Below are 57,671 nucleotides of genomic sequence, written 5' to 3' on the forward strand. Positions count from 1 at the left end.
CGCTACGGCGATGTTCGCCGCAACACGCTGGGTCTCACAGTCGTGCTGGCCGATGAAGCCGGAACGGTGCTGGACCTGTCATCGGCCCTGCGCAAGAACAATACCGGTATCGATTGGAAACAGGNTTTCATTGGTACGTCTGGTGCATTCGGGATCGTCACTGAATGCGTGCTCAATCTTGAGCCCGCGCCTCGACAGACGGCCACTGCACTGCTCGTTCCCGCCTCTCCGGATCAGGTTCCGGACCTTCTGGTGGCCATGGAAGATGCGCTCGGCAGCTATCTCTCGGCCTTCGAGGGCATGTCTGGCAATGCGGTGCGTGCGGCATTGGATCATGTTCCGTCGCTGCGCAATCCGTTCCAGAATGGTGCCGTGCCGGANTTTGTCATTCTAGTGGAAATCTCTCGCTCCAGCGCTTCACGCGAAGGTGAACAGCCGCTGGATGCTGTGTTGGAAGAGGTTTTGGGCGCGATATGGGAGCGGGATGATGCGCCGCTGGCAGATGCATTCGTCGGCCCGCCGCACGAAATATGGGCGCTTCGTCATGCGCTGTCGGAAGGCGTAAAGCACATGGGACGCCTGATTGCTTTCGATCTGTCCTTCCGGCGCGGTGATATCATGCGGTTTCTGGAAAGAATGAAGCTGGAAATGCCCCAAGCCTTTCCGGATATAACCATCTGCGATTTCGGACATATCGGTGATGGCGGCGTACACTTTAATCTCGTAGTCGCTAAAGATGATGTGAGAATGACCGATCCACACTTCGAACACGCGCTGCGTGAGTGGGTCTTTACGGTGGCCGTGGAGGATTTTGGCGGAAGCTTCAGCGCCGAACACGCCCTTGGCCGCAAGAACCAGGACTTTTACGACAAATATACGCCGCAAGAGATTCGCCGTCTGGCGGCGGGCCTTAAGGCGATGACATCGCCCGCACAGCTTGGAACGGTAGATTTCTAACCGCGCGATGATACCGGAATTTTTCAAATAAGGAACGAGCATGATGACGAAGATTGTCGATGTAAAGCAGGAAACGACGAAAATTCTCGATAAGCTTGGCGTGGCACGTAGCGCCTGGAACGATGGTGACATGGCATCTTTCAGCCCTGTTAGCGGTGAAGAAATTGCCTGGCTGAAGACTGTATCAGTTGGCGATGTCGCTGCCATGGTTGAGAAAGCTGATGCGGCGTTCAAGACATGGCGTCTTGTGCCCGCGCCAAAGCGCGGTGAACTGGTGCGTCTGCTGGGCGAAGAGCTGCGCGCGGCCAAGGATGACCTTGGCCGTCTCGTGTCCATCGAAGCGGGCAAGATCACCTCCGAAGGTCTAGGCGAAGTGCAGGAAATGATCGACATCTGCGATTTCGCGGTCGGTCTCTCCCGCCAGCTTTACGGCCTCACGATTGCTACTGAACGTCCCGGCCACCGCATGATGGAAACCTGGCATCCCCTTGGTGTCGTTGGCGTTATCTCCGCCTTTAACTTCCCCGTTGCCGTATGGGCATGGAATGCTGCACTGGCCATTGTCTGCGGCAACTCGGTTGTCTGGAAGCCATCGGAAAAGACTCCGCTGACGGCGCTTGCCGTTCAGGGTATTTTCGAACGCGCTATTGCCCGCTTTGGTGACGCCCCGGAGGGTTTGAGCCAGGTCATCATCGGTGATCGCACCGTTGGCGAAGCCCTTGTCGATCACCGCAAGGTCCCACTCGTTTCGGCAACCGGCTCAACCCGCATGGGTCGTGATGTCGGCCCGCGCCTTGCCAAGCGTTTTGCCCGCGCCATTCTGGAACTGGGCGGCAACAATGCCGGTATCGTCTGCCCCTCTGCCGATCTCGACATGGCGCTGCGCGCTATCGCTTTCGGTGCAATGGGCACGGCCGGACAGCGCTGCACGACGCTGCGCCGTCTGTTCGTGCATGACAGCATTTACGACCAGCTCGTTCCACGCCTGAAGAAGGCCTATGCCTCTGTTTCTATCGGCAACCCCTTGGAAACGTCCGCACTCGTCGGTCCACTGGTCGACAAGGCGGCATTCGATGGCATGCAGAAGGCATTGGAAGAAGCAAAGGCCCATGGTGGTGTTGTTGCCGGTGGCGAGCGCGTGGCTGATGCCGGCAAGGACACAGCTTATTATGTGAAGCCAGCCCTGGTTGAAATGCCGAAGCATGCTGGGCCGGTTCTGGAAGAAACCTTTGCGCCGATACTATACGTCATGAGATACAGCGATTTCGATCAGGCTGTCAGTGATCATAACTCGGTTGTGGCCGGACTTTCATCTTCCATTTTCACCCGTGATCTTCAGGAGGCTGAGCGTTTTCTATCTGTTGATGGTTCAGATTGCGGCATCGCCAATGTCAATATCGGCACATCGGGTGCGGAAATCGGCGGCGCTTTCGGTGGTGAAAAGGAAACGGGCGGCGGTCGCGAGTCAGGTTCGGACGCATGGAAGGCCTATATGCGTCGGGCCACCAACACCGTGAACTACTCCAAGGCACTGCCGTTGGCGCAGGGCGTAACATTCGATATCGAGTAAATCTCAAGGACACGCAGATGAAACCAGACGATGTGGGCTTTCGGCCCGCTTCCCGTATAGCCTCTGTCGGCGTGTCCAAAACCCTTCAAATCGATGTGCGGGCCGCTGTGATGCAAGGATGGCGACGGCGTGCAGATCACTCGTTTAATGGCTGCTTCTGATACACTCCAAGTCTTTACCGACGGCTCCTTCGATGTGAAATCAGGATCCGGCAGGTGGGCATTCATCGTTCTGGAAGATGATCGTTTGGTTCATAGTGCCTGTGGCAACGGTATGGGTCATTCCAATAACACGTTCGAAATTATTGCGGTTTTAGAGGCCTTGCGCTGGTTAGAAGGCTTTGCCGAAAAGCGCGTTACAACACTTTGGACCGACTCATGGCACGTTGTAGAAGGCGCCAGCCATTGGCGCAATATCTGGCGGAACAACGGTTGGAGGCGGATCAATCCGAACATACGAGCTCGGCCCCGCAAGATACCCGACACCGTATTATGGCAGGAGATGGACGGCTTCCTTAACCGCAATCCCAACGTGATTGTGAAGTGGTGCAAGGGACATTCCGGCATTGCAGGAAACGAGCATGCCGACGCGCTGGCCAGGAGCAGATAAGGTTATAGCTCGACAGGAACAACTTCCTTTGCAGACCGGCAGTTTTATGAATAATGGCTTGACGCAGTAGTACCCTTGAAGTGCGCGGAGATAGCGCCAGACTTCAAACAAGCTTTGACGACAGAAAAGGGGAACAGATGAACACTGTTCGGGCAAATCTCGAAATTACTCGTGCCAAAAGTGGGGCTCAGGCTGCTGCCGAGGAGTATTTTACTGGCAAAGTCGAAATCTCGGGCCGTTATCAAGCCGACGCGCCTGCTCGTATTGGTGGAGCGACAGTGTCTTTCCTGGCGGGCGCACGTACCGCCTGGCATACGCATCCTCTCGGACAAACCCTGTTCATCGTGACGGGAACAGGCTGGGTGCAGAAGCAAGACGAAGCGGTGCAGCAGGTCGGTCCGGGAGACGTTGTCTGGATTCCCCCGAATATACGGCACTGGCACGGAGCCTCGAAGGGCGAGCCAATGGTGCATTTTGCCGTGGCTGAAGCCCTCAACGGAAGTTCGGTCACCTGGCTTGAAAAGGTTTCTGACGAGGAATACGACAAGGGCTCAGAGATATGAAATGGGCTGTGGTGTTATGCGAGAGGCCACCGCTTCGTCGGCACGCACCAAGGTCTCATGGGAATCGCTGAGCAGCGACCTATCGAAAGAGGTTGGCTAAATGCTACGGCTGTTATCACAGAACAAAGTCATTACGGATATTGCGCGCCGGCTGCAGCGACGTAAATCGAGTAGAGTGATTTCGTTGCCGTAATGAACAGCCTGTTCTTGCGCGGGCCACCGAAAGTCAGGTTTGCCACGGTTTGCGGGATTTTAATCTTGCCCAGCAGCGTGCCATCCGGTGAAAAGCAGTGTACGCCGTCTCCGGCGCTGGTCCAGAGATTGCCCGCGACATCCAGACGGAAGCCATCCGGCAGGCCATTGTCCAGCGCGCAGAATTCCTTCCCGCCGGTCAGACGCTTGTCATCGATCACATCAAAAACGCGGATGTGGCGTGGACGAGCGATGTCGTGGCTGGAAGAGGAGTCGGCGACGTAAAGCTTGGTCTCATCAGGAGAGAAGGCAAGCCCGTTGGGCTGTCCGAAGTCATCCACCATGATCTCGATTTCACCTGTCGATGGATCGAGCCGGTAGACATTGCGGGTTTGCTGCTCAGGCTCGGATTTGTACCCTTCGTAATCGGAGAGAATGCCATAGGTGGGATCGGTAAACCAGACACTGCCATCGGAACGGACGATGACATCGTTTGGAGAGTTCAGCCGTCTGCCACGATAGCTATCCGCCAGTATGGTGATTGAGCCATCCACCTCCGTGCGCGTCACGCGCCGTGTGCCGTGTTCGCAGGAAACCAGCCTGCCCTGCCGGTCACGTGTGTGGCCATTGGCGAAATTGGATGGTTGGCGAAACACGGAAACGCCGCCTTCTGGCACCCAGCGCATGATTCGCTGGTTGGGAATATCGCTCCACAACAGGCAATTGAGATCCGAGAACCAGACCGGGCCTTCGGCCCAGCGGCAGCCGGAATAAAGCTCTTCCAGCTCGGCATTGCCGACAATCAACTGGCGAAAACGTTCGTCGCGAATTTCATAGAGGGAAGACGTGTCTGTCGGCATGGGCTCGATCCGAAAATTGGGGTTCGCGTTCAGCGCAGCTTTTTGGGGCCGCTTGCAAGAAGAATGACGGAGATGATGATGAGGCCGGTGAGGATTAGGCGGATGCCTGCGCCGAAGCCGTAGGTATTGAGCATGGACACGACGAGGAACATGAACAGCGACGCGNCCCAGATGCCCGGCACATTGGAATCGCCACCCGCAACCGCCGTGCCGCCGATGACCACGACGGCAATCGACATCAGCAAATATTCGGCGCCCATGTTGAGAGCCGCACCGCCGGAGAAGCTGGCCAGCAGATAACCGGCAATGGCGGCCAGCACTGCACAAAGGACATAGGTTATGAACCGTGTACCATCGACCGGTATGCCGGTCATTCTAGCCGCAAATGTGCTTTGGCCGATGGCGGATATCCAGCGTCCGTAGAAGCTGCGGTCGAGGAGCACCCACGCGATGGCCGATAGCAGCAGGGCAACGAGCGCGACGTTGGGAATGCCGAAGGTGCTGGAGATGGCGAAATCGGCCAGCATCTGCGGCGGCTTGATGCGCAGGCCGCGATTGGTCCAGATGGCCGTGGATTGCACGATGAAGCTCATCGACAAGGTAGCGATGATGGGTGGAATGCGCAGAAGCTTGATCAGCGCGTAGTTGCCGATGCCCACCGCGACACCGATGCCGATGGCAACCAGCAGACCCGGCAGGATGAGATGATCGGAAACATCCATGAATTTCAGCGCAACGGTGCCTGACAGAGTCATGGTCGCCGGTACGCAGAGGTCGATATTGCCTGGTCCAAGCGTAATCACAAACATCTGGCCGATGCCGACGATGACCGAGAAGGCCGCAAATGTCAGCGCCGCGTGCGACAGGCCGAAGGAGCTGGCACCGCCGGTAAAGAGAACCGTGATGATCCACACCGCGATGGTGGCGGCAAAAGACCAGATCCACGGCTTCTTCGAAAATCTCTGCAAGGCACTCATTGGTTTTTCTCCCGCTTTTCGAGGCGGTTCAGGAGCAGGCGAAGGCCGAGCACGACGATAAGAATGGCGCCCTGTGCACCGATCTGCCAATCCGGCGAAATGCGCATGAAGGACAGGAACGAACCAGCCAGCGTCAGTGTCAAAGCACCGATGACGGCACCAATAGGCGAGACACGACCTCCAACGAATTCGCCACCGCCAAGAATGACCCCGGCAATCGACAGCAGCGTGTATCGCAGCGCGATATTGGCATCAGCAGAGGTGGTGAGGCCGACAAGCGCTATGCCTGCGAGAACGGCGAACAAACCGGCAAGGGCAAAAGTCGCGGCGCGGATGCCGATAACGGACCAGCCGGAGCGTTCGACGGACCGGAAGTTGCCACCGACGCCGCGCATCAGCACGCCGAATGATGAGCGCATAACGATGTAATGGGCGATAGCCGCGATCACGACGCTGGCAACGATGGCCATGGGGATGAAAGGCGGCTTCGCCGTCATGATCGTGCGAATCCACACAGGTGCTTGACCGCCGGGGGATGGCAGCAACAGAACGGCCAGCCCGCCCCAGACGAAGCTCATGCCCAGGGTAACGACGATGGAGGGAAGCGCGCGGATGTGGATGATCGCGCCCATTGCGGCGTAAACCGCAATCGCGGCTGCGAAAATGAGGATGCCGACCAGCGGCGAACTTTGCAAGAATGTTGCCGTCACGCAGGCGCAGAAACTGACGAAGGTTCCCATGGACAAATCGAGGTCGTTGACCGACATGATCAGCATTTGAGCGATCGTGGCGAGTGCGATGGGAACGGCCAGATTGAACAGCAGGTTGAGGCCCGTATAGCTCATGGTGCGGGGCTGCATGTAGAACACAGCAACCAGCAGCACGGCGAGAGAGGCTGCCGGAATGATGAGGCGCAAGGCGTTGGCGGAAAGCTTCATGCGTGTGCGTCTCCGGAAAAAGATGCAGCAAGCACTGCCTGTTCGTTGATCTGATCGCCTGTCAGTTCGGCCTGGATGATGCCATCGCGAAACACGTAAACGCGGTCACAAAGGCGGATTTCGTCCATTTCGGTCGAGTACCAGATGAAGGTCCGGCCACTGGCCGCTTCGGTTCGCAATATTTCATAGACTTCCTGCTTGGTGCCGATATCGACGCCGCGCATAGGGTCGTCCATCAGAACCGTCTTGGCGGTTGTGGCCAGCGCTCTGGCAAACAGGACCTTCTGCTGGTTGCCGCCTGACAGCGAAAGGATTTTGTTGTCGACATCCGGCGTGCGGATTTCGATGCGCTTCTTCCAGCTTGCGCCGAGTTCGTTTTCCCTGTCGCGATTGACGAGGCCCGCCGGTGAGAAATCCCGCAGCGATGCTATGCTGAGGTTCTTCAGAATGCTCCACAAGGGGAATGTGCCATTGAGACTTCTGTCACCCGCAACGAAGGCGATATCCTGATGCCGCGCGGGAAACCAGCTGCTGTTGCGCGAAAGATAAAGGTCGAGCAATGCTTCCGTCTGGCCATGACCGCCGAGACCGGCAAGCCCGATGATCTCGCCGCGATAGGCTTCGAAGGGTAATCCCCGTCCTTTTCTTGGCGGCATGGACAAGACGGTGGGACCAGCCCTGCGTTCCAATGAACGCTTGCCACCCTGTTCCTTCACGACACTGCCCATAGCTTCAACGAGCGTTTTGTTGGTGAACGCACTAGCAGCACGATCGGCAACTACTTTTCCATCCTTCATCACGACAACGCGGGTGGCGGTGGACAGGATTTCACCGAGAATATGGGATATCAGCAGCACCGCACCGCCATTGCGCACAAAGCGGCGCACGTAATCCATCAGCTGTTCAGCAAGGCCCGCATCGAGCGAGGATGTCGGCTCATCGAGAATCACGAGTTTCGGTTGTTCGTTTACGCCAGCAAAGTTGATGGCAATTTCCACCATCTGCCGTTCGGCGATGGACAGTTCCGAAATCGTCAGATCACAATCGATGCCATGGCCGGGGAATATATCGTCTAGTTTGGTACTGATCATATCAAGCGCGCGGCAGCGCCAGTTGCTGCCCTTCATATCCGGATGCATGACGCGGACGTTTTCGTTAATGGTCAGGTTCGGACAGAGCGACAGCTCTTGAAATACGCAACGCACGCCGCTGGCACGTGCTGCGGCAATGCCATAGGTGCTGGGTTTACCGCCATAGGACACGGAACCCTCATGCGGCGTCAGGCCACCGTTGATAACGTTGACGATGGTGGATTTCCCCGCACCATTGTGGCCAACGAGGCCAAGGCATTCACCAGAGTGGATAACGAGGTCGGTGCCATCCAGCGCCTTCACGGCACCGAACACCACTTTCACGCCACGCGCCGCGACGACTTCCTGTCTCGATACGATTTGATTCATGAGCAGTTACGCCAGTTTTTTGCGGCCGGAGCCACAGCTTCGCATCCATCGCAGTGCCGGTGAACGGCACTGCGATGTCTTGGGAGTGATTAACCCGGCGCTTACTTGGCGGCGGAGATGACCTTCTGTGCGTCTTCCAGGCTGTATTCGACGTTGGCGACGCCACCCTTCTGGGTACCCTTGAGGNTTTCCTCGAGATTGGCCTGATCGATGCGAAGGAACGGGACGGTCAGGTCCTTCTTCACATCCTTGCCGTCTAGAATCTGCTGTGCGACCCAGAAGGCGAGCGTGGAGACGCCGGGTGCGATGGAAACCGACATGGTTTCATAACCGCTGGCATCCTTCTGCTGCTTCCACCACTGCAACTCGTCTTCACGGTTGCCCATGACGATGGTTGGTGTCGGACGCTTTGCGGCGGCAAAAGCCTGTGCCGCACCGTAGCCGTCACCACCCTGCGTGACCACGGCGGCCACTTCCGGAAGGCTCGGCAGAATGCCCGCGACAGCGCGCTGTGCCACATCCTGCGCCCAATCGCCATTCACCGAACCGACAATCTTGAACTGGGTGTTCTTGGCAACGCCGGCTGCAATGCCTGCGTGGATTTCGTCATCCACGGAAACGCCAGCCAGACCACGAATCTCCAGGAGATTGCCACCCTTTGGCATCCTCTTCGCGAGGTAGTCGATCTGGCTTTCGCCCATGGCTTTGAAGTCCACGGCGATGCGCCATGCACAGGGTTCGGTAACAGTGCCGTCGAAAGATACGACGGTAATGCCCGCGTCACACGCTTCCTTGATCGCGCCGTTCAGCGCGGTTGGCGATGCGGCATTGATGACGATGGCATCATAACCTTGTAGAATGAGGTTCTGGATCTGGGCAGCTTGTTCAGTTGCCTGATTTTCTGCTGTGGTAAACGGGTCNGCAGCGGCAACGGTGCCAGCCTTGACCGCGTCCTTGGTGATCTTGTCCCAGCTGGTCAGCATGGCTTGGCGCCATGAATTACCTGCATAATTGTTTGAAAGCGCGATTTTCTTGCCGGATGTATCGGCGTGTGCAGTCATAGGCAACGTCGCACATGCGACAGCAACCGATGCCAGAAGCATCTTCCTGATAGCCATTGATTTTTCCTCCCTAGTGGCCCACCCGTTTCCGGGTAAAGGAACCTTTGCCGCGTCTCCTCGACGTTCAGCTCAGTTTCCCGTTGCACTGAGGCTCCTTTCCCCAGTACTAAACAAGCATGAACGGGAAAGTCTTTGCTGTATAGGCTGTTCCGAGCAATCTGCTTGCGGGTTCCCGCAGAATTTGTGCNGGTTTCCGCAGGACGCAAGCGCTGCTACAGCGCAAGATATGCGCACTGAAGTCTCTTGAGAGATTCAGACCCTATCGCAGACGCTTGGGAGGGCGTCCGCTCATGCTCGACACGCCAAGATCATCGCTGTTTCACCACTATATGGGCATTTCGAGACTGCTGGCCGGGCAGCTTGAATTCAATTCGATCATTCAGGCCGTGGCCACCGAAATCACCCAGATCATTCCGCATGACCATCTGGATGTTTGCATCAAGCTCATCGATGGCAAATATCATATCGCCTATGAAAGCGGCATGGACAGCGCCTGGAGCCAGCAGCCACCCGCGCTTTTGACAGGAAGCCCCATTCGCTCGCTTCTGGCAGGGGAAGTCGATTTCCTGCTGAGCGGCGATGCCTGCTGTGATCCGCGGTTCCATTTCGAGGGTTCGTTCTCCAGCCCGATCATCGAACTCGGTCTTCACAGCCGCCTGCATGTTCCCATGAAGGTCCATGGCGATATAATCGGTGCGCTCAGTTGCTCGTCGCTGGAGGCGGATGCCTATACGATGGAAGATGTGGCCAATGCCCGTGCGGTGGCCGATCTGCTGGCGCCCTATTTCTTCGCCATTCGCGCCGCTGATCAAGCGAAACAATCCGCCATCGTGGAAGCGGAAGCCCATGCCCGCGAAGAAGGGCTGCGGCTGGGTGCGTTGAAACTGACGCAGGCGCTGGAAGCCGAACGTCAGCGCATCGGCATGGATCTGCACGACCAGACGCTGGCCGATCTAACGCGGCTGGCGCGCCGTATGGAGCGAATGACGCACATCCCCGATCTCTCCGGTGAAATGCTGGAGCCGCTGGTGCGCAGTCTCCAGCACTCCATGCAAGACCTGCGGCAGATCATCGAAGAAGCCAAGCCATCCATTCTCCAGCTTTTCGGTGTCGTTCAGGCCATTGNAAACGATCTTGACCGTTCGGTGAGGGATAGTGGTTTGGACATAGGTTGGAGCGTCATCGATGAGACCGAAGGGCGGGTGGAAGCGCTGGAACAGACCGTGGCAACGTCGGTGTTTCGCATCGTGCAAGAAGCCGTCAACAACGCCATCCGTCATGGGCAGCCGCAAAGTATCACAGTGCATATCCGTCATGTCGATGGTCATCTGCGCATAGTGGTCAGCGATGATGGCAGCGGGTTTGGCAAGCAGGCATCCATACACGGCCATGGAATTGGTAATATGAAGACCCGCGCTCGACTGATTTCCGCTCGCTTCGAGATGGGACATAACCGTATGGGTCCGGGAACATTCGTTAGCATCACCTTGCCCGACAGCGCACATATTTTCGAGGAGATGTGAGATGGAAGTTCTGATCGTAGAGGACGACGTTCTTCACCGCTCCTATCTGAATGAAGCCGTGCGTGCAGCACTTCCGGAATGCAATCACGTCATCGAGGCCGAAAACGGCAAGATCGGTGAAAAGCTGGCCCGCGAAAACCGCTCCGCGCACATTGTCATGGATTTGCAGATGGGCGAGCGCAATGGCATCGAGGCCGCCCGGACGATCTGGAAAGAGCGGCCGGATACCCGTATTCTCTTCTGGTCCAACTATTCGGACGAGGCCTATGTGCGGGGTGTTTCCCGGATCGTGCCGGAAGGTGCGGCTTATGGCTATGTTCTCAAATCCGCATCCGATGATCGTCTGCGTCTTGCGCTCCGCAGCATCTTCATCGAGGCGCAATGCGTCATCGACCGTGAAGTGCGCGGCTTGCAGGNAAAAAGCCTTGGCCGCGTCAGAGGTTTCAGCGACTCCGAATATGAAATCCTCATCGACGTCGCGCTTGGCCTGACCGACAAGACGATCGCCCGACGCCGCAACCTGTCGCTGCGAAGTGTCCAGAACAGGCTCCAGAGTCTCTATGAAAAGCTGCATGTCTACCAGACTTCAGGCGAAGACGAGCCGGATGGGCGATATAACCTTCGGACACGCGCTGTGACTGTCGCGTTTTTGAGAAAGCTGCTGAATTACAGCGCGCTGGAACGTGCAGAGCAGGAACTTGCCCAATGGACAGCCGAGCGGTGATGGCAAGGCGTTTTCAGTGCAAGACAACCTGATGGTCTACACCAACCGGATGATGGACAGGGCAGGTGAGTGACAGCCCGATGGTTTTCCGGTGACTTCAGTGGTTAAGTCGTGACATTGGTTTGCCTGCGTTTCACGGGATATGAATTGGGGGCGGAGGGATGTTCAAGAAATGCCGTCGCGGTCGAACATGCCGATTTCAATGGGGGAACCCGATTCTTTAGCTGCAACGACCGAACCCAGCCCTGATTCTNAAAAATAGACAAATTCAAATTTTGATGGGCGGTCTCCAGAGTTTGGCGGAGATAAAGCGTCACGCGTTCCCGTGTGGCATGACGAGTGCGAGATTGGGTTCCCCGACAGGCAACACAGCAATCGGTTTTGAAATGAGCGTACCTCGGGCAAGTGTATGGGTCTCTCTTTTTTGAGGGAAGGCATTATCAACTCACAAGCGACGGTGCAATTGCGTCACCATCGACCATAATACTATGGCGTTCAATATTGACTTATATCAAATACAGTTGTGCGAATTTGTAAAATATCCAATTTATATTATATACTTTAGTTGTGTTTTTAGGCCTGCGTCGCAATTTTGCGACNAAATTCAAATACAGTTTTATTTAATACTAAGATATTTAACTTTAGCGAGCCACCCTGAAAATCTTCAGGCTGCATAATGCGCCGAGAAACAGGAGTGGTATACTGTGCGCGTTCGATCAATTCAGCTAAAAATTGTCCTGCTCGCGGGCGTCTGTGTCGTTGCGGCAAGCAGCGCACTGGTGGGGTATAGCATTATATCCGCCGCAAATAGCAAGGCGTTCGTCGGTGAGAACCTTGATACATTGACGGAAGACAGCACCAAGAACCATCTGAAGACACTTGCACTTGCTCAGGCAGCCTTGATTAAGTCGACGCTTGACCAGGCTTTTGGTTCGGCACGCAACATGGCCCGGATGTTCGAAGTCTCGGCGATGAATGACAAGATGGCCTCAACTTCTGTTGGCGAGCGCCGCACGGAATTCAACGACATTCTCCTCAACGTCCTGAAAGATAATCCAGGGTTCAACGGCACCTACAGCGCCTGGGAGCCCGATGCCCTCGACGGGCAGGACCAACTCTTTCGCGACAAACAGAATGTCGGTTCGGATGCGACCGGTCGTTTCCTGCCCTACTGGACACGGAGCGCCGATGGAAAACTGGCTGTCCAACCCCTTGTCGAATATGACAGTGCAGAGTTGCACCCGAACGGTGTGATGAAGGGCGGATGGTATCTCGGCCCGAAGAGCGGCGCCGGGGAGAGCATCCTCGACCCATTGCCTTATGTCGTTCAAGGCAAGGACGTTTACCTGGCCACCATGTCGGTACCCATCACCATCGGCGGTAAATTCGCTGGTGTTGCCGGGGCCGATTTCGATCTCACCTTTGTCCAGAAGCTTGCGCAGGACGTGAAGGCATCGATCTATGATGGCAAGGCAACGGTCGCCATCGTCAGCTACAAGGGTCTTGTCGTCGCATCCAGTGATCATCCTGATGCCATCGGCAGTCCGTTCGGCCAGACCAGCGCTGCGGCCACATTACAACTTCCCTCGATTCAAGCCGGCCTTGATACCGTCGAGGGAAACTCGGAGACGTTTACGGCTCTTTCGCCGATCGTTATCGGTCGGACGAATACGCCATGGTCGGTCATCATCACAGTGCCGAAATCGGTGGCAATGGCGGAGGCGACGGCCCTCACATCATCGCTGGCAGACCGTAACAACGCTGACACTCTGTTCCAGATTATCGTCGGCATCATCATTGCAGCCAGCGGCATCACGGCGATGTGGTTCGTTGCGCGCAGCATTGCATCTCCCATCAAGCAAATGACGGCCGCAATGGGTCGGCTGGCACAGAGCGACGTCTCCATAGAAGTCCCCAGTCTCGACCGCGTTGACGAAATCGGAGCAATGGCAGCCGCGGTCTCTGTATTCCGTGAAAACGCGATACAGAAAACGGCGATGGAAGAAGAGGCCCAAGCCAATCGTTCCATGAGCGAACGGGATCGCTTGGAGCGGGAAGCGGAAAAGGCGCGCGAGGCGGCGGAATCCCAGTTTGTCGTCGATTCCTTGGCAACCGGACTGCAGCGGCTGGCTGACGGCGACGTCGCCTATCGGATCGTGACGCCCTTCGCGGCACATCTGGATACGTTGCGTCTCGACTTCAACAACTCGCTGACCAAACTGCATGAGGCGCTCCAGGCTGTCATGGAGAATGCCCGCGGCATCGATGGTGGTGCCAATGAAATTCGATCGGCTGCCGATGACCTGGCAAAGCGGACCGAGCAACAGGCGGCCTCCGTTGAAGAAACAGCGGCTGCCCTGGAACAGATCACGACGACGATGCGTGACTCCACAAAGAGGGCGGAAGAGGCAGGTGTTCTTGTCTCACGCACCAGAATTGGTGCGGAAAAGGCTGGCGAAGTGGTGCGCAGCGCTGTGCATGCCATGCATCAGATCGAAAAATCCTCCGGCGAGATCAGCAATATCATCGGTGTAATCGACGAAATCGCCTTTCAGACTAATTTGCTCGCGCTGAATGCCGGCGTGGAAGCTGCTCGTGCAGGCGATGCCGGCAAGGGCTTTGCGGTCGTCGCCCAGGAGGTGCGTGAACTCGCGCAGCGTTCGGCCAACGCTGCCAAGGAAATCAAAGCGCTCATCATCACATCCGGAGAGCAGGTCCGCACGGGTGTTGCCCTTGTCGGCGAAACGGGGAAGTCTCTGGAAGTTATGGTCGGTGAGGTTCAGCAGATCAACAGCCACGTCACTGCCATTGTGGAATCGGCACGCGAGCAGTCGGTCGGCATTCAGGAGATCAACACCGCCGTCAACACCATTGACCAAGGCACGCAGCAGAACGCGGCCATGGTCGAGGAATCCACAGCCGCCAGCCATACCCTTGCCGGCGAAGCAGATGCCCTGAACAGGCTGATCGCACAGTTCAATCTTGGCGGTCAGACAGCAAATCATCAACCAGTGCGGCTAGCGTCGAACAACCCACGCTTGGTCGCATCACCCGCNAAAGCGCTGGGACGCAAGATTGCCAGTGCGTTCGGCACGTCTTCTGAACAATCCTGGAAGGAATTCTGAGCCACTGCCGCCGGACCTTCGTCGGCACGGCGGTATTCGCCTCTATCAGACGGCGGNCCCGCTTTTCAAGAATGCGTGGCCGCCGTATGCAACATGAAACGGCTGTTCTTACCCCAAGGTGAAGGAGATGCTGAAACGTATAGGCAAGATTCAGTTGCGAGCCGGAATGTTTATCGAGGCGGTGGAGGGCTCTTGGCTCGACAGGTCGTTTGCCAGCTGTCGCTACATGTCACGAAACAGTGTCGATAATCCAGATGAAACTCTTAAACGTAGATCACTGTCTCGCAATATGGCCGACGAGGCGGAAAGGGCTGGCGACTGCCGCACCTGCTGCATCAAACACGAATGCCCCGACATTGGTCCCGCTGTTACGCATCCGGGCATCCGCCTTGGTGATATCGCCGGCGAACTGGGCAAGTGAGGCAAAACGGTCATGGCCTAGTCCATCCGACGATTTCAGCGCGGAGATGTCGATAACCCGGACATTCTCGGACTTCGCAGTCTTCTGGATAAAAGGGTCGTTGATGTCGAGTAGTCCAATGCGAGGTCGCTCGCCGCCCACAAAACTTGAAACGCTCAAAGCGCGATCGGTGCCTGACACCAGAACAGTGATCGGAATTGGTAAACGGCCGATATCGCGAAGTTGAGATTGAAAGACATCAACATCAATATCGGCAGCAGCAAGAACAATCTGCAGCTTGGACAGAACATCGTCGTGGCCCTGAAGCTTGAGTTGTCTGGCCACTTCCATGGCAAGAAAACCGCCCATGCTGTGGGCGAAGACGATGACGCGTTTGACCTTGGGCGTCTTGGAAAGCGTCGTTAGAAGACTGTCGAGCTGGGTCCGCGAATACAGAACGGCATCCTTATCGGCCACGTACCCGGTCACACTGGCGGCAGATGGCCAGGNAAACATGACAGGGGCAGCGATCTGGCCAGCGTCCGCTGCCATCTGCGCAGTGCGAAACAGCGCCTCCTGGTAGGAGTAGTTGTAACCGTGGACGAACACGGCCGCAGTCCCATCAAAATTGGCTGAACCGGTAACTTTGGAAACGAGATCGCCATCGCTCAAAGTCTCGCGTTTCGTCACAATGAACTGGCGAGACGGATCTGGCTTGCTTGATGGATATTGGATGGTAGCCCCATCTCTGTTTCGCGGAATAGAAAATGTGAACCGGTCGTAGCTTGTGGTCGCAGCCCTTCCGTTTCCGAAAGAAGCATCTTTCGTTTGCCGGTCACGGTTCGTGACGGCAACGACGCTGACTTCCTTCGCTCGGTCGCTCTTTAATGCAACCGGTTGCAATACCGCCGCTGTGGGACGTGAGGCGCAGCCCGACAAGGCGACCGAAACGACAATCCCTGCGAAAATGGCAGGCGCGCCGCTACGGCATCGTGACGAAAAGAGAAACATGAAGGCCGTGCCTTTTACCGAGGGTGGGAAGAGGGCATTCACTTGCCCTCCATCTTTCAAACTGTTGCTGGTTCCTGCGATACTTCCCTATCTTCAGCGGGTATCCTGAACCACGCCACGTAAAGAGCGGGTAGGAACAGAAGGGTCAGAACCGTTCCAACGACGATGCCACCCATCATGGCATAGGCCATGGGTCCCCAAAAGATTTCACGCGAGATCGGTATGAGGGCGAGGGTTGCTGCAGCAGCTGTCAGCATGATCGGTCTCATACGGTGTTCCGTCGCATCGATAACAGCCCTCCACGGCGGGACCCCTTCCTCACGCAGATGCTCTATCTGGACGACCAAAATCACCGAGTTTCTGATAAGAATACCGATCAGAGCAAGAATACCGAGAATAGCCACAAAGCCCATCGGAGCATTGCTCAGAACCAGAGCGGCAACGACGCCAATCAGTGCAAGCGGAGCGACTGCGAAAACCAGGAACAGCCTACTGAAGTTCTGAAGCTGGAACATCAGGATAGTCGCCATCGCAAACAGCATAAATGGTCCAACCGCAACGATAGGTCCCTGCGAGTCCGCGCTTGATTCAACCGACCCGCCGATTTCTACCTTGTAGCCGGCTGGAAGCGCGGCCGCAAATTTCTCTACGGCCGGTTTCAACTGCTCGACAACAGTTGCAGGTTGAGTAGAGCCGATGACGGCCGCCTTTAAGGTAATGGTTGGAATGCGGTCGCGGCGCGCAATCATCGGCTGCTCAAGTTCGTAACGGAACTTGGCGACGGCCGACAGCGGCACCGACTTCCCGTTTGACCCCGAAAGCTGCAGGTTCTTGAGCGTTTCAATCGATCCACGCTCCACATCCTCGGCACGGCCAATCACATCTATGAGATAGATGTCGTCCCGGATCTGAGTGGTCGATGTTCCCTCGACGACATCGTTTAGTACTGTGGCGATATCCTGAGAGGAAACCCCCAGTTGCCGGGCCTTGTCCTGCAGGACATCGACTTTGACCACTCTTGCAGGCTCGTTCCAGTCATAGGTCATATTCGAAAGTAGAGGATTGGCATTGACGATTGCGCCAAACTGATGGGCCAGATCGCGGACTTTTTGGATATCGGGTCCACTGAGACGATACTGGACGGGCTTGCCGACCGGAGGACCTATATCAAGAAACTTCACGAAGGCGTCCGTGCCAGCGAATGTCTTTGTCAGGTAAGCCTGAAGATCAGCCTTTAGGCGATCTCGCGCTTCCAGATCTTTCGCGACGATGACGACCTGACCAAACCATGCAGACGGGCTCTGAACATCATAGGAAAGAATAAAGCGCGGGGCTCCCTCTCCGACATAGGTCGACCAGTGATCTATATCTGCATTACCGGCCAGCTTTTCCTTTTCGAACTGCGCAATCTGCCTGTCGGTTTCAGCGATGGTGCTGTTTTGAGGCAAGCTCCAGTCGATGATCAATTCGACGCGGTCCGATGTCGGGAAAAATTGTTGTTGCACCAAACCCATACCGCCGAGCGACAATGCGAAAACAACAATGGTCGAGATGATTGTCACCCACCGCCACCGCATCGCCAGAAGAAGCAACCAGGCAAAGGCCCGGGCCACAGGACCCTTCTGTTCATGATGCGATTTCATCGTTTTCGGCAGAATGACCACGCCCAGCAACGGCGTGAACACGACAGCGACGACCCATGACACCACGAGCGACACGGCAATGACAACGAAGAGTGTGAAGGTGAACTCGCCAGCCGCGCTGCTGTTGAGGCCGATCGGAATAAAACCGGCAACCGTGACAAGCGTCCCCGTCAGCATCGGAAAGGCCGTCGAGGTATAGACGTATGTGGCAGCCTTGCGCAGATCGTCGCCGACCTCCAATCTCGACACCATCATTTCGACCGCAATCATTGCATCGTCCACGAGAAGGCCGAGGGCAATGATGAGGGCACCAAGTGAAATTCGCTGCAGCGATATGCCAGTGTATTCCATGAAGACGAAGGTGATGGCAAGAACGAGCGGAATTGAGATCGCAACGACCAGACCGGCGCGAACGCCCAAGCTGATAAAACTGATCGCAAGAACGATGACGATGGCTTCAAAGAGAGCTGTCGTGAAGCCGGAAACGGCCTCATCGACCACCGCGGGCTGGTCCGAAACGCGCTCGACCGTCACGCCAATTGGAAGGTCGGCGACCACACGCTTCATTTCAGCGTCGAGCTCCTCACCGAAATGCAACAGGTTGGATCCTGCAGTCATGCCGATCGCAAGGCCGATCGCAGGTTTTCCCTTGAAACGGAACAGCGCAGACGGCGGATCGACATAGCCCCGTTTGATCGTTGCGACGTCAGTCAGCGGAAAGTAGCGATCATTGACGCGCAGATTGATCGTTTTCAGGCTCTCCTCGGATGCGAATGCACCCCCGACACGGATCGCTATCCGCTCGGGTCCGGCATCGATGAAACCCGATTGCGTCACGGCATTCTGGCTCTGAAGCGTACTGACGATGGATTGCCGATCAAGGCCAAGCGCGGCGATCTTGCGCGTTGNAAACTCGAGATAGACCGCTTCGTCCTGCGCGCCAATGACGTCAATTTTACCCGCATTTTCAACAGTCAGGAGCCGTGCACGGGCATCCTCGACCAGATCGCGTAATTGCCGTTGCGACAAGCCATCGGAGGTGAAAGCATAGATGTTGCCATACACATCACCGAATGTGTCGTTGAAGAAAGGCCCGATCACGCCACTTGGCAGGTCGCCCTTTATATCGTTGATCATGTTGCGGACCCGGACCCAGTTTCCTGCGACGTCCCTGGCCTTCGTTGTCGGCAACAGTTCCACGTAAATCGTTGTCTGCCCGGCCTTCGTTTCGCTGCGCGTATAGTCCAGCGCGTCGAGTTCCTCGAGTTTTTTCTCGATTCGATCGGTGACCTGGTTCGTGACTTCCTCTGCGGATGCTCCAGGCCACTGCGCGTTGATGATCATTGTCTTGATGGTGAAGGACGGGTCCTCTTCACGACCAAGGTTCAAATAGGAGAAAACACCCGCTATCACGAATACGATCATGAAGTACCAGACCAGAGAGCGGTGGTTGAGTGCCCAGTCAGAAAGATTGAACGATTTCACTGGGAAACCTCCTGGTCGATACGAACGGCCTGGCCGTCTTGCAGTTGGTTGACGCCGGCAACCGCGACACGGTCTCCGGGATTGACGCCTGTCGCAACAACGACAGTTCCACCCGGCACGGAAGCCTTGTCGAGCGTCACGTCACGGGATGAAACACGTCCTGCCTTGTCGTCGACGATCCAGACGGAGGTCTTCGACCCGTCGGTCTTGATGGCAGACGACGGGAGACGGATGACTGGCTGAGAATCAACGGTGGCGGTTGCTGTAATGACCGCACCGAGCCTGAGGGCCTCGGGTGGTTGGACAAGGGTCAGCTTCGTGCGTCTGGTGCGAGTGGCATCGTCTGCCTCCGGCGCAACCTCACGTATGAGACCCTGGGCATGCACCGTTGGATCCAACTGGAGGGAGACATCAAAGCTGGTGCCGGACTTGAGAAGCGCGGTCGATTCGGGAACATCGATCACGGCGTCACGTTCCTCAGGCCGCGCGACGGTCACAACGCTCTGTCCTGCCGAAACAACCTGACCAACCTCCGCAGACGTGCCGGTGATCACGCCATCGAACTCAGATAGAATTCTGGAATAACCCAATTGTTCGGAGGCCTTGTCCAGATTGGCCTGTGCCTTGTTAAGGTTGGCCTCTGCCGTCTGGCGTTCCTGTTGCGCAGTTTCGAATGTGGCTTTTGCGGCGGACTGGCGTTCGAAGAGCGTCCGCTGTCTTTGTTCGCTGGTGATCGCATTGGCAAGTTGCGCCTCGGCATTTGCGCGGTCAGACTGCGCGCTTCGTACGGCAAGCTCGAGCGCGAGTGGATCAATCGCGGCAAGAATATCGCCCCTTTTCACCACATCGCCCACCTGAACATTGCGAGCGACGATGCGTCCGAGAATGCGGAACCCAAACTGCGTTTCGAAGCGTGCCGCAACAGTGCCAGGAAGCGTCAGCGTTGCAACGGGTGCAGGCGCGACCACGACGGACAGAACGGGCCGAGGCTTTTCAACTGGCGTGTCCTCCTCTTTCTGGCAGGACACAAGCACGGTGCTGGCCAGCAGGAGCGTCAGTACGCTCTTCAAGTGTTTCATTGTGCGGCTCCTTTATATGCCACCATTTCGCCCGCGGTCAGGAACTTCGTTCCGTTTGCCACGACGATCTCGCCTTCGGACAGGCCGGAGCGAACCGAAAAATGCTCATTGACATAAGTGCCGACCTTGATTTCGCGCAAGGATATCGAGTGATCCTTCTGATCGACGACCCACACGGCGGGACGGCCAGAAATGGATGCCATGGCAGACCACGGCAACTCGATCGTGTCGACGGGCTTGTAATAAGCCGTCGCTACCACCGGGCTTCCAAGACGCACATCGGCGGTAGCATCGAGCGCCAGCTTTATCCGGATGGTTGCCGTCGTCGTATCGATCGTTGGCGAAATCTCGCGGACGGTTGCCTTTATCGGCTCTCCGCCAGACAACATCTTGACATAGATGTCGCCTTGGAGTTCTCCGCCAAGCAGCGTGGCCTCATCGGCATTGATAACAGCATCGCGCGGGCCATCATGGGCAAGTGTAAAGACGAGTTGCGCAGCTTGTGCCACCTGACCCACCTCCGCGTTACGCGCTGTGATGATGCCATCGGCATCAGCCCGAAGTTCCGTCTGGGATAATGCGTCACGGGCGCTATCGACCTGCGCCTGCGCAGACTGGACAGTGCCTTGCCCGGTGAGAAGCGTTTCCTGCGCCTGATCCAGGTCAGCTCTCGTTGTGACACCGGTCGTGAACAAACTCTGCTGACGATCATATGCCTGCTGTGCTTGGGTCTGCTGCGCCTGTGCCGATTGGAGAGTGGCCTGCGCCACCTGTAGATCGGCTTCCTGCTCTTGCGCATCGATCCGGGCCAGAGTCTGACCCGCTTTCACATGCTGGCCCACATCAGCAAGGCGTTCGATGATCTGCCCACTCACGCGGAATGATAGGTCGGATTGTATGCGGGCGTTGATTTCGCCTGTGGTCGATACCGCAGCCGCAATGGGGGTAGACCTGACTTGCACCGTTTCAACTTCTCGAGGAGCTTTCTCCTGCGCTTCTTCCTTGGGTGCACAAGCGTAAAGCCCGCTCATGAGTGATGACGCAAAGGCGTATGTCACTAACCGATTCATGTCTTGCCCCTTGAACTTATATAAAACGGTGATAAATTTGACTTACCTGAAAGTCAATGAAATTCTTTAGATTGCGTGTCGGTGGACGAGCGAATAAGGGTCACAAATGGCAAGACTTACGAGAGCAGAACAAAAAGCACTTCGACCTACCCAGATATTAGAGGCAGCGTTTGAGGAATTTGTTCTACACGGCTTCACCGCAGCGCGCGTTGAAGACATCGCAGATCGTGTTGGAGTGACAAAGGGCACGGTCTATGTCTATTTTTCGACCAAGGAAGAACTGTTCGCTGCGATGATTCAGCACGCAGCCTCGCCGCTGGAGCGTTTTCTGAAAGAATGCAAGAATATTCAGGGAAACTGCGTCGAGCGGCTCCGATCGTTGATACTTCTCGCATATAATGAGATGTCCGGTGACAAGCGGTTACGCGAGCTTTTGCGCTTTGTGGTATCAGAGGGAACACGATTTCCGGATGTGGTTGATAAGCACTATAGCGATTTTATCGAACCTCTCATCATCCATACGCAAGACATCCTTGATGAAGGCATCAAGGCCGGAGAGTTTGCAACGGGACCTAGAGCCAGCGCCCGGGTGATTATCGGCCCTATAGTGGCGATGATCGTTGNAATGATCATACATGGCGATCGTCGGGATCTAAATGTCGACACCTATGTCGCTGCACATGTCGATCTCGTTATCTCATCNTTGGTCGGACGTGGCTGAATGAAAGTCAACGGCGCTCTGACATTCAGAAATGACCGTACATGCAGTGAGGCAGGAGCGCCCTGAGCCACGTCGCAGCGTCCAATCAGATTGGACAAATCATCACTGTTATCGACGAGATTGCATTCCACAACCTTCTTGCCCTTATGCTGGTGTCGAAGCCACGCGTGCCCGTGAAGCGGGTGAGGCACATTTATTAGTTTTAAATGGACATTGTGTGCCGCCCAATAGGAATGCAGGCCCGACCGGCGTTGCTAAGACGGATCGACATTCAGGATTCGTACATAACGTAATCGATGATTCATAGGCGACTATGTTTTGGCGTGAGGTCTGAGAGGTGCTCGGTTTGTCTTAACAGTTTCGGGCTTTTTGCTCAGTGGATTTCCGCCTCGATTATGTTGCCACCATCATCGGTGCCAGCGCGTTGAAGCTGGCCTTATCCGGCGTCTGTCGGTCGAGGGATGAATGCGGGCGTTGGGTATTGTGGAAAGCGGGTAAGCCATCCCACGTAGCGCAGCGTTGAAAGATCGGTCATTTTCGGCATGAATCATGCGGAGAATACTATGAGTGACAATGTGAATTATGGTCGTAGCTTTGATGTTTTAACAGCGGCACCCGTACGGACGGTATCGGATGAGCGCTTACGTTTGAGCAGAATTCAAACATTGCGCTGCAAGCGCGTCATGTTCGCTTTGCCACAGTGGATACTGAGGAGCACCGCTCATTGCTGCCGAACCAGGATCGATTCAATCCAAGAGCGCTTGGGTCAGCGGGTGGGTGGGATCGGCGAGCCCATCAATGACGTTAAAATGGTGCCGATCCGGCTCTATCACCACTTCAGTTTCCGCTCCGAGCCCGATCCAGATATTGGCCAGAAGCGCGTTTTGCCGCAGGAATTCGGAGGTTTCCCGCTCCCCTGCCCAGCAAACAAGGCGTGTGTTGGCCAAAGGTTCGAGAAGCGCAGGGCTCTCGCTGGCAGCCTCTGCCGCATCGATGGCAAGCGTTTCGTTGCGCTTCGTCCGGATCATGGGTCGCAGATCATGGATACCAGAGATCGACACGGNTTTTTCAATGCGGTTAGAAATGGCAGGCGCCAAAGGGGTCGTGGCGCTGATCATCCGTGTAACCAGATGCCCGCCAGCCGAATGGCCGATAAGACGGATAGGTCCCTCAACGCGTTCGGCTGCGGCTGAAACGGCTTTGCCGATAGCGCGGGTGATCTCGGCAATCCTTGCCTGCGGCGCTAACGTATAGCTCGGCACGGCAAAAGCGTAGTTATGTCCGAGAGGACCGGCGGACAGATGAGACCAGAAACTCTTGTCAAGGTTCATCCAGAAGCCGCCATGCACGAAAACGACAAGCCCCTGCGGTTTTGCGTTGGGTAGAAACAGATCGAAGCGTTCTCGCTCGGCATCACCATAGGCAAGATCGAGATGGGCGCGGCCTGCTGCGGCCAAATGCTCACGTGCCTGCCGCGCCGGCTCGACCCACACGCCTGGCCAGTTCTCGGACTTCGGTATGTTGGCCCCGTTGTCGTAAACCCAGGTCCAGTCCTTCACTTTGTATCGCATTGCGTTGTCTGCTTCAGGTTTCAAAAATTCCGGTCTCGCTCGCCACGCGACGGTAGGCTGCACCTGCGGTAAAGCCGCCATCGATGACGAAATCCTCGCCGGTAATGAAGCTGGATGCGTCGGAGGCGAGGAAGAGCACGAGTTCGGCAATCTCTTCCGGTTTTCCGCTGCGCTTCATCGGCGTCATCTCGATCATCGGTTTCAAATGCGGGCTGCTGGCGTTGAGGCCGGTGACCACGAGGCCCGGGCAGACGGCATTGACGCGGATGTTTTTCGAAACCAGCTCCATGGCCGCACTGCGGGTCAGGCCGCGCAGGCCCCACTTGCTGGCAGTGTAAGCCGGGTCGTAATGGCCGGAAAAGCCGCTATTGGAAGAAATGTTGATGATGGAGCCGCCACCGCTTTCGGCCATGCGGTCAGTCACGGCCTGTATGCCGAGGAATGCGCCTGTCAGATTGACCTTCAGCACGCGTTCCCATGCTTCGAGACCCGTCGTCGCAACTGTCGAGCGATTGATGATCCCGGCATTGTTGACGAGAATATCGATGCGGCCTTTCCATTCGGTGGCAAGAGCAACAACGCCAGCCCAGCTTGCTGGGTCTGTCACATCAAGATGGACGAAGCGTGCTTCGAACCCGTCATCCTGCAAGGCCTGCGCCAAGGTGCGGCCTTCGTCGGCCAGAACATCGGCGATGATGACGGCAGCACCCTTGGAGGCGAACAGCCGTGCTTCTGCTTCGCCCTGTCCGCGTGCACCGCCGGTCACGATGGCTAGACGGCCTTTGAGATTGCTCATGGTTAGTCCCTCGCTGCTATGGTCGTCTGGCGCTGCTCGCCCAGACCTTCGATTCCGAGCGTCATGACCTGACCCGTCTGAAGGAAGACGGGTGTTGGCTTGATGCCCATGCCGACGCCCGGCGGAGTGCCGGTGGCGATGACATCACCCGGCATCAGCGTCATGAACTGGCTGATATAGCTGACGAGATGGGCGACACCGAAGATCATGGTGGAGGTGTTGCCGGTCTGGCGGCGCTGGCCGTCCACATCGAGCCAAAGCGACAGGTTTTGTGGATCGGCAACCTCATCACGGGTGACCAGCCATGGGCCGATGGGGCCAAACGTATCGTGGCTTTTGCCCTTGGTCCATTGCCCGCCGCGCTCCGACTGGAAGGCGCGCTCGGACACATCATTGACCACGCAATAACCGGCGACATGGGATAGCGCATCGGCTTCGCTGACATATTTGGCGCGTTTGCCGATGACCACGCCAAGCTCGACCTCCCAGTCTGTCTTGGCGGAGGTGCGGGGAATCTCGACATCGTCATTCGGGCCGACAACCGCTGTCGTTGCCTTCATGAACAGGATCGGCTCGGGTGGCGGCTCCTTGCCGGTCTCCTTGGCGTGATCGGCATAGTTCAGGCCGACGCAGATGAACTTGCCGACATTGCCGACGCAGGCACCCACGCGGTCAGCCGATACGAGCGGCAGGCTTGCGGGATCGATGCTGCGGATGCGGTTTAGAGCCTCATCGCCCAGCATTTCGCCTGCAATGTCGGAGACGATGCCGCAAAGATCGCGCAATGTGCCGTCATCAGCCAGAAGTGCTGGCTTTTCAGCGCCGAGTGCGCCTAGTCTCAACAGTTTCATTCTGCTCTCCTGAAGCCAACCAGAACGCTGTCGTCAACGTCGGGCAGGTTGACCACGATGTTGTCGGGCGTGCGCGTCGTCAGCCAGACCAGTTCCTCTGTGGTGGACATGTTGACTTCGATATGCGGCCAGTTGGGCGGCACGAAGATGAAGTCGCCTTCTTCCATGTCAAGAAACTCCTGCCAGTTCTCGCCGAAATAAATGCGGGCCTTGCCCTTCAGCACGTATCCGCCGGTCTCGGCCTCTCCGTGGTGGTGGGGAAAGGAACGATAGCCGGGATCGTTCGAGACCTTGCCGAACCAGATTTTAGTGGCAGGCGTGTGCTGTGGGCTGACGCCGGATATGCGCACGCAACCGCCGGACTGGCCGGTGCCGGTATCTTCCCGTCCCTTGCGGGTAACCACGGGCATGACTTTGCTGGTCATCGAATTCTCCTCCTCTTTGAACTTGAAATCAGTCCGGCACAACGGCAAGCGACTGGATCTCGATCTTGGCGCGATCTTCCATCAGCGCCACGACCTGCACGGCGGCCATGGGCGGAAAGTGACGACCGATGATCTCACGGTAGACGGCACCGATGTNCCGCATGCNGGATTTGTAGGCTTCGCGATCGGTGAAATACCATGTCATCTGGATGAGATGCTCAGGCTTGGCATTGGCCGCTTCCAGCACGCTGACGATGTTCAAAAGTGTCTGGCGAACCTGATCGACAAAATCGTCGGAATGGAATTGGTAATGCGCATCCCAGCCGATCTGGCCGCCGACCTGAACGATGCGGCCACGGGCGCTGATACCGTTCGAATAGCCGATGGGCTTTGCCCAACCATCGGGTTGGATGATTTCATGCATCATGTCTTGGCTCCAGATAACGTGTCAGGCCTGCGCGAATGTCGTCGGGCCAGGGATGAGATTTATGGTCGGTCAGTGAGGTCATCACGATGCGCTGGCGGACCGTCCAGATGATGTCGCCGCGCACGGTGACAATAGTTTCCAGATCGAGCGATGCGCGACCTATGGAGCGCACATGGACGGCGAAATCCAGCACATCGCCGTAGACGGCGGGTTTCTTGAATTCGAGGTTCATGGTCACGGTCGGCAAGCCCAGTTTGCGCTCGAACATGATTTCTTTCCATGTCACGTCGAAGGACGCGAACATGGCTTCGTTGACGTCGACCAGCATGGACAGATAGGCCGGATGGTAGGCGATCCCGGTCAGATCGCAATCGCCAAAACGCATCGGCTTGGAATGGGTAAAGGGCATATGTCTTCTCGCTTCTTTCTCGCTCAACCAACCATGACTTCGCCGCCGGCAACCGCAATGGCCTGCCCGGTGATGGAACCTGCCCCAGGTGAGGCAAGCCAGAGCACGGTATCGGCCACTTCCTGCGGCTGGATGAGGCGGCCTTGCGGGTTCGACTTGGTGAATTCGGCCAAAGCCTCATCACGGCTGCGGCCGGTCTTTTCTATGATGGTTTCCAGCGAGTGCTGGATGATCGGGGTGTCGGTAAAACCNGGGCAGACGGCGTTGACCGTCACACCCTTCTTGGCCAGTTCCAGCGCTAATGCCCGCGTCATGCCGATGACGCCATGCTTGGCGGCGCAGTAGGCAGAGACATAGGCGTAACCCGTCAAGCCCGCCGTGGAGGCGATGTTGATGATGCGGGCACCGGTGCCATGGCTTTTCAGATCGGCAAGCGCTGCCTGTGTTACGTTGAACACGCCGGTGAGATCGACAGAGAGCACATGGCTCCACATGTCGAGAGACGTCTTCTCGAAGGACGCACTCGGCGCTTCCCCAGCATTGTTGACCAGGATGGAAACAGGCCCGAATGTTGTGTGCGCTGTCTCCATGCCCTTGGCAATCGCGTCGGGCTGGGTGACATCGAAACCATCCAGCACCAGACTGTTACCGCCAATGGCAGCGGCCACATCCTCCAGCGGCTGACGACGACGACCGGCGAGTGTGACCTTGGCCCCGGCCTTGGCCAGCGTCATGGCAATGGCCGCGCCGATGCCGCTTCCGGCACCGGTTACCAACGCATGGTGACCTTCAAGGGTTTGCGTTACCATGACGACCTCACTTTGCCGCCGCTGCGCGGTCGAGATTGGCTTCGTATTGTGCTTTGGCAGACATGTACTGCTTTGGCCACGCCACGGATTTCAGGCCAATCTTGGCGGCTTCGTGCAGAGCCCAGGATGGATCGGCAAGATGCGGACGGGCGACCGCACACAGATCGGCACGGCCTGCGGAGATGATGGAGTTGGCGTGGTCCGCCTCCGAGATCGCGCCAACTGCAATGGTTGGAATGCCGATTTCGTTGCGGATCTTGTCCGAGAACGGCGTCTGGAACAGACGGCCATACACAGGCTTTTCTTCCTTGGAAACCTGACCCGACGAGCAGTCGATCAGATCGGCACCTGCATCCTTGAACATCTGCGCATAGATGGCCGCATCCTCGGGCGTGTTTCCGCCCTCAGCCCAATCATGGCAGGACAGGCGAACCGAGATAGGCTTGTTTTCAGGCCATGCTTCACGAACGGCGGCGAACACCTCCAGTGGATAGCGTGTCATGTTTTCGTGGCTGCCACCATATTCGTCCGTCCGCACATTCGTCAGCGGCGACAGGAAGCTGGAAAGCAGATAGCCGTGGGCGCAGTGCAGTTCCAGCCAATCGGCACCGGTTTCAGCCGCGCGCTTTGTGGCAGCTACGAAGTCGGCCTTGACGCGATCCATGTCGGCCCGGTTCATCGCCTTGGGAACGACGCTCTGTTTCAGATAAGGAAGCGGTGAGGCCGAGAACAAGGGCCATGCCCCTTCCTCAAGCGGCTGGTCGATGCCGTCCCAGGCACGTTTTGTCGCACCTTTTCGTCCGGCATGGCCGATCTGGATGCCGACCTTGGCGTTACTGTTGGCATGGGCGAAGTCCACGAACCGCTTCCAGCCCGCAATCTGCTTGTCGTTCCATAGCCCTAGGCAACCCGGTGTGATACGGGCATCGGGTGATACGCAGGTCATCTCGGCGAAAATCAAGCCAGCCCCACCCATGGCGCGCGCGCCCAGATGCACCATGTGGAAATCATCCAGCACACCATCGGTCGCGGAATACATCGCCATGGGCGACACGACGATGCGGTTGGCAAGCGTGGTGCCGCGCAGCGTATAGGGCGTGAACATCGGCGGCAGGCAGCGCTCTTTCTCCTTGACCTCAAGGCCGGATAGCTGGGCAAACCAGTGTTCGTAACCTTCCAGCCAATCCTTGTCGCGCAGCCGCAGATTTTCGTGGCTGATACGCTGCGAGCGGGTCAGCATTGAATACATGAACTGTTCAGGCGGCAGTGTATCGGCATAACGCTGGCCCACCACTTCGAACCACTCCATGGCATTGCGTGCCGCATTCTGGATGCGGGCCACATCGACGCGGCGAATATCCTCATAGACTTTAAGAACATCTGAAATGCTGTCCTTGCCGTGACCAGCCTTGTTGAACTGGTTGGCCAGCTCGATGGCATCATCGATGGCAAGCTTGGTGCCGGAGCCGATGGCGAAATGGGCTGTGTGAGCCGCATCGCCCATCAGCACGACATGGGAATTGCCGTTGAAATGGCTCCACTTGCCGCAGATCAACCGGGTGAAGTTCAGCCAAGCGCTGCCACGCATGTGGCGCGCATTGGTCATCAGTTCCGAACCATCAAGCGTTTCGGCAAACAGGTCCTGGCAGAAATCGATGGATTGCTGCTGATCCATCTCACCCAGGCCATGCGCCTGATAAGCCTCTTCCGTCGTCTCGATGATGAAGGTCGAGGTGTTCTCGTCGAACTTGTAGATATGCGCCTGAAACCAGCCGTGGTCGGTCTTGCGGAAATCGAAGGTGAAGGCATCGAACAGTTTGTTGGTACCGAGCCAGATGTAACGGTTCGGCCGTACCGCCATATCGGGTTCAAAAATCTCTGCATATTTGTTGCGGATTTTAGAGTTCAGTCCGTCCGACACGATCAGAAGATCAGCATCCGGGTATTCCAGATCGCTTTCCACCTCGGTCTCGAACGTCAGTTCGACGCCCAGCGCTTCGCAGCGCGCCTGCAATATATTCAGCAGCTTCTTGCGGCCGATGCCAACAAAGCCGTGGCCTGTCGTGCGCTGACGCGTTCCTTTGAAAAGGACCTCGATATCATCCCAATGGTTGAACGCCTGCTGGATCTCGTCAGCGCTTTCCTTATCCCAAACCTGCATGGAGGCCATGGTCTGGTCGGAAAACACGACGCCCCAACCAAAGGTGTCATAGGGACGATTACGCTCGACCACGGTGACTTGATGCTCGGGATGTAGCTTCTTCATCAACAGGGCGAAGTACAGTCCTGCGGGACCTCCACCAACACAAACGATACGCATGTGACCCTCCACGGTTTTCGACTAATGCGTCGAGGTAGATGATTTATTTGAAGGTTAAAGTATTTGCGTGAGCGAATTTGTCAACCAATAAAACGTCCCCACCCAATTTGTGTGAGTCGACGCACGGGAATGTCTTAGAACCTGGTCCCTTCGATCAATTGACAGCAATCAGGGCGCGTTCCTACAAACGAGCCGGCGCAACTTTGAGCGTCTACGCGGTTTAATTTTCTTGAAAGGAGATTGATGATCGTTGGATCATACGCGGCATCTTGTGGCGTCTAGAAGATTCGTGATGGAGGGACGTGACTGGACACTAAGGCTCGCGCAGCACGCTTCAAGCGCATGATGGAGATATAGGAATGATTGACAGTCCACCGCTCGCGTTCAACAACATAGTGCCAACACCGGAAAGTGGCTTTGCCTGTGGCCGCGTGAAGTCGATGGCAGCCCGATCCGGTTAGAGCTCATCGCGGGCAGCCACCGATGCAACCATGGCCGAAGAGCCGCTGGGCGACCAAAAATCCCGCACAACGATGTCTGGCGACATCGCACACGATACAGAGGCAATTGGCCTTACTACTCGAAGGCGCTGCCGGAAAGATGATTGCTGGCGGACGCCTTCACTGCGCCGATCTCCAACCACAAGGACGAGATCATCGCTTCATCGACATCGGCCATGATATCGCGCAGCCAGCCTTCGTGGGCAGCGGCCATGGCGATGAACAGATCGGTTCCGGCCGGTGTCAGCTTGGCGACAGTCACGCGCCGATCGCCATCCGGCGTAACACGCTGCACAAAACCATCAGTCTCGAGCCGCTCCACCAGGCCGGTGACATTGCCATTGGTGACCATGGTGCGTTTGGAGAGTTCGCCAAGACGCAAACCATCTTTCTCCCGATACAGCTGTGCCATCAGGTCGAATTGCGGCAGCGTGGCGCTGAATTCAGAGCGAAGGCGCCGGCGGATTTCGGTGGTAATCAGCTTGGTGGTGGAAAGCATGCGCAGCCATAGACGGGTTTCCGGCTTGTTGCGACCATGCGGGCCGTGGACGATCATTTCCAGATCGGCGCTTGCGACCGCGTCTGCTTCCATTGCCTATANCCCGAGATATCGATCCTGCAGGTCCGACGTCAGTTCGCCTGGCACCCCAGACCATGCACTGCGGCCATTTTCTATAATGACGCATCGATCCGCAACTGGCNAAAGCTCCGATAACGTCTTGTCCACTACTAGTATAGACAATCCCTCGGCTTTCAGCAGCTTGATTGCCTTCCAGATGTCCTGGCGGATGACAGGTGCCAGTCCTTCGGTCGCCTCGTCGAGAATCAGCAGTCGCGGGTTGGTCATGAGCGCGCGACCGATTGCCAGCATCTGCTGCTCTCCACCGGATAATGATTTGGCCATCTGGGCATGGCGTTCCTGTAGCCGAGGAAAGAGCTCGTTGACACGTTCCAGTGTCCATTTGCCGGGACGGGAAGCAGCGACAAGATTTTCGTAAACCGTCAGGTTCGGGAAACATCGGCGGCCCTCCGGCACGAGGCCAATGCCGAGCTTGGCCACACGATGCGATGGCAGACGGTCAGTCGATTTATTATCGAAAAAGACACGACCAGTCTTGGGCGGCATAAGGTTGCAGATCGACTTGATCGTCGTCGATTTCCCCATACCATTGCGGCCCATTAGAGCGACGACTTCACCCTCGACCATCCGGAACTCGACGCCGAACAGCGCCTGACTGCTGCCGTAATAGGTTGTGATATCCTGAACATCCAGTAGCATCAGGCGTGATCTCCAAGATAGGCAGTGCGCACGGTGGGATCGCGACGGATCTCTTCCACCGTGCCAGTCGCGATGACCCGGCCATAGACCAGCACCGAAATACGGTCAGCGAGTGCGAAGACAGCATCCATGTCATGCTCGACGAGCAGGATCGGGGCTTCTTGTCGCAGCGAATCTAGAAAGCGGGTCAGCGATTTCGAGCCTTCAGGCCCCATACCCGCCATCGGCTCGTCCAGCAGGAAAGCCTTTGAGCCCAGCGCAAGCGCCATGGCGATCTCAAGCTGTCGACGTTCGCCATGGGAGAGTTCCGCAGACGGAATGCGCGCACGTGCCGTTAGTCCGACACGCTCCAGCATAGCCATGGCTGCATCCATCAAAGTCTTGTCTGCCATGACTGGCTTGAAGAAGCGAAAGCTGGAACCCTGCCGGGCCTGCACCGCCAACATGACATTGCGGAGCGCCGAGAACTCCGGAGCAAGTGACGAGACTTGGAAGGTACGCCCGAGCCCAAGACGGGCACGTTCTGCCACACCGAGGCCGCTGATATCCTGACCGGCAAAGCGGATCGAGCCGCTGTCCTGCCTGAGCGTGCCGCAGATCTGGTGGATTAATGTCGATTTTCCCGCGCCATTCGGACCGATCAGCGCGTGAATCTCGCCAGGACGGAGGTCTATCGTGACACTATCGGTCGCTCTCAGCGCGCCGAAACTCTTGACGAGGTTCGAAATTTCGAGGACGGGCTCAACCATGTCTGGCCTTTCCGGCAAGAAGCCCGAGCAGACCCCCACGGGCAAACAGCACGACGCCGAGCAGGATCAGCCCGAGGAAGAACTGCCAGCGTTCTGTGAAGCCGCCCAGCGTATATTCGAGGATAACGTAAAGTGCGGCACCCGCAAGCGGACCGAACAACCGTCCCGTACCGCCGAGAATGATCAGCACGATCAGTTCCCCGGACATATGCCAAGACAACATGGACGGGCTGACGAAGCGGTTGAGATCGGCAAACAATGCGCCTGCCAACCCTGTGATCATTGCGGAGATTGCAAAACCCGTCAGACGGATACGGTATGGATTGATGCCGACTGTTGCGACGCGCACGTCATTCTGCCGCGCGGATTGCAGGGCAGCGCCAAAACGCGAAGCGCGGATCAACGCAAACAGCCCGATCACGACCATAAGTACCACATAACAGATCAGAAAATAATTCAGCGGCCGCATGGTCATGACGCCGGGCAACTGATTGCGAACTGTCATCGACAACCCGTCCTCGCCGCCATAGGCTGGCCAGGAGATCGCGAAATAATACACCATTTGCGCAAACGCGAGCGTGATCATGATGAAATAGACGCCGGATGTGCGCAGGCTGATTGCGCCGATTGCCAGACCGACCAGCCCCGCGACCGCAACCGCCACGATCCAGACGATCCACATCTGGTTGGTGCCCGAAAGGCCGAACAGGAGTGGGTCGCCTGAGAAACTATGGCTTGCGAGGATCCCCGCCGCATAACCACCGATGCCGAAGAAGGCCGCATGGCCGAAAGAGATCAGGCCACCAAGGCCAAGCGCCAGATTGAGACCCGTTGCCGCCAGCGCCAGTATCGCAATACGGGTTGCGAGCGTGATGTAGAAGGGTTGGCCAAACGCATTTGCCGCNAACGGTACGGCGAGCAGCATGGCGGCCAGAATGAGATTGATGAGGNTTTCACGGTTCAAGATCATCATGTTACGCATGCGCCGCCGGAAAGAGGCCGCGTGGCTTCACGGCAAGGATGAACGCCATCACCACGTAGATCAGCATCGACGCGGCTGCGGCGCCGATCATACCCGCCTGAGCAGGTTCTACGAAAAGCGCCATCAGCTTGGGAAGCAGGAAACGGCCCATCGTATCAACCACGCCGACCAGTAGAGCACCCAACAGCGCACCTTTGATTGAGCCGATACCACCGATGACAATAACAACGAAGGCGAGGATCAGGACCGGTTCGCCCATTCCGACTTGCACCGATTGTAGAGCGCCCACCATGGCACCGGCCAGGCCCGCAAGAGCCGCACCAAGAGCGAAAACGACCGTGTAGAGCGTGCGGATATCGACACCAAGCGCACCGATCATCTCACGATCACTCTCTCCGGCGCGGATACGCATGCCAAGACGGGTCCTTGAGATCAGCATATAGAGACCGAAGGCTACAGCCGCACCGGTTGCAATGATCGCAAGGCGATAGAGCGGATATTGCGCGCCCCCGGGGAGGCTGACGGCACCCTGCAGCAGAGGCGGGATATCAAGATAGAGCGGGAAGGAGCCGAATATCCAGCGTGTTCCTTCGGNAAATATCAGGATCAGCGCGAATGTGGCCAGCACCTGATCGAGGTGATCGCTGTCATACAGCCTGCGGATTACGATGAGCTCAATGATTGCGCCCGCGGCCGCAGCGCAGACCAAGCTGGCGATCAGGCCGATCCAGAATGAGCCGGTCCACGCCGCGACAGTGGCGCATGCGAATGCGCCAACCATGTAGAGCGAGCCGTGAGCAAGGTTGATCAGNCCCATGACGCCGAAGATCAGCGTCAGCCCGGCAGCCATGAGAAACAACATGACGCCGAGCTGGAGGCCATTGAGCAACTGCTCGAGAGCAAGTGCGATGGTCATGTACTACCCTTAGATCTTGCAGTCTTTGGCGTAAGCATCGCCATGATCCGTGAAGATTTTCTCGACCGTCTTGTTGGTCAAAACGCCATCGAGTTTCACCACTTCCGTGAGGTAAATGTCCTGGATCGGATGCTGGTTGGTGTTGAACTTGAACTTTCCGCGCGGCGACTGGATGTCTGCCTTCTTGAGTTCGGCACCGAATGCCTTGGCATCCTTGACGCTTGCCTTGGAGGCTGCCGACAGGATGAGTTGGGCCGCATCATAGGCCTGGACGGCATAGATCGACGGAAGACGGTTATATTCCTTCTTGAAATCGGCCACGAACTTCTTGTTAGCCGGGTTGCCCAGATCCTGCACCCATTGCCCGGACGCCTTTGCGCCGAGAGCGGCATCGCCGATTGCCGGCAGGACGTCCTGACTGAAGGAGAAACCCGGCCCCATGACCGGTATCTTGACGCCCGACTGGGCGAACTGCTTCATGAAAGCGATGCCCATGCCGCCCGGCAGGAAGGTGAAGATGCCATCGGCACCGGAAGCGCGCATCTGGGCGATTTCCGCCGCATAGTCTGTCTGGCCGACCTGAGTATAGATTTCGGCTGCCAGTTCGCCCTTGTAATAACGCTTGAAGCCAGTCAGAGCATCCTTGCCGGCCGGATAGTTCGGCGCCAGGATGAACATCTTCTTGTAGCCCTTGTTGGCGTATTCGCCCATGGCCTCATGAAGATTGTCATTTTGATAGGCAGCATTGAAATAAAGCGCATTGCAGTTCTTGCCAGCAAGTGCTGCGGGGGCCGCGTTAGTCGAAACGTAGAACTTGCCTTGCGCAACTGCACCCGGAACGACGGCCATCAGAAGGTTCGACCAGACGATACCGGTCAATACGTCAACATTGTCGCTCTGAATCATCTTGTCGGCAATCTGGACAGCCAGTTCAGGCTTCTGCGCATCGTCCTCTGTGACGACGGTAATCTCCTTATTGCCGGAATTCTTGATCGCCAGCATGAAGCCGTCGCGGGTATCGATTCCGAGGCCGGCACCTCCGCCGGAAAGCGTGGTGATCATGCCGATCTTGAGCGGCTCGGCAATAGCCAGGCCGGATGTGCCGATGCTCAGCGCCATTGTGGCTGCAGCTAGCATTTTCTTCATGTAACGAACTCCCGTTTGTTGTTGTGTCGTTCCCAGATTCCGGCGGCGGACGAGATTTCCACCGAAGGNTTTTTTATCTTCCACATTTGAGTGGAAGTTTCCATTGCACAGGCACGGCAAATTCCAGCCGTTGTGCAGTATGGGTTATGCAGGCAAATTCTGCTTCAGCCTGAAGCGCTGAATCTTGCCGGATTCCGTCTTCGGAAGACTTTCGGTAAAGACAATTGAGCGTGGATATTTGTAAGGGGCGATCACTGCTTTGACGTGATCCTGCANGGTCTTGACCATCAGTTCGCCACGCTCCGAACCTTTCGTCAGCACCACATGCGCCTCAACGATCGTTCCGCGTGCCTCATCGGATACCCCGATCACGGCGCATTCGAGCACCGCCTCATGTTTAAGCAGCGCTGCTTCCACCTCCGGACCTGCTATGTTGTAGCCAGCCGAGACGATCATGTCATCGGAGCGCGCGGCAAAGTGGAAGTAGCCGTCTTCATCCTGAGTGAAGCTGTCACCGGTCAGGTTCCAGCCGTTGCGGACGTAGTCCTTCTGGCGATCATCGGCGAGATAGCGGCAGCCGATAGGGCCCTTGACCGCCAAGAGCCCCACCTTGCCTCGGGCCACTTCGTTCATATCCTCATCGACAACAATCGCCTCGTAGCCGGTCAGGGGCTTTCCGGTGCAGGAAGGCTTGCTGTCGCCGATGCGGTTGGAGATGAAGATATGTAGCATTTCAGTGGCGCCGATGCCGTCGATGATCGGCTTTCCGGTCTTGCGGACCCATTCCTCGAACACAGGGCCGGGCAATGTTTCGCCGGCAGACACCGCAACGCGCAACGAGGAGAGATCAGCTCCACCATCCATCGCTGCCATCATTGCCCGGTAAGCCGTGGGCGCGGTAAAGCTGATGGTCGCCTTGTAGGTTTCGATGATCTCGATCATCTTCGCCGGGGTTGCGCTTTCTAGCAGCGTAGCCGCTGCACCGAAGCGCAATGGAAAGATCGCCAGCCCTCCAAGGCCGAAGGTAAAAGCAAGCGGCGGAGAACCAACGAAGACGTCGTTGGGCGTCACATCCAATATTTCCTTTGCAAAAGCATCGGCGATGATCAGCAGATCGCGATGGAAATGCATCGTGACTTTTGGAACACCGGTCGATCCGGATGTGAAACCCAGCAGCGCCACATCGTCACGGCCGGTCTTGACCGCCTGATAGCGGACTGATTTTCCGAGCGCCATGCGATCAAGTTCCGCGTCGTGATTGGCCGTACCGTCGAAACCGATCACCAGGGTCGGGTATTTGCTTTCTTTGGCGGCGGTGACCATCTCGTCCATCAGTCGTGTATCGCACAGGCACAGCTGGATTTCGGCTTTTTCGATGGTCTTGATCAGTTCGCCAGCGCGCAGCATCGGCATGGTATTCACCACGATCAGGCCAGCCTTGGTGGCAGCCAGCCAACAGGCAACCATAGCCGGATTGTTGGCAGAGCGGATCAGCACACGATTGCCGGGCTTCAGACCGTAATCATCGGTCAATGCCTGGGCGATCCGGTTGGTCCAGTCGGACAATTCCTTATAGGTGCGGCGCCGACCGTTGCCAATCAAGGCGGTATTGTCTCCAAAGCCACGCTCAACCATACGGTCTGTCAGTTCAACACCAACGTTGAGCCACTCCGGATAATCGAAGCCTTCCAGCTTGATTTCCGGCCATTGGTCAGCCGGCGGCAGATTATCGCGCGCGAATGTATCTTGATGGCCTGTCGGTCCCAGCATTCTTAGTTCCCANTTTTTATCTCGTGGCTTTGTGCCTTTCATGCAGAATTGCACCGCAAAGTTCAGCTTGCAAGAGAGAAATTTGAAGTTTGTAATAATTTTGCAAGAGCCTCTTTTGAGGATGCTTCAAAGCGAGGTCGTCTCGCGGGCAGGTTGTTCGTAGTGGCCTGATAGAAAGCGCAGCTTGAGTGCTATCGCCAAAAGGGTCTCGGTGCTGGGCGACCAATTGTCAGGCGGCGAGCATTGCTCTCACGTGATCGACAAGAACATCGAATGAGNTTTCAAGATTGCTGATCGACATTTCGTAATAGACTAGATGCCATTCAAGAGATCCTAAATGAACGAGCTTTCATCGGCGGCTATCGCTCGCTTGCGGCGTCATTCGGAGTTTCTGGAACTGCCTTAACGCAAATGGTCTGAGGATGACATTAGCTGCGTAGAACAGGCGACTGGCGTGTCCATTTCCCAGTCCTTGAGGGAAAACTATCTCGAAACGGGTGGGTCCGGATTGAAGCAGACTGAGCTTTATTTCACGGCGCACTTCCGTGAAAGCTACGAGGAAGAGGGGGGAACCAGATCATGTTTCAGGGTCCCGAATGGCGCTCAACCTTCACCAAACACTCGTGATTGGCCGAGATAATCTTGTGCGGTTGAATCCTCGATACCTGGTGTTTGAAATCGCGGACGGCAGCAACAGCTTCCTGCTGACGGACGCCGACGGCGCCATCCATTATTAGCCGCTGGCGTTCGATCCCATCAGGCATGGAGACAATGAAGCGAGCGTGGCAACAGAGGCGAACTCGATGTCGGAGTTTATCAGCGACCTTCGGACGCTCGACGAAAGCCTGTAGCGCGTCCATTGAAAGCGGAATCGCGTTGAGGATTCCTTGGCTGCGTCACGTGATGGTGTATCGACGCGATCGGTGGCAACCCGTTTTGGCTTGAGGTAAAAAGTCGGAGTTTTCAGTAAGCCGCATAGAGAGCGAGCCCAGCCTGCCCAGATCGGTCAGGCTGGGCTCGCGACCCGTAGGTCAGAGCACGCTGACGTTCTCAGCCTTCGATTTTCCGGTCTTGCGGTCCTGGCCAACTTCGAAGGTGACCTTGTCACCTTCTCTCAGCGACCCACCTTGTTGCAAAGCAGACACGTGAACGAACACGTCCGTTCCACCATTCTCAGGTGTAATGAAGCCGAATCCCTTGTCATCATTGAAAAATTTAACTGTACCGGTTGGCATAAGAGTTCCNTTTAATGTCATGCAGCCATTTGACCCGCGATAGGCTTTTTACCGCTTGTTTGCCAAACCAGCAACCTCCAACAACACGATAGTTGCATCAAGGNTTTTTGTGGACTGCTGATCGACCACTTGGCCAAGTTGACTGTCCCCTCCAGCGTTTCAATACTCTTCATGACCGCCTCGAAGCCAGGTGGGGTTGCAAAGATCATCATTGCCGACATCCGGTCGTAGTCTACGGTACGTTTCTTGCCTGCTTCTGCGGTTGTCGCCCGTAATGCAAGAAGTTTTGTCCATCTGAACGCGTGATCGAGTGCGGTCTTCTGTCAGGCTTTTGATTGCGGCATTTCGAAAGACCACTTGCAGGTAGAGTGATCTGCGGATCATGTCCAAATATTGACAAGACAAAATCCAGTTTAAATAGCCGAATATCTTGGTGTGCCGTCAGCGACGATTTCCATCTCATGTTTGTTCAGACATATCGTTCGCTCCACCCGTGGCGTCAAAACTCCTCCCAGCTGTCGCCGCTCTTCAATGCCGCGTTGCCATTGAACGCGTGAGCAACTTTGGCTGTCATCTGGCGAGCAGGCGAGGCGACGGGTCGCGAATGAACGTTGGCTGCGGTTGGTAGTCGATGTGTCACGGCTGCAGTCCCGATGTTGAATTGACTTATCAGTTCGAACAGCTGGGCTGCTTCTCTTGAAAGGCTATGGGCCGCAGCACTTGTTTCCTCGACCATCGCAGCANTTTGTTGTGTGCCCTGATCGATTGTGTTCACCGCTGTGTTGATCTCCTTGAGGCCAGTTGCCTGTTCTTTGGAGGCTTCAACAATGGCGCCGACGTTGCCATCTACTCGCACAACCTGGGTTACAATCTGCAGTAGCGCCTTCCCCGTATCACCGACCAATGAGACCCCGCTTTTCACATGCGCGTTCGATGCGTTGATCAGTTCCTTGATCTCTTTTGCAGCCTTGGCCGATCGCTGGGCAAGCTCTCGCACTTCTTGTGCGACGACGGCAAAGCCTTTGCCTGCATCACCTGCGCGAGCAGCTTCGACGCCGGCGTTGAGCGCCAGAAGATTGGTCTGAAAAGCGATCTCATCGATGACGCCGATGATGTTGGCGATCTCGCCTGCCGATTTCTCAATCATGCCCATGGCATCAACCGCTTGGCCAACAATTTTCCCCGAGTGCTCGGCATTTTCTTTGGTTGTGCGAACAAGCTCGCCGGCCTCTTGGGCGCGATGACTGGAGTCCGCCACGGTTGTTGTTATCTCCTCCAGCGCCGCAGCGGTCTCCTCGACGGAAGCGGCCTGTTGTTCAGTACGTTTGGACAGGTCGTTCGAAGCAGACTGAATCTGTTGCGACGAGGCGGCAATGGCGCCCGCGTTCTGGGAGATCGTCTGCAATGTGACCCGAAGCTTGGAAGCTGCCTCGTTGAAGTCCTCTCGCAACTTCTCCAGCGATGGCAGGAAGGGAATCGTAAGGGTCTGCGTTAGGTCGCCTTCCGAGAGAGCCTTGAGGGACCTCGCGAGTTGATCGACGTTGCCTACGCGCGTCGTGACGTCGGTCGCGAACTTGACGACCTTGAACACCTTGTCATTCAAATCGAAGATGGGATTGTACGAAGCTTGGATATACGCCTTTTTGCCACCCTTGCCGATGCGCATAAATTCTTCTGCAATGAACTCGCCACCAGCCAATCTTGTCCAGAAGCGACGATATTCTTCGCTGTTTGTAAAGCTCGGTTCGCAGAACATTGAGTGATGTTTGCCCTGAACCTCTGAGAGTTGATAGCCGAGGGTATTAAGGAAGTTCTCGTTTGCAGTGAGAATGTCGCCCGTTGGTGTGAACTCGATCACAGCCTGAGCACGAGAAATCGCGTCTAGCTTGCCGGCATCTTCGGCACTTTTCAGCTTCTGTTGTGTGATGTCGGTCGCGAATTTTACGACCTTGTAGGGCTTGCCACCGCGAAGTACAGGATTGTACGAGGCCTCGATCCAGACCTCCTTGCCACCTTTTCCAATCCGTTTGTACTGGCGGCGGTCGAACTCTCCACGCGTAAGCTTTGCCCAAAATTCTCTGTAATCGGAAGCCGCGGCCTCAGCAGGATCGACAAATAGACGGTGGTGCTGCCCCGCTATTTCGGACAGCTGATATCCTAGCAAACCACAGAAGTTCTCGTTCGCGGTAATGATCGTACCATCAAGTGTAAACTCGATGGTGGCCTGAGACCTGCTCATCGCTTCGAGAACGGCCTTTGCGTCAGCCCCGGTGCCAAATCCTAGCATGCATTCCTCCAAATTTCTGCTTCAACGGACAAGAGAGGTTGGGACAAGCCACCAGCGCCATCAGTCTTGATAGTACCAANTTTAGGGTAGGGGCGTTGATAGTTAGTAAACNAAACCAAATGACACAGACAATTTGCGTTATGCCCTTTGATGATCACAGGTTGCCGACCGCAAGGCGCCCAAATCTCCACACCTCCTGTTAGCAGCCCAGTGGGTTGCAGCGAAAATCGCCAACGCTTTAATTGTAATTTCCGCAATGGCCACAAAATCTAAGGTTGCCAGTTAACCTTTTGTTAATTGGCAGACCCCAAAACTCAAGTTATCCGGAAACCATGGAATCACGATGCCCGTCAGTCCGATTTCGATTCTCAATCCCAGCGCCCTGGACGCATACACCGATCTGCGGTCTGTCCCCAAGCACAGGCACTTCGGCAGGAATGATATCATCGACCGTCTAAGGTTGGCGGTCCCCTTCGACTACATTTCCATCAGCGGTCTTGATGTGGATCACTACCGGTTCGGACATGGNTTTTCGATCGACACTGACATGCCTCCTGCATTTCTTGAAGCATATGACGCCGACCGCCTTTTTTCAGTCGATCCTTTCATTCTTGTTGCGCAATCATCGACGTCCATCGTGGTTGAAAGAGAGGTCTATGCAGAACACGAGCCGCCGCCGCGGCTAATTTATCTGCAGCGTACGTTCGGGCTTCACAACAGAACCCTGATCCCTGTTATGAGAAATGACGTCATTTACGGTGCAATCTGCCTTGCACGGTCGACGCCGTTTGAGGAGAGTGAATTGAATTTTCTATCGGTCGTTGCGGGATCCATCCACACGGCCGTCACAAAGCCTTTGATGGATCGTTTCGCAGCCGATCAACTTCGTCTCTCAAAAGGCGAGATCGCCTGCCTAGCGCAGGCAAGCCTAGGCCTCACCAGTGAAGCGATCGCCGTGGCGACCGGTTATCAGCCCGATACCGTCAACAGCTACATCAAGTCTGCCGTGAAGAAGCTGGGCGCTATGAACCGCACGCAGGCAATCGCGGAGGCAATCCGTAGACGTCTCATTACCTGATCAGTTTGCCTTGAATCCATGTCCCTTTACAGCAATTTTTGATCGTTTGTGCGCCGCCAGCTATGAGGCGTGATCCTCTGTTTTATTTTTANTTCCGAAAACATGATCCTTTACTTTCATGGCTGGGATGTCGCGCCGAGAATGTGGATCATTTCTAATTATCAGCTTCACGTTTACCTAATATAAGTTCTCGACCCCTATATTAGGGTGTTCGCAGAGATAATTNAAAGAATTGGCATTGAAGCTGATCAGGCTCCGCAAGCGAAGGTGACTAGGCTTCCGCCTCGCTGNCCAAGGGGCATTGGCCGTTCACCCTGTCGACGAGAACAAAGCCTCCTCAACGAGAAATATTTTGCTCGCCCGGTCTGGCAGGTCAGGGCCATCAAGGTACGGGAACTGCATCGAAACGACGAAGCGCATCCGGGCCTCGTGGCGCCTCAATCGAAACGTTCCTATCATCGCTATGACAACGGGAATGATATGTTCCCTGTCTGGACGCAAACCGCATTTTGTGGCGTAGCGCAATCAGGCGTGAAATAGAACAAGTCCATTTCATGCTAATTCACGTAGTAACTNAAATAGGGGATGTAACCTCACAGGAGCTGGTGATGAATTTCTGCAGGCCTTTCCGCGCCGAACTGGTCAATACAAAGGAAATCTGGATTGTGGATGCGGATGGAGCCTTCGTAACCCGATTTCCGCGAACGTCAGACGACATTACGGCCGATTTGAAAAAGGCGGAGATCGTAGCGAAATCCGACAAGGGTGAAGACTTTTGAATACGGCAAGCCATGCGACGGTCCTGTGGGAGCTTAAAATTATAATGTCTGTAATAGTTTGCGTTTGCCGCGTCGCGAGATAAAAATCGAGTGATGGATGATCCATAGTCCGGTCAGGCCAAGGGCAGGGTTCTGGAGGAGTTGTCCCGTTAAAATTCGACGCTAGGCGCATGTAAATGATTGACTCTGCACGAAAGTGTCGAGTCAATCACGCGTTTCTATCCCCNTTCGAGTTTACGATCGATACAGGGTCGCTAACGTTGTTTTTATCCGTTATCGCAAGGCGGAGGTTCGCTTCCGTTCAAGAAATCCCACTGGAACGTATCTCAATTGCAAGCGGGTCCGAATTGTTATCGTATGCCAAGGGCAAACCGGCGAAGCAAAACTGCCGTGCTCAGCTGACTGCTGATCGACCGTTCTGAGGTGCGTCAGCTTTNAAAGGAGACCAGAATGACCAAACGTATCGNTTTCACAGGTGGCACGGGTAAGGCTGGGCGCCATGCCGTTCCAAAGTTGTTGGAAAAGGGCTATTCCGTTCTGAACGTCGATCTGAAGCCCTTGGATCTGCAAGGGGTAAACACGCTGATTGCGGATATCACCGATAGTGGTCAGGTATTCAACGCCCTGACAACGCATTTTGGCTTTGACGGTTTCGAAGAAGGCGCTCCGCCGTCTGCGCCCGATGCCGTCGTGCANTTTGCAGCCATTCCCCGCGTGTTGATTGAGCCTGACAATAAGACCTTCGAAGCGAATGTAGTCGGCACATACAATGTCATCGAAGCAGCTATGAAGCTGGGTGTTCGCAAGGTCATTATCGCCTCGAGCGAGACGACCTACGGTGTCTGTTTTGCAGAGGGGGACAAGGATTTCCACGCATTCCCGTTGGATGAGAACTACGATTCCGACCCGATGGATAGTTATGGCCTATCGAAGCTCGTCAATGAAAAGACGGCGCGCGCTTTTGCCATGCGCTACCAGGCCGACATCTACGCGCTGCGCATAGCCAACGTTATAGAACCACACGAATACTCCAAGTTTCCAGCCTTTCTTGACGATCCAATGTCCCGAAAACGCAATGCATGGAGCTACGTGGACGCGCGCGATCTCGGCAATCTCGTTCACCTCTGCATCGAAAAAGACGGATTGGGATTTCAGGTTTTCAACGCTGTGAATGACACGATCACTGCTGATCTTTCGACCGCCGAATTTCTCGCCAAATACTGCCCTGATACGCCGATCTTGCGGGAAATGGGCAAAGATGAAGCACCGCTTTCCAATCGAAAGGCCCGCGATGTTCTAGGCTTCAAGGAAGAGCATCCATGGAAACAGTATGTCGCAAGATAGCGCATAATCCTTATGCCAACACCAGATGAATGAGACATAGATGGCAGGCTTGGGACCCGAATGTGCCATTATCTCTTTATGTCTTCCAGGCAATCGATGACCACGAAAACATGTGCTGAACGCTTTCAGGCCTGCGGCTCCCGTTCGAGCTGTCCATTCTCGCGTTCTCGGTGACGCAGGCGCGTGTGGCTGTCGGCTGAAATCTTGGGGCTGTCACCTTACGACATTCGACCACTGACAAACGTTAGATGTGACGGCGACCGAGAGTAGACAGCATCGATAACGTCTTTGACTTCGATTAGGCTTTCATCGATGCGGTTCTTGCCGCCTAGCGGGGTGCGGCAAAGGACTACGCGAAGGATGTCCGGTCGAGGACATCTCCGGCGGTGGATCATACGTTGAAGCGCAGGCCGTAAAAGGGCCTGCGCTTCTCTAAACCGTCGTCTAATAAAGTTGGGGTCAAAATATGATCGTTAGACGCCAGCTTTACGCTGCTGCGGCCCGCAGTCCGACGCTCGTTGAACGTCGGGTCACGAACTGCCCCACCATTTGGGCCAGGATTTCAGTTTCATGCACAAGGGTTTGAGATGCGGCGGTTGTCTCCTCGACCATTGCTGCATTCTGCTGAGTGACCTTGTCCATCTCGTCGCCGGCCGTGGAAACCTCCCGCAGACTTACGGCCTGTTCTCTGGCCGCCATCGCAATCTTGTCTATGATAACACTGATGCCGCCGACCTGCTCACAGATGTCCTTGAGTGATGTGCCCGTTTCGTCAACGAGCTTGACGCCTGCTGTCACCTGAGCTGTCGATGTTGAAATCAACCCCTTGATTTCGCGAGCAGCACTTGCAGATCTTTGGGCAAGCTCGCGCACTTCTTGTGCAACGACGGCAAAGCCCTTGCCGGCTTCCCCGGCACGAGCCGCCTCGACACCTGCATTGAGCGCAAGCAAATTCGTCTGGAATGCGATTTCGTCGATGACACCGATGATGTTGCCGATCTTTGTCGATGAATCCTGAATTTCGCTCATCGCGCTGATGGCGCGTTCCACCACCGCTCCGCCGCTTTCCGCGTTTGTCTTGGCGAGCGCGACGGTCTTTTGCGCGTGGCCTGCACCATCGGCAGTACTATTGATCCCGTTGGCCACCTCGCCCAAGGCGGCAACTGTTTCTTCGAGAGAGGCAGCCTGCTGTTCCGTCCGGCGAGCAAGATCGTTGGATGCACTTGATATTTCAGACAACCCCGACCTGATCGTTCCAACGCTGAGTATGACAGCGCCGATCGCTTCTTCCAATGTGGAAACGGCACTATTGAAGTGATCTCTGATACGCTCGTATCGGGAATCGACAGCTCCGATGCGCGCCGTCAGATCACCCTTCGACAGGGCGTCCAGACCGCCGGAAATCTGCCGGAAGGCATACTCCATCGCTTGCGATTCCGTCAAACGCTCGGCTTCACGTTCAAGCCGCAGATTTTCCGCTTGCTGCCTTTCGCGACCTGTCTCGGCCTCGGCGTGGATTCGGGCACGGTCGTTTTCCTGAAACACCTGCAGCGCACCGATCATCTCACCGATTTCGTTGTCGGTTTTCGCCAGCTTCAGATGTGTATCGGGTTCCCCCTTTGCCAGACGCGCCATTGCCTGCGCAACCTGCATCATAGGCCGCGCAACGGAGCGGACCATAAAGAGTGCAATGGCCATAGCCATGACAAGGCTGAACGAACCGGCGCCCCACATCCAGGACCTGCCCTGACTACCCTGGAGTTCCGATTCCGATGCAATTTCGCCTGCGATCTCAACAATGCCGTCGGTGACGCTCTGCGATGTCGACACGACCAGCGACGCCTGCTGATCGAACGACGCCAAATTCGTCTTCATCGAGTCGAAAGTCTGGCCCAGTTGGGAAAGACTGGCAGTCATGTCATTGCCGGTAGTCTTCGCCAGCATTCCACCGAAGACTTCTGCCTTCTTCAGGCCTGCTGTCACTATAGCGGCAGCTTCATCAGAGGGTTGGAGGCGATATCGTTCGACTTGAACCAGAATTTCTTTCAAGACATTGCTGAAGTTGCGTGCAGTGCCGGAAACGATACGCGCCTTAGATCGAGCTTTATCTTTTTCGCTTTTGGAGGCCAGTTCCGTTTCCGCGGATCTACGTAGCACCTCGTCTAGCTTCTGAGAGGCGGTTGAAATCTTAGCGAACAGCGCGAAGTCCTGTGTTGAGGAAAAAGCTGAGCCGTTATCTTTCAAAATGGCGGACTGAATCTCCGCGAAGGTTTTCTCCAAGCTGCTGACGATCGGCTGGATGTCAGGTGTTCCTCCCAGTTTGACAACTTCAGTCAAGCCGGCCTGGGCACGAGCCATCGGTTCTGTTATCTGATCGGCTGATATCTGCCCGCCCTGCACGGAGACTTTCACAAGCGCTAACTCGAGTGCATTGATCCCTTCGCTGAAATTGCCAGCATTCTGCATAAGGACACGGATGGTGTTTAGACTAATCAGCGCATTGTTCGAATTGGTCTCGGCCTGGTTGGCGATATCTTGTGCACTCTTTTCAGTCTGATCAGCCAAGGAAACCATGCTTCCAGTGGCATCACGCAGAGCGATGGCTGNTTTCTGGACAGCATCCTGAGAGGCTCCAAGAGCTCTGACCGCATTTGACATTATAGATATGCCATCTGAGAGCTGCGTGCTTTCTTCTTTTGACAGCGCCAAAGAAGTGAGTGTCGCTTGCGCTGTCTCTAGGGCACTGGCTGCTTGATCAATCCGCTCGGGCTCCTTGCTGACAAGATACTGGATAATGGCACCTTCAGCCTTGTTGGCTCCGATCAGTACCNTTGAAGTATCCACCGTTTGAGACACGGCGCCTGTCAGGTTACCAATACCACGGATCCCGACAACTGCGACCAGCACGACCGATATGAGCAATAAAGCCATCCCGCTCGATGTTCTGAAACCTATGGATTTCACCTTCTGGGATAATTTCATGTTCCAGCCTCTTCCCCGCAGCATAGCGCCGCCCACGCATTCAGCGAACGCTAAGGGAAATGAATAAAAAACTGCTTAAATCCAACAAAGATCGTCTAAAATCAAAGGCGCTGAAAGGTTGAAGCTGTTTGCGCCGAATATCGCTCAAGCATGACGGGATCGTAATTGGCGCGAAATTGAACTGCACCGGGTTTGCCGGAGGTTGTTTGGTCCAAGTTACGCTGCCATAGCTGTTTGCTCCAGCATGCATCATATCGTTCGTCGGCTTCGGCTGGCGGGATATTCCCGCTGGACTCCAGAAAACGCCGGTGATTGAACCGTCCACCCAGTCGGGCGTCGTTGATGATACAGGCCACGCGTAAGGAAGGCGCAGGTTCGGACCTGCGCCTTCCTCNTTTTAGCGGTTATTTTTTGCCCGCCAGACTTCATATCGCTGCTGATACTCGTCCTTGGTGCCAGGATAGAGGCCTATGACGGCCTCGCCGGCCTTTACCTGTTCGAGCACGAAGTCCTCATAGCTTTCCATGCCTGCGCATTCATCGACAAGTTCATCTGCCAAGTGGGCAGGGATGACCATTACACCGTCCCGGTCGCCAACAAGAACGTCTCCGGGAAACACGGCTACATCCCCGCAGGAAATTGGCACGTTGATGTCCAAGGCTTCGTGCAACGTCAGATTGGTCGGTGCCGATGGCTTGGAATAATAGGCTGGCATGTCGAGCGCGCCGATGCCTTCCGCATCGCGAAATCCACCATCGGTAACGACGCCTGCGGCACCGCGCAGCGCAAGGCGAGTGATGAGAATAGAACCAGCGGTCGCTGCGCGCGCATCCTTGCGGCTATCCATGACCAGAACATGGCCCGCCGGGCAGGTTTCGATTGCGACACGTTGCGGGTGGTCGGGATTGCGGAACACGGTGATCGGGTTACGATCCTCACGCGCCGGAATGTAGCGCAAGGTGAATGCCTGGCCCACCATGGTTTCCGCTTTTGGAGCCACCGGTCCCACACCCTGAATGAACTGGTTGCGCAGTCCTCGCTTGAACAAGGCGGTGGCAATCGAAGCCGTCGAGATCNTTTTGTATTTTGCGCGCGTGGCGTCGCTCAGAACATAGTCTGTCATGGTTGGTCCTTCCTCAATAAATATCCGGTTCGCCGGCGGGTCTGCCGAAGTCCGTTTCCAGAAAATCNAAATCGCAGCCCTGATCTGCTTGCGTCACGTGGCGGGAGAACATCCACCCATAGCCGCGTTGATACCGTGGCTCAGGCGCTACCCATTCCGACTTGCGACGCGCAAGCTCGTCGGCATCCACCAGCATGTCGAGGCTGCGGCTGGGTAAATCGAGACGAATGATGTCACCCGTCTTTAGGAGTGCCAGCGGGCCGCCGACATAACTTTCCGGTGAAATATGCAATACGCAGGCACCGTAGGACGTGCCGGACATTCTGGCGTCAGAAATGCGAAGCATATCGCGGTAGCCCTGTTTGATGAGCGCTTTGGGTATGGGCAACATGCCCCATTCCGGAAAACCCGGCCCACCCAGTGGGCCAGCATTGCGCAGCACGAGAACATGGTCAGGTGTCACATCGAGATTTTCGTCATCGATGGCCNTTTTCATTTCAGGATAGCTGTCGAATACCAGTGCCGGACCTTGATGGACATGGAATTTCGGATCGCATGCCGCCGGTTTGATGACGGCACCGTTGGGACACAGATTGCCGCGCACCACCGCCAGTGAGCCTTCATGATAGACCGGGTTGGACAGTGGGCGGATAACATCTTCATTGTAAACCTGCGCGCCTTCCAGGTTCTCTCCCATGGTCTTGCCCGTCACGGTCATGGCAGACAGCTCAAGCCGGTCTTCGATCTGCTTCATCAAGGCTCGTAANCCCCCGGCGTAGAAGAAATCCTCCATCAAATAATCTTTTCCCGACGGGCGGACATTGGCGATAAGAGGGGTGATACGGCCAAGCGCATCGAGATCGTCCAGTGTCAGCTTGACGCCAGCGCGGCGCGCCATAGCAATAAGATGGACGACAGCATTGGTCGAACAGCCGGTCGCCATGGCGACGATAGCGGCATTGCGACAGGCGGCATCCGTGATGATCTGATCCGGTGTCAAATCCTCCCAGACCATTTCGACGATTCGGCGGCCGCAGGATGCTGACATCCGCTGGTGGTTGGCATCCACGGCCGGGATTGATGACGCGCCGGGCAAAGTCAGGCCCATCGCGTCGGCAATGGCGGTCATCGTGCTGGCCGTACCCATCGTCATGCATGTACCGGCAGAGCGGGCAATGCCGCCCTGTACGCCCAGCCATTCCTCGTCTGTTATATTGCCAGCGCGGCGTTCATCCCAGTATTTCCAGGCATCCGAGCCGGAGCCGAGAGTTTTTCCGGCATAATTGCCCCGCAACATGGGTCCGGCAGGCAGGTAAATCATCGGTATTCCTGCCGAGATCGCTCCCATGACGAGGCCGGGCGTCGTCTTGTCGCAACCGCCCATCAACACCACGCCATCCAGCGGATGGGAGCGGATCATCTCTTCCGTCTCCATCGCCAGCATGTTGCGGTAGAGCATCGATGTGGGCTTGGTGAAGCTCTCGTCGACGGATAGCGACGGCATCTGGACCGGGAAACCACCGGCCTGACTGACGCCCCGCTTCACGTCCTGAACGCGCTCCTTGAAATGGGAGTGGCAGGTGTTGAGTTCGGACCATGTATCGAGAATGCCGATGATCGGCTTGTCCCGAAAATCCTCCTCGCCGTAGCCGAGCTGCATCATGCGCGAGCGGTGTCCGAAACTGCGGAGATCGTCGGGGGCGAACCAGCGAGCACTGCGCAGCGTCTCAGGTGTTTTTGTGTGTGTCATGGCANGGGCTTTCCAGAGAATGGGAATAGAGCAACAAGCGGACTACTCTTTCATTCCCCATTTTTGAATGGTGTGACGCTCATGGTTTGAAAACGAGATTTTCGACGATCAGGCCGATGATGATGACGGTCAAAAGCCCCGCAAAGACGGCGGGAATATCGAGCAGGTTGCGATTTTCGAAGATGAACCGGCAAAGGCCGCCTTGTCCCGATAAAACGCCGAAGACGAGTTCGACCGCAATCAGTGTCCGCCAGGCAAATGCCACCGATTTTCAGGCCCGTCAGAATGGATTGAAAAGTAGCCGGGACGAGGATACGCNAAACGTAGGATATGCCTGTGAGACCATGATTGGCCCCCGCCATGCGCAATGTTTTCGATACCCGGAGGAAACCGGAATGGGTGTTGAGCGTAAGCACGGTCAGCCGCGCGGCCAGCAATGCGCCGATGACGTATCCCGTGAACAGGATTTGCAGCGTCGTCCATATCCGGGAGGGCAGGGTCCCATCGACAAAGTGGTCGACAAGCATCACCAGCGTTTCACTCGGTGTCGGAAAGAGCAGCGGATTGTCCAGATAGAAGGCATAGGCCTGCCAGATGATCGCCAGCACTAGTATTAAAGCGATTTTGCGCACTGCGCCGATGCCCCACAGCGTCACCGGCGCACTCAATCTCTGTTCGACCGACTTGATGTCGTCATATTGCCTGATCTCGGCGACATCCGCCGCAAGGATGATGTTTGTCGACAGCATATTTCTATTCCTCGTGACCGGGTCGGAGGAAAGCAGCAAGTTGTGGATATCGTGTTCCAACGTTGCTGCGCTTCCGTCCTCGTGGCTCACCTTGTCGATGACAACATCTGCTTTCTGGCTGCATTGAAGCACTAAAACATCAGTGCATCAACCTGAAATATGTGATGTAGTGAGATTCGATCTGTAAAGTGAGTACAAACGCATGAGTGGTGTGATCAGAGGCAAGCAACTGGATCGGTCGAGACAGGTGGCTTTGCAGGTACACGAAATTCTTCGAGACAGGATTCTCAAACTGGAACTGGTGCCGGGAACGATCCTGTCGCGTGCGTCCTTGCAGATGGAGTTTGGGATCAGCCAGACCCCCGTTCGAGATGCGTTGATGCGGCTGCAGGAAGAGGGTCTGGTGGATGTCTATCCACAATATGCAACGCTTGTCGCCAAGATCGACGTCGATCATGCGAGGCAGGCACAGTTCCTGCGGTTATCGATCGAACTGGAGGCTGTCCGCCGACTGACCGAGGGCGCTCCGAGAGAGACGGCGTTGGAGCTCACAGAAATTCTGACCCGACAAAAGGCTGCGGAATCCCCCGACACCTATGATGTCTTCGACAGTATCGACCGGGAATTCCACAAGAAGCTTTACGAGAAGACCGGAGTTCTCCAGCTCTGGACGAATGTGCGCCGCCAGAGTGTCAATCTTGATCGGTTACGGCGGCTCAACCTGCCTATGCCAGGAAAAATGCAGACCGTGCTCATTGAACACGCGGCGATTGTCGAGGCTATCGCGTCAGGCAGGGCCGAAGATGCGACTGCTGCGTTGCGGACGCATCTCTCCGGCACGCTCTCAGCCGTAGATGCTATCCACGCTAAGTTCCCAACCTTTATGTTCAATTCGTCAGCAGGTTGAACTCTTGGCGAGCTTCCGGTCCGCGCGATCGCTCTTTATAAAGGGCGAAGGCGATGCCACATCCATCGCGTTCCGTGTCAACCGCGACGTAAAAACCAACAGGCCCACATCACATCCGACGCGGGCCTATTGAATTTTCAGATGGAAGTGTGCGCTTACTTTGCGCGGATCGTCTTCAGCTCTGCCAAGATGCCATCAACGATATCAGCGCCGATCTGCTCCTTGTGCTTCTCGTACACGACCATGGACTTCTCTCGGATACGGACTTGTTCTTCAGCTGACAGCTGGTTCACTTCAAGGCCTGCTTCCTTAATCTTTTCCAGCGACTTCTTGTTCAGCTCCGCGATAACCTGGCGTTCGACATCACGGCCGACGATTGCGCATTCACGCAGGGCAGCCTGCTCCTCCGGGGTATAGGTATTGAAGATTGGCTTGGAGAAGAGGAATAGGAACGGTGTGTAGGCGTGATTGGTTTCGGTGATATACTTCTGCACTTCAAAGAATTTCGAGGTGTCGATGGTCACGTAGGGATTTTCCTGCGCATCAATCGCCTTGGTTTCAAGCGCCGAGTAAACTTCACCGAACGCCATCGGGGTAGCGTTTGCCCCTAGATTCTGGAAAGTGTCGAGGAAAATGTTGTTCTGCATGACCCTGACCTTTAGGCCGGAAAAGTCTTCCCACTTCGTCACTGGTCGCTGTGAATTGGAGAGGTTACGGAAGCCGTTTTCCCAGTAGGCCAGGTTGATCAGACCGGCGGCATCGAGCTTCTCGTTCATGTTGTCGCCGAACTTGCCGTCGAGAACCTTATACGCCTCGTCGGGACTGGCGNAAAGGAATGGCAGATCGAAAACGCCGAGTGCTGGAATGATGCCGACCAAGGGTGAGGACGAGGTAACGACAGCTTCTTGGACGCCGGATCGCAGTGCCTGGGTTGCTTGAAGGTCGCCGCCGAGCGCGCCGCCCCAGAAGGCCGTGAGCTTGAGCTTGCCGCCGGACTTCTCATCCAGGCATTGTTGCATGGCCTTTATGCCGTTGCCGACCGGGTGATCAGAGTTTATCCCGTTGGAAACGCGAATGGTTCGGCTATTGAACTCGGCAAAGGCCGGAACCGAGCCCGAGATTGCCATGGCGATGGCGGTCGTCGCAAAAAGTAGCTTCTTCATGATGTATTCCTCCCAGTTTGAGCATTAATTGGCACGGTTTGTGGCGAGAAAGTCAGTACAACCATCTGGCCGGGACGATCACGAGATCGGGAAACAGAACGAGCAGGNAAAGCACGAGCGTTTCCGCGATCAGGAACGGCAGAACGCCGACCGTGACCTTGCCCAGCGGAATTCTCCCAACTCCGCTGACAACGTTTAGAACGACGCCCACGGGCGGCGTGATAAGGCCGATACAGTTGTTCATGATGAACATGACGCCGAAATAGACGGGGTCGATGCCCGCCTGCTTGACGATTGGCATCAGCACCGGCGTCAGAATGAGGATCGTCGGCGTCAAATCCAGAGCTGTACCGACGACCAGGACCAGAACCATGATCGCGAACATAAGCAGGATCGGACGGTCGATCAGCGGCTCGATGTAACCTGCGATTTCGGCGGGTATGTTCGCCGCCGTGATCAGCCACGCAGAGACAAGCGCAGCGCAAACAAGGAACATGATGACCGAGGTCGTTTTGGCCGCGCGCAGTATGACACCTGGCAAGTCGCGGGGCTTGAGTTCGCGATAGATAAACATGCCGACGAAGAGTGCATAGATCGCCGCAATGACCGCCGCCTCAGTGGGGGTGACAACGCCTGCCTTGATGCCGCCGAGAATAATCACGGGCATGCCGAGCGCCCACAATGCGCGGCCTGTGGCTTGTAAACGTTCCTTGCCGGATGTCTTCGGCAGTGCCTCAACCTTGTCCTTGCGTACAACGATTAGCCAGGTAACGACGAGAGAAACACCCATCAGAATGCCGGGAAAGATACCGGCCATGAAGAGTTGGGTGATCGAGACATTGGCAGCAACGCCGAAAACGATGAAGGCCATGGATGGAGGAATGACGGGTGCGATGATGCCACCTGCGGCGATCAGGCCGCCCGAGCGGGGAACGTTGTAGCCTGCCTTGGCCATCATCGGGATGAGGATGGCGGCAAGGGCCGCCGTGTCAGCCGCAGCCGAACCGGAAATTGACGCCATTATGAGGGCGGCAACAATGGCGACGATTCCGAGGCCACCGCGGATATGGCCGACGAGCGCGATTGCAAATTCAATGATACGCTTCGACAGTCCACCGGAATTCATCAGNTCGCCAGCAAGGATGAAAAACGGAATTGCGAGCAATGTGAATGTGTCGGCACCCGCGATCATGTTTTGCGCGATGATCTGGCTGTTGAACATTCCCATGTACCACATGAGGATGACGCCGCAGAACATCAGGGAAAAAGCGACCGGTACGCCGATGGCCATGGCGCCGAGCAAGGAGCCGATGAAGACGAGGAGTGTCATCAGGTGCGCTCCGCCATCTGTTCGATTGACAGATTTTCACCTGTGAAGGCCGCAATTTCGTCTTCGGTGACACCGCCGGTCAGGAGGCGGAAGAGGCGTTCAAGCGAAATCAGCACGCACCCAGCGCCTGTGAAAAATCCAATGCCATAGACCCAGGCCATCGAAAGCCCGGTCACGGGTGCGACCATGCTGGAATTGATCGGAAGCTGGACCCAGGTGCCCCAGNAAAAAATGGCGGAGCACAGGATAATGACCATGTTGGTGAGAATCATGCAGGCGATGCGACCCTTACGCCCTAGCATGGCCACTAAAGATTCCACGCCGAGATGGGAATGTTCACGAAATGCCACCACCGCCCCGATGAAGGTGAGCCAGACGAAAAAGTAGCGCGACATCTCGTCTGATACGTTTATGCCCTGGTTGAAGCCATAACGCAGCACGACATTTCCGAACACCATCAGCGCCATGCCTGCCAGAAGAAGGATCAGCAGGATTTCAAGGAACTTGTAAAATAGATCGTTTAGCTTTTGCATTTTCTCCTCCCCCGACGTCTGTTACAGACGCCCAAGCCGCACTTGTTCCTGACCCGAGCGAGCATGGTGCCATCCGGGTATGGTGATTGCGATCGAGTTACACGAGTTCAGGTATTCCGATGAACGACTGATCGGTTGTATAGTGCTGATACCGGTCATCTTGACTTCGTCACCACGTTTCAGCTGAAGGCTGAGTGTGGTGTATCGTGCAGCCATAAGCGTAAAGCCACCACTCGAAATGTGGTTCGGCACGAGGTCAACGACAGAGACTTTCACCGAATATGACAAGAAAACCCTCCGATTTCTAGCAAGGAGAGCCTCCACTCTCCCAATGTTGTCGGATGTCCGACAACATGATANTGTCTTAGTGCGCCTTTCTGCATCTGTCTAGACGATGGTGGAACTTATCCAAAAAGTGAACGCTCATATATGTTTCAAGGCCCCAAATCCAGATTCAGTCGGCTGGCAGCGCCCTCCAGATGATCAGTCATTGCAGTCTTGGCCTTGTCAGGATCGCCACTCGCAATTGAATCCCTGATCGCCACATGTTCGGCGATTGTTATCTCCACGATCTTTTCAAGCACTGCCGATGCTCGCGCGGCATTGATGGCGATATGCGTTTTCTCGGCAATGAAGCTGATGAACTGAAGAAAATATTCGTTATGGGTTGCTGCAGCGACCGCCTTGTGAAAGGCCAGATCGGCGACGATGCCCTGCTCTGTCCACTTTTCCGCGCCGGTCATCTGTGCCAGGGCCACGTCGAGTTTGGCGATGTCCTCGGGTTTGTGATGAAGTGCGGCCAACCGCGCAGCCTCTATTTCCAAAGCGAACCGGACGTGGAACAGATTGCGGAAGTTTTCACGGTCGTTGAGTTGGCTTGTTCCGATGCGGATTGACTGCCGATGCTGGATCTCCGTTGCGAAGGCACCCACTCCTTGCCGCGACTCTACCAGTCCCTCGTTGCGAAGGTGAGCGATCGCCTCGCGTACAACCGAGCGGCTGACGCCAAATGTTTGCGCCAAGCTATGTTCCGTTGGCAGCTTCTGGCCGGGAAGGATACGGCGTTCGTCAATCTCACGACCGATATCGGCAGCGATGCGCGTCGGTAGGTGCTCACTTCGTTTGATATGGGTGAAATCTGACATGGCAGGTCCCTCTGTTAATCCGGCTCGTCGATAACCGCGCCAAGGTTGATCTGGCAATGGGTATTGAAAAGCAAGTCCGGGTCTATCGCCCGCTTGATCGCGATCAGCAGGCGTCGCTTGGTATCCGATAAGCGTTCCTCGAAGTCTTTGCGTTTCAAGCGACCAATACCGTGTTCAGCGCTGATGCTGCCCTGATATCTGTCGACGACGGCATTGACGACAGTCTTGGCCTTATGGATACGATCATGCCGCTCTTCCGGTGTTGCGCCATTTGGCGGCATTACATTCAGATGCACGTTGCCATCTCCGACATGGCCATATGAAACACTGATACAATCAGGCAGCGCCTGTTTGACAGCGGCTTCGGCATCCGCCACGAACGAGGCGAGCTGTGACAGCGAGACAGAAATATCGGTGCGCATATGGGTGCCGCGCTTGGCTTGGCCCTCATTCATACCTTCACGGATGAGCCAGAGGTTGCGGGCTTGCGAGCTGGATGACGCGATGGTTCCATCGACAACAAGTCCACTCTCCATGACGCCTTCCAGAAAGCGCTGCATCAGGTCGTCGATATCGACCAGACCAGAGCCCGAAATCTCGATCAGGACATAGGCTGGGTAATCGGCACGAAGCGGGATGGGAAGGTCTGGAATTGCCTCCTTCGCCAGCGTGAATGCGAGCGGCGGCAAGAATTCGAAGGCCGACATCAGGTCGCAGCAATCCCGTCGCGCGCGGCGATACAGCGTGATTGCATCTTTCAGCGAATTGAGGGCCAAAAGAGCGGTGGCGGCATGGTCAGGGTATGGCGCAAGTTTGACGGATACAGCTGTGATAATGCCGAGCGTCCCTTCGGCACCGATGAACAATTGCTTGAGATCAACGCCTCTATTGTCCTTGCGCAGAGTTGACAGCCCATCAAAAACGCTGCCGTCCGGCAAGACGACTTCCAGACCAAGCACCAGTTCACGGGTCATGCCGTACCGGAGCACGTTGACGCCGCCGGCATTGGTAGAGACGTTTCCACCAATGTGGCAACTGCCTTGCGCGCCGAGTGCTAGCGGGAAAAACATGCCCKTTTCGGCGATCGCGTCCTTTAACTGTGCCAGAATGCAGCCTGCTTCGACAACGGCGGAAAAATCGTCGGAGTCGATATTGCGGATGCGGGACATCCGCTCAAGGCTGAGAACGATCTGGCTTTCCGGCTCGTCTGGAGTGCCGCCCAGCACCAGCCCGGTGTTGCCGCCCTGCGGCACGATAGAGAGGCCCAGCGTGCGGCAGATTCTGATCGCGGCCTGCACGTCTGCTGTCGACCTTGGCCGAATGACGGCGACCGCGCCACTGGTAACATCGCCATGCCAGTCCGTGCAGTAACGCGCCATATCGTCTGCTTCGGTCAGGACAAGGTCATCACCTAGAGCGGCGCTCAGCGCGTCGCGCTTGTCAGCAATCGATGCTTTTGTCTCTGTCACGCGCTTCTCTCCTGCCGCTAGAACCGGTCAGAACTGTGCTGGCAGTCCCCGGGCCGTATTCGATTTCTAACAGAGCTTGCCGTTAGCTTTTTGCCGATGACAAACTCTTCTGNTTTCAAATCGACTATACAAGGTTATCAGACAACCTTACAAGGTGAGTTGCTCTAGGCTATCGAAGATTGAATGGGAGGAAAGACATGCATGTTCTGATCATCGGAGCGGCTGGTATGGTTGGCCGCAAGCTCACTCAGCGCCTCGTGTTGGAGGGAGAACTGAATGGCACACCAATAAGCGCGCTGACGCTGGTTGATGTAGTCAAGCCTGATGCCCCGGCCGAATTTTTCGGTCGTATCGTTACCCGCGAATGCGATTTCAGTGCCCCTGGCGAAGCAGATGCTCTGATTGGCTCTCGGCCGGACGTTATTTTCCATCTGGCGGCCATCGTTTCCGGTGAAGCAGAGCTCGACTTCGATAAGGGTTACGGGATCAATCTCGACGGAACGCGCTACCTTTTCGATGCGATCCGTGTCGCAAACCAGAACGAAGGTTACTTCCCGCGCGTCGTTTTCACGTCATCGATTGCCGTCGTCGGCGCACCTCTGCCATTTCCGATTCCAGACGACTACCATCTCACGCCCTTGACCAGCTACGGCACCCAGAAGGCGATGAGCGAACTCTTGCTTGCCGATTACAGTCGCCGCGGCTTCTTCGACGGCATCGGCATTCGTCTGCCAACCGTGTGTATCCGCCCGGGCAAGCCAAATAAGGCGGCTTCGGGCTTCTTCTCCAGCATTCTTCGCGAGCCACTCGTCGGCCAGG

At 56.0% G+C, this 57,671-nt stretch carries 48 protein-coding genes and 3 pseudogenes (2 of these 51 cut by a window edge); 15 read left to right on the forward strand and 36 right to left on the reverse strand.

Annotation, left to right across the window (positions count from 1 at the left end):
• From CUC55_RS01440 to CUC55_RS01455, 4 genes are all read left to right on the forward strand, one after another.
• A protein-coding gene (locus CUC55_RS01440; RefSeq protein ID WP_103086763.1) for an FAD-binding oxidoreductase crosses the window boundary here: on the forward strand, positions 1 to 957 show its 3' portion. It extends 462 nt beyond the left edge of the window; 957 of the gene's 1,419 nt are visible here — the last part of the coding sequence; its start codon lies off the left edge, out of view; it ends in the stop codon at positions 955 to 957.
• A 40-nt stretch (positions 958 to 997) separates the two neighbouring features.
• Positions 998 to 2,527, forward strand: a complete 1,530-nt coding sequence (gene amaB / locus CUC55_RS01445) for an L-piperidine-6-carboxylate dehydrogenase (RefSeq protein WP_067653535.1) — start codon at positions 998 to 1,000, stop codon at positions 2,525 to 2,527.
• A 129-nt stretch (positions 2,528 to 2,656) separates the two neighbouring features.
• Positions 2,657 to 3,136 carry a ribonuclease H family protein gene (locus CUC55_RS01450; RefSeq protein WP_342585731.1) on the forward strand — a complete coding sequence of 160 codons (480 nt, stop codon included), beginning with the start codon at positions 2,657 to 2,659 and terminating at the stop codon, positions 3,134 to 3,136.
• A gap of 137 nt (positions 3,137 to 3,273) precedes the next feature.
• On the forward strand, positions 3,274 to 3,699 hold the full coding sequence (locus tag CUC55_RS01455) for a (R)-mandelonitrile lyase (RefSeq protein ID WP_067653533.1): 426 nt from the start codon (positions 3,274 to 3,276) through the stop codon (positions 3,697 to 3,699).
• Between the two features lie 131 nt (positions 3,700 to 3,830).
• Here CUC55_RS01455 and CUC55_RS01460 read toward each other — a convergent pair whose 3' ends face one another.
• The 5 genes from CUC55_RS01460 to CUC55_RS01480 all read right to left on the reverse strand — a co-directional run bounded on the left by CUC55_RS01460 (position 3,831) and on the right by CUC55_RS01480 (position 9,244).
• The gene (locus CUC55_RS01460) at positions 3,831 to 4,751 is read right to left on the reverse strand and encodes an SMP-30/gluconolactonase/LRE family protein (protein ID WP_067653531.1); all 921 of its coding nucleotides are present in this window, start codon (positions 4,749 to 4,751) and stop codon (positions 3,831 to 3,833) included.
• A gap of 29 nt (positions 4,752 to 4,780) precedes the next feature.
• On the reverse strand, positions 4,781 to 5,728 hold the full coding sequence (locus CUC55_RS01465; protein ID WP_103086764.1) for an ABC transporter permease: 948 nt from the start codon (positions 5,726 to 5,728) through the stop codon (positions 4,781 to 4,783).
• Entirely contained in the window at positions 5,725 to 6,666 is a 942-nt protein-coding gene (locus CUC55_RS01470) for an ABC transporter permease (protein ID WP_067653527.1), read from the reverse strand. The genes CUC55_RS01465 and CUC55_RS01470 overlap by 4 nt, the downstream gene beginning before the upstream one ends.
• A complete protein-coding gene (locus CUC55_RS01475) occupies positions 6,663 to 8,126 on the reverse strand; it encodes an ATP-binding cassette domain-containing protein (RefSeq protein WP_067653525.1) in 1,464 nt (487 codons plus the stop codon). The genes CUC55_RS01470 and CUC55_RS01475 overlap by 4 nt, the downstream gene beginning before the upstream one ends.
• 101 nt (positions 8,127 to 8,227) lie before the next feature.
• A complete protein-coding gene (locus tag CUC55_RS01480) occupies positions 8,228 to 9,244 on the reverse strand; it encodes an ABC transporter substrate-binding protein (RefSeq protein ID WP_103086765.1) in 1,017 nt (338 codons plus the stop codon).
• A 293-nt stretch (positions 9,245 to 9,537) separates the two neighbouring features.
• Here CUC55_RS01480 and CUC55_RS01485 point away from each other — a divergent pair, with 293 nt between their 5' ends.
• The 4 genes and pseudogenes from CUC55_RS01485 to CUC55_RS01495 form a co-directional block, all read left to right on the forward strand.
• Complete coding sequence (locus CUC55_RS01485; RefSeq protein ID WP_103086766.1) at positions 9,538 to 10,770, forward strand: GAF domain-containing sensor histidine kinase; 1,233 nt, start codon at positions 9,538 to 9,540, stop codon at positions 10,768 to 10,770.
• Between the two features lies 1 nt (position 10,771).
• Positions 10,772 to 11,494 (forward strand): response regulator transcription factor, encoded by a 723-nt coding sequence (locus tag CUC55_RS01490; RefSeq protein ID WP_103086767.1) that lies wholly within the window; start codon positions 10,772 to 10,774, stop codon positions 11,492 to 11,494.
• A gap of 983 nt (positions 11,495 to 12,477) precedes the next feature.
• Positions 12,478 to 12,912, forward strand: a pseudogene (locus CUC55_RS23490) (cache domain-containing protein); the annotation flags it as partial.
• A gap of 147 nt (positions 12,913 to 13,059) precedes the next feature.
• Positions 13,060 to 14,619 (forward strand): annotated as a pseudogene (locus tag CUC55_RS01495) (methyl-accepting chemotaxis protein); the annotation flags it as partial.
• 274 nt (positions 14,620 to 14,893) lie between these two features.
• On the opposite strand, the gene CUC55_RS01500 reads toward CUC55_RS01495, so the two are convergent.
• The 4 genes from CUC55_RS01500 to CUC55_RS01515 form a co-directional block, all read right to left on the reverse strand.
• Positions 14,894 to 16,030, reverse strand: a complete 1,137-nt coding sequence (locus CUC55_RS01500) for an alpha/beta hydrolase (RefSeq protein WP_103086768.1) — start codon at positions 16,028 to 16,030, stop codon at positions 14,894 to 14,896.
• 56 nt (positions 16,031 to 16,086) lie between these two features.
• Complete coding sequence (locus CUC55_RS01505; protein WP_103086769.1) at positions 16,087 to 19,158, reverse strand: efflux RND transporter permease subunit; 3,072 nt, start codon at positions 19,156 to 19,158, stop codon at positions 16,087 to 16,089.
• Positions 19,155 to 20,237, reverse strand: a complete 1,083-nt coding sequence (locus tag CUC55_RS01510) for an efflux RND transporter periplasmic adaptor subunit (RefSeq protein WP_067653514.1) — start codon at positions 20,235 to 20,237, stop codon at positions 19,155 to 19,157. The genes CUC55_RS01505 and CUC55_RS01510 overlap by 4 nt, the downstream gene beginning before the upstream one ends.
• Entirely contained in the window at positions 20,234 to 21,307 is a 1,074-nt protein-coding gene (locus tag CUC55_RS01515) for an efflux RND transporter periplasmic adaptor subunit (protein ID WP_067653512.1), read from the reverse strand. Before CUC55_RS01515 ends, CUC55_RS01510 begins: the two co-directional genes overlap by 4 nt.
• 106 nt (positions 21,308 to 21,413) lie before the next feature.
• Between CUC55_RS01515 and CUC55_RS01520 the strand changes: the two genes are divergently transcribed.
• The gene (locus CUC55_RS01520; protein ID WP_103086771.1) at positions 21,414 to 22,028 is read left to right on the forward strand and encodes a TetR/AcrR family transcriptional regulator; all 615 of its coding nucleotides are present in this window, start codon (positions 21,414 to 21,416) and stop codon (positions 22,026 to 22,028) included.
• A gap of 746 nt (positions 22,029 to 22,774) precedes the next feature.
• Here CUC55_RS01520 and CUC55_RS01525 read toward each other — a convergent pair.
• The 15 genes from CUC55_RS01525 to CUC55_RS01595 all read right to left on the reverse strand — a co-directional run bounded on the left by CUC55_RS01525 (position 22,775) and on the right by CUC55_RS01595 (position 36,978).
• On the reverse strand, positions 22,775 to 23,680 hold the full coding sequence (locus tag CUC55_RS01525) for an alpha/beta hydrolase (protein WP_425352703.1): 906 nt from the start codon (positions 23,678 to 23,680) through the stop codon (positions 22,775 to 22,777).
• Entirely contained in the window at positions 23,613 to 24,395 is a 783-nt protein-coding gene (locus CUC55_RS01530) for an SDR family NAD(P)-dependent oxidoreductase (RefSeq protein ID WP_067653507.1), read from the reverse strand. Before CUC55_RS01530 ends, CUC55_RS01525 begins: the two co-directional genes overlap by 68 nt.
• Positions 24,396 to 24,397: 2 nt before the next feature.
• Positions 24,398 to 25,246 (reverse strand): fumarylacetoacetate hydrolase family protein, encoded by an 849-nt coding sequence (locus CUC55_RS01535; protein ID WP_067653505.1) that lies wholly within the window; start codon positions 25,244 to 25,246, stop codon positions 24,398 to 24,400.
• Complete coding sequence (locus tag CUC55_RS01540; RefSeq protein ID WP_067653503.1) at positions 25,243 to 25,671, reverse strand: cupin domain-containing protein; 429 nt, start codon at positions 25,669 to 25,671, stop codon at positions 25,243 to 25,245. Before CUC55_RS01540 ends, CUC55_RS01535 begins: the two co-directional genes overlap by 4 nt.
• Positions 25,672 to 25,699: 28 nt before the next feature.
• A complete protein-coding gene (locus tag CUC55_RS01545; protein WP_170063803.1) occupies positions 25,700 to 26,095 on the reverse strand; it encodes a RidA family protein in 396 nt (131 codons plus the stop codon).
• Positions 26,088 to 26,507 (reverse strand): acyl-CoA thioesterase, encoded by a 420-nt coding sequence (locus CUC55_RS01550; protein ID WP_067653501.1) that lies wholly within the window; start codon positions 26,505 to 26,507, stop codon positions 26,088 to 26,090. The genes CUC55_RS01545 and CUC55_RS01550 overlap by 8 nt, the downstream gene beginning before the upstream one ends.
• Positions 26,508 to 26,530: 23 nt before the next feature.
• Positions 26,531 to 27,316, reverse strand: coding sequence for an SDR family NAD(P)-dependent oxidoreductase (locus CUC55_RS01555; protein ID WP_067653499.1), 786 nt, complete (start codon positions 27,314 to 27,316; stop codon positions 26,531 to 26,533).
• A 7-nt stretch (positions 27,317 to 27,323) separates the two neighbouring features.
• Positions 27,324 to 29,636, reverse strand: coding sequence for a bifunctional salicylyl-CoA 5-hydroxylase/oxidoreductase (locus tag CUC55_RS01560; protein WP_067653497.1), 2,313 nt, complete (start codon positions 29,634 to 29,636; stop codon positions 27,324 to 27,326).
• 576 nt (positions 29,637 to 30,212) lie between these two features.
• A complete protein-coding gene (locus tag CUC55_RS01565) occupies positions 30,213 to 30,728 on the reverse strand; it encodes a MarR family winged helix-turn-helix transcriptional regulator (protein WP_067653495.1) in 516 nt (171 codons plus the stop codon).
• Between the two features lie 3 nt (positions 30,729 to 30,731).
• Entirely contained in the window at positions 30,732 to 31,418 is a 687-nt protein-coding gene (locus CUC55_RS01570) for an ABC transporter ATP-binding protein (RefSeq protein ID WP_210200650.1), read from the reverse strand.
• Complete coding sequence (locus CUC55_RS01575) at positions 31,415 to 32,164, reverse strand: ABC transporter ATP-binding protein (protein ID WP_067653491.1); 750 nt, start codon at positions 32,162 to 32,164, stop codon at positions 31,415 to 31,417. Before CUC55_RS01575 ends, CUC55_RS01570 begins: the two co-directional genes overlap by 4 nt.
• Positions 32,157 to 33,146 (reverse strand): branched-chain amino acid ABC transporter permease, encoded by a 990-nt coding sequence (locus tag CUC55_RS01580; protein ID WP_103086775.1) that lies wholly within the window; start codon positions 33,144 to 33,146, stop codon positions 32,157 to 32,159. The genes CUC55_RS01575 and CUC55_RS01580 overlap by 8 nt, the downstream gene beginning before the upstream one ends.
• On the reverse strand, positions 33,139 to 34,062 hold the full coding sequence (locus CUC55_RS01585; protein ID WP_103086776.1) for a branched-chain amino acid ABC transporter permease: 924 nt from the start codon (positions 34,060 to 34,062) through the stop codon (positions 33,139 to 33,141). The genes CUC55_RS01580 and CUC55_RS01585 overlap by 8 nt, the downstream gene beginning before the upstream one ends.
• A gap of 9 nt (positions 34,063 to 34,071) precedes the next feature.
• On the reverse strand, positions 34,072 to 35,208 hold the full coding sequence (locus CUC55_RS01590; protein WP_067653639.1) for an ABC transporter substrate-binding protein: 1,137 nt from the start codon (positions 35,206 to 35,208) through the stop codon (positions 34,072 to 34,074).
• 144 nt (positions 35,209 to 35,352) lie between these two features.
• The gene (locus tag CUC55_RS01595) at positions 35,353 to 36,978 is read right to left on the reverse strand and encodes an AMP-binding protein (protein ID WP_103086777.1); all 1,626 of its coding nucleotides are present in this window, start codon (positions 36,976 to 36,978) and stop codon (positions 35,353 to 35,355) included.
• Between the two features lie 596 nt (positions 36,979 to 37,574).
• Here CUC55_RS01595 and CUC55_RS22635 point away from each other — a divergent pair.
• Positions 37,575 to 37,715: a hypothetical protein gene (locus CUC55_RS22635; protein ID WP_157940883.1), complete on the forward strand. Its 141-nt coding sequence runs from the start codon at positions 37,575 to 37,577 to the stop codon at positions 37,713 to 37,715.
• A gap of 294 nt (positions 37,716 to 38,009) precedes the next feature.
• Here the strand turns inward: CUC55_RS22635 and CUC55_RS01600 are convergent, their stop codons facing one another.
• Positions 38,010 to 38,213 carry a cold-shock protein gene (locus CUC55_RS01600; RefSeq protein ID WP_067653483.1) on the reverse strand — a complete coding sequence of 68 codons (204 nt, stop codon included), beginning with the start codon at positions 38,211 to 38,213 and terminating at the stop codon, positions 38,010 to 38,012.
• Between the two features lie 499 nt (positions 38,214 to 38,712).
• Entirely contained in the window at positions 38,713 to 40,500 is a 1,788-nt protein-coding gene (locus CUC55_RS01610; RefSeq protein ID WP_103086779.1) for a methyl-accepting chemotaxis protein, read from the reverse strand.
• A gap of 343 nt (positions 40,501 to 40,843) precedes the next feature.
• Here CUC55_RS01610 and CUC55_RS01615 point away from each other — a divergent pair, with 343 nt between their 5' ends.
• The 3 genes from CUC55_RS01615 (at position 40,844) to CUC55_RS01620 (ending at position 43,701) form a co-directional block, all read left to right on the forward strand.
• Positions 40,844 to 41,578 carry a helix-turn-helix transcriptional regulator gene (locus CUC55_RS01615; RefSeq protein ID WP_067653477.1) on the forward strand — a complete coding sequence of 245 codons (735 nt, stop codon included), beginning with the start codon at positions 40,844 to 40,846 and terminating at the stop codon, positions 41,576 to 41,578.
• Between the two features lie 608 nt (positions 41,579 to 42,186).
• On the forward strand, positions 42,187 to 42,357 hold the full coding sequence (locus CUC55_RS22640) for a hypothetical protein (RefSeq protein WP_157940884.1): 171 nt from the start codon (positions 42,187 to 42,189) through the stop codon (positions 42,355 to 42,357).
• A 450-nt stretch (positions 42,358 to 42,807) separates the two neighbouring features.
• Positions 42,808 to 43,701 carry an NAD-dependent epimerase/dehydratase family protein gene (locus tag CUC55_RS01620; protein WP_103086780.1) on the forward strand — a complete coding sequence of 298 codons (894 nt, stop codon included), beginning with the start codon at positions 42,808 to 42,810 and terminating at the stop codon, positions 43,699 to 43,701.
• A gap of 486 nt (positions 43,702 to 44,187) precedes the next feature.
• On the opposite strand, the gene CUC55_RS01625 is transcribed toward CUC55_RS01620, so the two are convergent.
• The 4 genes and pseudogenes from CUC55_RS01625 to CUC55_RS01645 form a co-directional block, all read right to left on the reverse strand.
• Entirely contained in the window at positions 44,188 to 46,266 is a 2,079-nt protein-coding gene (locus CUC55_RS01625) for a methyl-accepting chemotaxis protein (protein ID WP_245417670.1), read from the reverse strand.
• Positions 46,267 to 47,080: 814 nt separating this feature from the next.
• Positions 47,081 to 47,806 (reverse strand): ribonuclease activity regulator RraA, encoded by a 726-nt coding sequence (locus CUC55_RS01635; protein WP_103086781.1) that lies wholly within the window; start codon positions 47,804 to 47,806, stop codon positions 47,081 to 47,083.
• A gap of 13 nt (positions 47,807 to 47,819) precedes the next feature.
• Positions 47,820 to 49,556 carry an L-arabinonate dehydratase gene (gene araD / locus CUC55_RS01640; RefSeq protein WP_103086782.1) on the reverse strand — a complete coding sequence of 579 codons (1,737 nt, stop codon included), beginning with the start codon at positions 49,554 to 49,556 and terminating at the stop codon, positions 47,820 to 47,822.
• A 42-nt stretch (positions 49,557 to 49,598) separates the two neighbouring features.
• Positions 49,599 to 50,305: pseudogene (locus tag CUC55_RS01645) on the reverse strand (ABC transporter permease).
• Positions 50,306 to 50,507: 202 nt separating this feature from the next.
• On the opposite strand from CUC55_RS01645, the gene CUC55_RS01650 reads away from it, so the two are divergent.
• Complete coding sequence (locus tag CUC55_RS01650) at positions 50,508 to 51,212, forward strand: GntR family transcriptional regulator (protein ID WP_067653465.1); 705 nt, start codon at positions 50,508 to 50,510, stop codon at positions 51,210 to 51,212.
• Between the two features lie 155 nt (positions 51,213 to 51,367).
• On the opposite strand, the gene CUC55_RS01655 is transcribed toward CUC55_RS01650, so the two are convergent.
• The 6 genes from CUC55_RS01655 to CUC55_RS01675 form a co-directional block, all read right to left on the reverse strand.
• Positions 51,368 to 52,375 (reverse strand): TRAP transporter substrate-binding protein, encoded by a 1,008-nt coding sequence (locus tag CUC55_RS01655; protein WP_103086783.1) that lies wholly within the window; start codon positions 52,373 to 52,375, stop codon positions 51,368 to 51,370.
• A 52-nt stretch (positions 52,376 to 52,427) separates the two neighbouring features.
• Positions 52,428 to 53,705, reverse strand: coding sequence for a TRAP transporter large permease (locus CUC55_RS01660; RefSeq protein ID WP_103086784.1), 1,278 nt, complete (start codon positions 53,703 to 53,705; stop codon positions 52,428 to 52,430).
• A complete protein-coding gene (locus tag CUC55_RS01665; protein ID WP_103086785.1) occupies positions 53,705 to 54,238 on the reverse strand; it encodes a TRAP transporter small permease in 534 nt (177 codons plus the stop codon). Before CUC55_RS01665 ends, CUC55_RS01660 begins: the two co-directional genes overlap by 1 nt.
• Before the next feature lie 21 nt (positions 54,239 to 54,259).
• Positions 54,260 to 54,526, reverse strand: a complete 267-nt coding sequence (locus CUC55_RS22645) for a hypothetical protein (protein WP_157940885.1) — start codon at positions 54,524 to 54,526, stop codon at positions 54,260 to 54,262.
• A gap of 146 nt (positions 54,527 to 54,672) precedes the next feature.
• Positions 54,673 to 55,383, reverse strand: a complete 711-nt coding sequence (locus tag CUC55_RS01670; RefSeq protein ID WP_067653457.1) for a FadR/GntR family transcriptional regulator — start codon at positions 55,381 to 55,383, stop codon at positions 54,673 to 54,675.
• A gap of 14 nt (positions 55,384 to 55,397) precedes the next feature.
• The gene (locus CUC55_RS01675) at positions 55,398 to 56,852 is read right to left on the reverse strand and encodes an FAD-binding oxidoreductase (RefSeq protein ID WP_245417671.1); all 1,455 of its coding nucleotides are present in this window, start codon (positions 56,850 to 56,852) and stop codon (positions 55,398 to 55,400) included.
• A gap of 197 nt (positions 56,853 to 57,049) precedes the next feature.
• Between CUC55_RS01675 and denD the strand changes: the two genes are divergently transcribed.
• Positions 57,050 to 57,671 carry the 5' portion of a D-erythronate dehydrogenase gene (denD, locus tag CUC55_RS01680; RefSeq protein ID WP_103086786.1) on the forward strand. Its footprint extends 365 nt past the window's final position, so only the first 622 of its 987 coding nucleotides appear in the window; the start codon lies at positions 57,050 to 57,052; its stop codon lies off the right edge, out of view.

It is taken from the genome of Agrobacterium bohemicum (assembly GCF_002896715.1).
GTDB lineage: Bacteria > Pseudomonadota > Alphaproteobacteria > Rhizobiales > Rhizobiaceae > Agrobacterium > Agrobacterium bohemicum.

What these genes read in the sequence shown, in the direction of transcription:
- CUC55_RS22635 (WP_157940883.1), top strand. Translation starts at nt 37,575, where the DNA reads ATGGCGCTCAACCTTCACCAAACACTCGTGATTGGCCGAGATAATCTT.
- CUC55_RS01515 (WP_067653512.1), bottom strand. Translation starts at nt 21,307, where the DNA reads ATGAATCGGTTAGTGACATACGCCTTTGCGTCATCACTCATGAGCGGG.
- CUC55_RS01550 (WP_067653501.1), bottom strand. Translation starts at nt 26,507, where the DNA reads ATGCCCTTTACCCATTCCAAGCCGATGCGTTTTGGCGATTGCGATCTG.
- CUC55_RS01560 (WP_067653497.1), bottom strand. Translation starts at nt 29,636, where the DNA reads ATGCGTATCGTTTGTGTTGGTGGAGGTCCCGCAGGACTGTACTTCGCC.
- CUC55_RS01470 (WP_067653527.1), bottom strand. Translation starts at nt 6,666, where the DNA reads ATGAAGCTTTCCGCCAACGCCTTGCGCCTCATCATTCCGGCAGCCTCT.
- amaB (WP_067653535.1), top strand. Translation starts at nt 998, where the DNA reads ATGATGACGAAGATTGTCGATGTAAAGCAGGAAACGACGAAAATTCTC.
- CUC55_RS01535 (WP_067653505.1), bottom strand. Translation starts at nt 25,246, where the DNA reads ATGAAACTGTTGAGACTAGGCGCACTCGGCGCTGAAAAGCCAGCACTT.
- CUC55_RS01600 (WP_067653483.1), bottom strand. Translation starts at nt 38,213, where the DNA reads ATGCCAACCGGTACAGTTAAATTTTTCAATGATGACAAGGGATTCGGC.
- CUC55_RS01460 (WP_067653531.1), bottom strand. Translation starts at nt 4,751, where the DNA reads ATGCCGACAGACACGTCTTCCCTCTATGAAATTCGCGACGAACGTTTT.
- CUC55_RS01575 (WP_067653491.1), bottom strand. Translation starts at nt 32,164, where the DNA reads ATGGTTGAGCCCGTCCTCGAAATTTCGAACCTCGTCAAGAGTTTCGGC.
- CUC55_RS22640 (WP_157940884.1), top strand. Translation starts at nt 42,187, where the DNA reads ATGAATTTCTGCAGGCCTTTCCGCGCCGAACTGGTCAATACAAAGGAA.
- CUC55_RS01530 (WP_067653507.1), bottom strand. Translation starts at nt 24,395, where the DNA reads ATGAGCAATCTCAAAGGCCGTCTAGCCATCGTGACCGGCGGTGCACGC.
- CUC55_RS01670 (WP_067653457.1), bottom strand. Translation starts at nt 55,383, where the DNA reads ATGTCAGATTTCACCCATATCAAACGAAGTGAGCACCTACCGACGCGC.
- CUC55_RS01455 (WP_067653533.1), top strand. Translation starts at nt 3,274, where the DNA reads ATGAACACTGTTCGGGCAAATCTCGAAATTACTCGTGCCAAAAGTGGG.
- CUC55_RS01510 (WP_067653514.1), bottom strand. Translation starts at nt 20,237, where the DNA reads ATGAAACACTTGAAGAGCGTACTGACGCTCCTGCTGGCCAGCACCGTG.
- CUC55_RS01650 (WP_067653465.1), top strand. Translation starts at nt 50,508, where the DNA reads ATGAGTGGTGTGATCAGAGGCAAGCAACTGGATCGGTCGAGACAGGTG.
- CUC55_RS01475 (WP_067653525.1), bottom strand. Translation starts at nt 8,126, where the DNA reads ATGAATCAAATCGTATCGAGACAGGAAGTCGTCGCGGCGCGTGGCGTG.
- CUC55_RS01565 (WP_067653495.1), bottom strand. Translation starts at nt 30,728, where the DNA reads ATGGAAGCAGACGCGGTCGCAAGCGCCGATCTGGAAATGATCGTCCAC.
- CUC55_RS01590 (WP_067653639.1), bottom strand. Translation starts at nt 35,208, where the DNA reads ATGAAGAAAATGCTAGCTGCAGCCACAATGGCGCTGAGCATCGGCACA.
- CUC55_RS01540 (WP_067653503.1), bottom strand. Translation starts at nt 25,671, where the DNA reads ATGACCAGCAAAGTCATGCCCGTGGTTACCCGCAAGGGACGGGAAGAT.